The sequence below is a fragment of the Ochrobactrum sp. 19YEA23 genome (assembly GCF_029909865.1).
Taxonomy (GTDB): Bacteria; Pseudomonadota; Alphaproteobacteria; order Rhizobiales; family Rhizobiaceae; genus Brucella; species Brucella gambitense.
In genome coordinates this window covers 1-56,419 of sequence record NZ_JASAMQ010000001.1, presented here as the reverse complement: position 1 = coordinate 56,419, position 56,419 = coordinate 1, and the positions used below count along the sequence as shown (strand labels likewise).

Sequence of the window (56,419 nt, the reverse complement as noted above, 5' to 3'; positions counted from 1 at the left end):
GGACGCAAGTTTCACAATCTGCTGACGATTTCCATTCTCAAGGGCTCGTTCATTTTCGCAGCTGATCTCATCCGCGCCATGCATGATGCAGGCGTGGAACCGGATGTCGAATTCATCACCGTTTCCAGCTATGGCAAGGGCACGACCAGCACCGAAGTTCGCCTTCTGCGCGATATCGACAGCGAAGTTCGTGACCGCGACGTGTTGTTGATCGATGATATTCTGGAATCAGGCAAGACGCTCAAATTCGTCCGCGAACTGATGCTGGAACGCGGCGCGCGCAGCGTCAGCATCGCCGTCCTGCTCGACAAGAGCGTGCGTCGCAAGGTTGATCTGGAAGCTGATTTCGTCGCGTTCGAATGCCCGGATTATTTTGTCGTCGGCTATGGCATGGACGTGGCCCATTCGTTCCGGCAGCTGCCTTACGTCGGACACGTCAAGGACTGAGCGGCAAATCCGTGATACCGGGCTGCAAAGAGCGCTTTTCTCTGCGCCGGTGCTCACGTTCCTTTATGTACGCTCCGCTTCAGTTCTAATCGAACTGTAACAGGCGCTGCAGATATTCCTTTTCCATCTGCGGCGTCAGCGCATTGCCGAGCTTGCGGCGAATTTCATCCAGAATCTCACGCGCGCGCTGAATATCGATTTCACCGGGAATTTTGGTGCCGCTGCCGTCATCGGCTCCCATTCCCTGCTGGCGTCCGAGCGGGTCGCGGCCACGAGAGCCATTCGCGCCCTGACCCTGCTGGCCGTCCTGTCCCATCGCCTGCTGCATCTTCTGCATCATGTCGCGCCCGGCACGGCGCAGGGCGTCGAGAGCGCTGCCCTGATTGTCATTGGCTTCCGAACCTTCATTGCGTCCGAGCGCTTCAGCGGCATTGCCCATGGATTTTCCGGCATCGCCGAAATCCTTGCCGGGTTCAATCCCCATGCCTTTCAGGTCTTCTGTGAGCTTCTGCAACTCCTGCTGCAATTGCTGCTGTTGCTGTTGCAGCTTGCGCATGGCCTCAGCCGTCTTTTCATCCGTCTGGCCGCCCTGCTGCGAGCCGCCACCCTTGGAGCCGTCATCGCCGGGGAACAGGCCTTCCATGTCCTCGCCTTCGCCCTCTTCACCGGCACCCGGATTGCTGTCGAACTGGCGTTGTTGTTGCTGGTCGAGATTGAATGTCTCGTTCATCATCTGCTGCTGGCGGCGCATCAGATCACCAAGCTTGTTCATCTGCTGCTGCATCTGGCCTTGCTGGCCCTGCTGTCCCTGACCTTGCTGGCCGGGTTGCGCCTGCCCCATCTGCAGATTGTTCATCAGGTCCTGCAATTGCGAGAGAAGCTGTTCGGCCTGATCGCGGGAACCCTGACGGGCCAGATTTTCGATCTGGTCCATCATGCGCTGTAGATCTTTTTCCGTCAGCATCCGCGCATTGGGATCGGGCGCTGACTGGCGTGCATTCGGGTTCTGCTGCTGGCGCTGGGCGAATTCGCGCAGGAAGTCCTGCATCGCCTTGCGCAGATCGGCAGTGAGTTTCTCGATCTCTTCCTGAGAGGCGCCGTTTTGCAGCGCGTTTTTGAGCGCTTCCTGCGCCTGACGCAGACGCTTTTCGGCTGCCGAAAGATTGCCGTCCTCAATACCCAGTGCCACCTGCCACATGTAATCGGCGGTGCCCCGCAGCGAATCATCGCTGCGGGCCAGGCGAAGCTTTGTGCGGATGGTTACGAGGCCGAGATAATGCGCGGCGTTCTTGATCGTTTCTTCCGGGCGCAGCATCAGCGCCGAGAGCATGTCCAGCACGTGATCACGCTGATTGGCGTCAAGCGCCAGAATACGCCGCTGTTCGGCAACAGCGCGCGCGAGCGGGTTGCTGAACGGGCGTTCGGGAAGCGTTATCACCTTGGTTTCGCTGCGGCCAACCTGACCCGCCGCATCGGTGACGACGAGGGTCAGTGCCACTTTCTGGCCAGCCCACGGATGTTCGGTCAGGTCCTTCGAGGTGGTGGCTTCTTTCACGCCACGGCGTGGCAGTGCGAGCGGCAGTTCGGGTGCTTCGTAAAGCGGGGCGGCCTCCTCGTCTTCATCGATTTCCAGCGGCACGATTTCGGCAAAAGCCTTGGCCGGCGCATAGTCGTCATCGATTTCATAGGTGAGTTGCAGCGTGCCGTTCAGCGCACGACCCGGTTCCTTGGTAAAGCGGATTGTCGGCGGCGTGTCCGGCGTCACCGCGAATTTCCAGCGCGCGTCGGTGCCGGAAAGGGTCAGGGTTTCGTCTTCGCGCAAATCGTAACGGAAGTTGCGGCTGCCATCGACAGCGCTTTCCTCCGGCATCTGTACCGGCCTCAACCCTTGGGCTTGCGTCTGCGCTTCCTTCGGCGCAACGGGCTGGACTTCCCGCTGTTCGCCTTCTGCATTGGTTGCGGTCAGGCGTTCCGAACTGCCGCCGATGACGCGGACCGAAAGCACACTGCCTTCCGGGACCGTGATCGCCTCGGCATTGCGCGCGTTTTCGGCGCTGACCGTCAGGAAAACCGGCGCGCGGCCCGTATAGCGCGGTGGCGTCACCCAGGCATCGACACGGGCAACCGCGCCGCCTTCACCCGGACGAATGTGAAACGCATCGGCAATACGCCCGCTGCCGGAGCTGGACGTATAGGCGAGCGCGGTGACGAATAGCAGCGCTACGGCGGCGCGCAGACCATATGGATCGCGTTCAGGAAGGCGCGGTCGCGGCAGGCCGGATTGCAGGTTCTTCAGCCGTTCGGCCATGCGGCGCTGGTGTTCGAGCCACAGAGCCTGTGAGAAAGGATCGTGGGTGCCGGTGGCCATGTGGCCGGACTGCACGGCCAGCGGTTCGTGCACGAGGCCATTCACCGCCTCGATCCGCGCCGTGACATCGTCTTCGGTCGGTCGACGGAAGCGGGAAGGGAGATAGAGCGCAACCAGCCCCGTCAGCGCGAAAATCGTCAGCACGGCGATATGCAGCCAGCGCGGCATCATGCCAAACAGGCCAAACCAGCTGATGCTTGCGAAAAGCGCTGCCAGCAGAATCAGCGGCAGGACCAGCGGCCACAGACGCTCAAACCCGACTGTCAGGAAGGTGCGCAGACGCAGACGCCGCAACAGCGCGCCGTCGCCTGAAAACAGGCGCAAAAAGGCATCCCGCATCAATTGCGGTTTATCCTTCTTGTCGTGGCCTTGATCCGTCATCCGGGCTTTCTGCTCTGTCTGCCAGTGTGCAATCGAATGACAGGATAACATGCATCATGGCAAAGGCGAGGCTTTGCCATGATTAATTGGGCCATGATTAATGTGGGCCATGATCCAAATGGACTACAGCCAGTCCGGAATGGAATCGAGCGCAAGCAGCTCTTCGTAAGTGTGGCGTGGGCGAACGACATGGAAGCGGTCACCGTCCACCAGAACTTCCGGCACGAGCAGACGGCTATTATAGGTGCTCGACAGAACCGCGCCGTAGGCACCAGCCGTGCTTACCGCAATCAGGTCGCCGGGTGCAGGCTTGGTCGTTTCGCGGTCGAGGCCGAGATAATCGCCCGTTTCGCAGACGGGGCCGACAAAATCGGCGCGGATGCGCGGCGCATCGTCCTTCGCCAGCTTGACGGGACGGATATCGTGGAATGCTTCATAAAGCGTCGGGCGGATGAGATCGTTCATCGCGGCATCGACGATGATGAAGTTCTTCGCATCGCCTTCCTTGACGAAAATCACTTCCGTCACCAGCAGACCGGCATTGCCGACGATCAGACGGCCCGGCTCGAAAACGGTCTTCAGCCCAAGCGGCTTGATGTGCTTGGCAACAATCTCCGCATAGGCCACAGGCAGCGGCGGCGGATTGTTGTCGGTGCGGTAGGGGATGCCGAGTCCCCCGCCAACATCGACATGGCGGATATTGTGGCCATCGGCGCGCAATTCCGTCACCAGTTGCGCCATCAGCGCAAAGGCGTTGTCGAAGGGTTCTAGATCGATGATCTGGCTGCCGATATGCATATCGATGCCGACCACGTCGACACCCGGCAGGCTGGCTGCACGGGCATAGGCCTCGCGCGCCTTGATGCGCGGAATGCCAAACTTGTTTTCAGACTTGCCGGTCGAAATCTTGGCGTGGGTCTTGGCGTCGACATCCGGATTGATGCGCAGCGATACCGAGGCAACCTTGCCAGCGGCAACTGCACGGGCCGAGAGGATTTCCAGCTCCGGCTCGGATTCGACATTGAAGCAATAGATACCGGCCTCTAGTGCAAAATCCATTTCGCGCGGCGTCTTGCCGACGCCCGAAAAGACGATCTTGCTGGCGGGAATGCCTGCGGCGAGCGCACGGCGAATTTCGCCTTCCGAAACCGTATCGGCACCGGCGCCGAGTTTCGCCAGTGTCTTCAATACCGCCAGATTCGAGTTGGCCTTCAACGCATAGGCGATCAGCGGCTCCATGTCGGCGAAAGCTTCGCTGAACACCCGGAAATGACGCTCGATCGTGGCGCGGGAATAGACATAGAACGGCGTGCCGACTGCCTTGGCGATTTCAGGCAGGCTGACATTTTCGGCGTGCAACACGCCGTCGCGATATTCGAAATGATTCACGGAAGATAGTCCTTAAGAACTAGAGCAGCTTATCAAGAATGAAAGGCTTGTCTTCCTTGGGTTTCGGCTTGGTGTGCCCCTGATCGTCGGTGATCAGCGAGGATGGCGGCGGCTCCAGCGGGCCCTTGCGTCCACAGGCGGCAAGTGTGGCCGCGAGTGCGGCGATCATAAGCACGGTAGAAATAGCGGAGCGGCCTGTCATCAGCTTTGGTTCCTGAATCAAAATCTATTTGCGCTAGCTGTAACGCAAAATTCTCAAGAGTGAAATCACCCGTTGCCCGGATGATTTCACATGACTTTATCTTGAACGGCCATCAGTGTTTGAATCAAAAAGCGACAGGCCGTGGCGAAAATGGTGATTTCGAGAACCGGAGCGCAGCGTACTTTTGGGTACGTGAGCACCGGAAGCCTCGCATAATCCCGAAAAGTTGCAGACTTTTCGGATCAGATTATGCGAATACAAAACTCAATTGCCATTTGCAGACCGGCATGGCGACTTTTAGATCAGACACTCACGCCTTCACGATACGCTTTTTCCAGTACCGGATCTGGCGGCGCACTTCCTGCGGGGCAGTACCACCGAAGGACTGACGGCTCTTGACCGATTTCTCAACCGTGAGATAGCCGAAGATCGCATCGGTGATGCCGGGATGGATCGATCGCAGCTCTTCCAGCGAAAGCTTGGCGAGGTCGACCTTGCGGCTTTCCGCCAGAGCAACAGCGCGGCCGGTGACGTGATGCGCTTCGCGGAAGGGCAGGCCCAGTTCCCGCACCAGCCAGTCGGCCAGATCGGTTGCCGTGGAATAGCCCGAACCGGCAGCTTTCTTCATGGACGCGACATTGATGGTCAGGTCGCGCACCATGCCAGCCATGGCGGCGATGGCGAGTTCCAGATTTTCGGCAGCGTCGAAGACCTGTTCCTTGTCTTCCTGCATGTCCTTGGAATAGGCGAGCGGCAGACCCTTCATGATGGTCAGAAGTGCAACCAGCGAACCGTTGATACGGCCGGTCTTGGCGCGAACCAGTTCGGCTGCATCCGGGTTTTTCTTCTGAGGCATGATCGACGAGCCGGTGGAGAAGGCGTCGGACAGGCGCACGAAGTTGAACTGCGGCGTCGACCAGATGACGATTTCTTCCGCAAGGCGCGACAGATGACCGGCGCAGATTGACGCGAGCGACAGAAATTCCAGCGCATAGTCGCGGTCGGAAACGCTGTCGAGCGAATTGCGGGTCGGTTCGCGGAAGCCGAGTGTCGTGGCCGTCATATGACGGTCGATCGGGAAACCGGTGCCTGCAAGGGCAGCGGCGCCCAGCGGCGATTCATCCATGCGCTCAATTGCATCGCGTACGCGGGACAGATCACGGCCGAACATTTCCACATAGGCCATGCAATGATGGCCGAAAGTGACAGGCTGCGCGGTCTGGAGATGGGTGAAACCCGGCATGACCGTCGCCGCATGTTCCTCGGCGCGCTCCAGAAAAGCTTCAATCAGGTTCTTCAGGGCGACAGCTGTCTTTTCCATCTCCTGCTTGACCCAGAGGCGAAAATCGACAGCCACCTGATCGTTGCGCGAGCGAGCCGTGTGCAGGCGTCCGGCGGAAGGGCCGATCAGATCGGCCAGCCGCGCCTCGATGTTCATGTGAATGTCTTCGAGCTTGCGCGAGAAGGTGAACTTGCCGTCCTCGATCTCCTTGAGGATGGTTTTCAGGCCCTGCTCGATCTGCTTATGATCGTCTGCCGTAATGATGCCCGTCTTTGCGAGCATGGCTGCATGCGCGAGCGAGCCTTGAATGTCTTGCGCGTAGAGCTTGCGGTCGAAGCCGATCGATGCATTGATCTCTTCCATGATCGCATCGGGTCCTGAGGCAAAACGGCCGCCCCACATCTGATTGCTTGATTTTTGTTCGCTCATGCTCATATGCCCCGAGTGACGATTTGGCCGGATAATAGAAAGAAGTGACGCGACATGGCAGAAGACAACGAAAAGGCGAAATCGGGAAATCGCAAGATCGTCCTTCTTGCAGCCCTTGCCGGTGTCATTGCCGGTATTGGGGCGGTATACGTGATGGAGCGCCCCTCTGGCAATGTGGTAGCCGCTAATGTTTCGTCCGAAAATGACCAAGCGTCCGCCCAATGCGCCCTCAAAGCCGATTCGCTGAAGGCGCTCGACGCGGCTGCAACCGGCGGCGTGGCTGCCATGCGCCCGGCGGAAAAGCCGATTTCCGTCGCTCATCTTGCCTTTACCGGCCCTGACGGCAAGCAGATGACGCTTGGTGATTATAAGGGCAAGACGCTTCTCGTTAATCTCTGGGCGACCTGGTGTGCACCGTGTCGTGAGGAAATGCCCGCCCTCGACAAATTGCAGGCCGAAAAGGGCGGCAATGATTTCGACGTTGTGGCGATTAATATCGATACAGGTTCCGACGACAAGCCGAAGGGCTTTCTGAGCGAAATCGGCATCAAGAACCTCACGCTGCATCGCGATGCGACCATGGCGAGCTTCAATGAGCTGAAGCGCAAAAACCTCGCTTTCGGCCTGCCGGTCACGCTTCTGGTCGACAAGGAAGGCTGCCAGATCGCCTCCATGAACGGCCCTGCTCCATGGGAAGGGCCTGACGCCATGAAACTGATCGAAGCAGCCCAGAAACTTTAACGCTCGACAAAGTCTGGAATTGGTGGCTTCCTCCTTTTTCTAAGGAGACTTCCCATGGGCCTCGACGTCTGGCTGGCATTCACCGCTGCATCTATCGTGCTTCTGATCATTCCGGGGCCGACGGTTCTGCTCGTCGTTTCCTACGCGCTGGGACAGGGCTGGAAGACGGCTTTTCCGATGGCGGTGGGTGTGGCGCTTGGCGATTTCACGGCCATGACCCTGTCGATGTTAGGCGTGGGCGCGCTGCTTGCGGCTTCCGCAACGGTGTTCACGGCGGTCAAATGGATAGGCGCTGCCTATCTGGTCTGGCTCGGCATCAAGCTTTTCCGGGCAGGCGGCACGATGAATGCCAAGGCGCGGCATGACAAGGTGCATCCGGCAAAGATGCTGGTTCATGCCTGGCTGGTGACTGCGCTCAATCCAAAGAGCATCACGTTTTTCGTGGCGTTTCTGCCGCAGTTCCTCAGCCCGCATCGGGATTTTCTGACCCAGATGCTGGTTTTTGAGAGCACGTTTCTGGTGCTCGCCTTCCTCAATGCCTTCGCTTATGCACTGACAGCGGCGCGGGCGCGGCGCTTCTTTGCCAGCGAACGGGCCCTGCGGATTTTCAACCGTGCGGGCGGAACCTTGCTGATCGGCGCTGGTGTTGCGACGGCCACGATCCGTTCAAGCTGAGGTAAAACCGGCGCGTTTCAGCCGCACAATGGCGAGATCGAGCGCCGACAGAAAGGCCGAGCGATCCTTCGGTGAAAATGGCGCAGGGCCACCGGTGATTTCTCCCGCGGAGCGTAGCGAATCCATGAGATTGCGTGTCGCGAGCGTATTGCCGATAGTGCTCTGTGTGTGAACACGACCATTGGGCGCAATAACCGATGCGCCCTTTTCAAGCGACCGGCTGGCAAGCGGAATATCAGCGGTGATGACGATTGCCCCCGGTTGCGCTTTTTCTGCGATCCAGTCGTCCGCCGCGTCCAGCTTGTCCGATACGACAACCCGTTCCACCCGTTCGGCATCGCGCGGGATTGCCACATGACTGTTGGCAACCAGCACCACCGGAAGATTGTGCCGCTCGGCGACACGGTAGATTTCGGCCTTTACCGGGCAGGCATCGGCGTCGATGAGAATGCGGATCGTATTGGTTTCAGCGGTCATGCGTTCTCCATAAAAGGACCGGCGCCTTTTGGCAAATTGAACGCTGCAATCAGATTTATGCGATAGGCGTTTCTGGCGAAGCGGTATATGGCGAGCCAAAATTAAGAAAGTTTGTCATGGCCGCCCGTTTCTTCCCCATCATGTTTGTCCTGCTCTGGGCCACTGGCTTCATCGGAGCCGGGCTGTCCATGCCCTATGCAGAACCCTTCACCTTCATGGCGGTACGGTTCTCGATTGCGGCGGTCATCATGACGCTCTGGGCGCTGGCAAGCAGGGCTGTGTGGCCAAAGGGGGCGACGCTGGTTCATGCGGCCATCGCCGGTTGCCTGATTCACGGCGCTTATCTCTCCGCACTGTTCTGGGCCGTGCATCACGGTCTGCCCGCTGGCATGTCGGGTCTCGTGGCGGGTCTGCAACCCATGCTCACCACGCTGATCGCCGCCATGCTTCTCGGCGAAAGAGCAAGCGGACGTCAGTGGACGGGGCTGCTGGTCGGCTTTCTCGGCGTGGCCATGGTCGTCTGGCCGAAGTTTTCGGCTGGCAGCGGCGTTGATCCGAAAAGCCTTGCAGCGGCTTTTTTCGCTGTGTTGGCCATCAGCACGGGCACGGTCTGGCAAAAGCGTTTTGGAAAGACCGGCGATTTGAAGACGGGTACTGCGGTTCAGTATATCGCCGCTGCGGCGCTGACGGCCATGTGCGCCTTTGCATTCGAAACCCGGGTGATGATCTGGTCGCCGCAGCTCATTTTCGCGCTGGTCTGGCTGACGCTGGCGATTTCCATCGGTGCTATTCTGGCGCTTCTGGTGATGATCCGCGAGGGCGCGATGTCAAAAGTCGCATCACTGTTCTATCTCGTGCCGGGCACGGCAGCGATCATGGCCTATCTGATTTTTGGCGAGACGCTCGGTCCGATCCAGATTGCAGGCATGATCGTCACCACGCTTGGCGTGGCCCTGACGACGATGAAGCGCTGATTACTCTACAATCAAATCCGGCTGCTGCTCGCGTTTGCGGAAATTCATGATCGCAGCATTGATTTCCGCGCCGATGATGAAGATTGCCGACAGCATGTAGAGAAAAACGATTGCCACCATGATCGAGGCAAGGCCCGCATAGGTGGAGACATAATTCGCAAAAGTCTCCAGATATTTTGCGAAGGCGGTTGCCGAGGCAAGCCAGGCAAGAAGCGTGATGATGATGCCGGGCAGGATATCGCCAAGGCTGCGGCGTCCGGCAGGCAGCCAGATATGCACCATGAAAAGCGCCAGAACCAGAACCGCCACGGCGACACTATAGCGCCAGAAGGCGATGGTACCGGTAAAGGGCGCGATGTCGGGAAACCACTGCTCGGCAATGCGCACCGCGAGCGGTGCGAGAACTAGCAGGAAGCTGATCGCCATCAGGCTGAGTGTGCCGACCAGAACGAAGCCGAGGCTTTGCAGGCGGCAAAAGATGATCGAGCGCTGGTCGGTGACGCGATAGGCACGATTGAGCGCGATGCGCAGCGCCTCCACGCCGTTGGAGGCAAAATACGCAGCGGCGATCACACTCAGCGTCAAAAGCCCCCGGCGTTGAACCGTCAAAACATTGGTCACTTCATTGGCGATGGGAGCTGCGATGTTCGACGGCCACATGTCGAAAATGACATGCACCGCTGTTTGAGCGAATTCCTTGGTGCCGAGAAAGCTCGCCAGCGAGGTTGCGAAGATCAGGAAGGGAAACAACGCCATCAGGCCAGACAGAGCGATGTGACTTGCAAAAGCCCAGCCATCATCTGAACTGAAATGACCGAGCACATCATAGGTAATCTGACGGAGAAAACGTCTGACTTTTCGCATCCGCAGATTTTACCCCTTCGATCATTGGCCCAAGTTTCAGACACTTAAATCTAGCATCACCTGTCAGATTGCAAGGGTTGCGCCGTTTTAAAGCCCTTGCGAATCAAGCACTGTGGTGGAAACGCGGCGGCAGGACAGGACGAAATGGCAGAGGAACGTGCAAATCGCGGCATCATCATAACCGGCTGTTCGTCCGGTATCGGTGCTTATTGTGCGGAAGCCTTACATCGTCGTGGATGGCGGGTCTTTGCCACCGCTCGCAAGGAGCAGGATATCGCCGCCCTGCAAGCCAAGGGAATGACAGCCTATTATCTTGATTATGCCGAGCCGGACTCCATCGCCGCCCTTGCCGAGGAAGTGTTGCGCAAAACCGATGGCAGGCTGGATGCGCTTTTCAATAATGGCGCTTATGCCCAGCCGGGCGCGGTCGAGGACTTGCCGGTGGAAGCGCTTCGAGCGCAGTTCGAATCCAACTTCTTCGGCTGGCATGACCTGACGCGACGGGTCGTGCCCGTCATGCGCGCCCAGGGCCACGGACGCATCGTTCATTGTTCGTCGATTCTGGGGCTGGTGCCCATGAAATGGCGCGGCGCTTATGTCGCGTCCAAATTCGCCATTGAAGGCCTGATGCTGGCGCAGCGTATGGAGCTTGAAGGCTCCGGCGTGGAGGTTTCGCTGATCGAGCCGGGACCGATTGCATCGCAATTCACCTATAACGCCGCCCGGCATGCGCAAGCCAACATTGATCTGGAGGCCTCCGTGCATCGCGAACTTTATCAGCGCCAGATGGCCAAGCTGACCAGCGGCGGCACCAAATCAAAGAACAAGCTTGGACCGGAAGCCGTCTATGATGTACTGCTTCACGCATTGGAGGCGCCGCGTCCACGTCCGCATTATGCGGTAACGAGACCGGCGAAACTGGGAATTCTGGCGCGCCGCCTGATGCCGTCGCGCTGGCTGTACCGGATGCTGTCCGATCAGTCTTGAAAAACAAGGGGCTGCGGATGATGGGAAGGGAACAAGATGGACGTTGTGTTCAAAGGCGCAGCCATGGTGGCCATGCTCGCCGTTGCGATTGTGTTGATCATTGGCCTGCGTAATATGATGCGCGGCGGTGATGCCAATTTTTCTAACAAGATGATGCAGTTACGCGTATTCCTGCAATTCATCGCAATCGTTCTGATCGTGGGCGCAATCTATTTCGCGCGGCATACCGGCGGACAGTAAGCCATGGTCAAGCTCAACAAGATTTACACACGCACCGGCGATAACGGCACCACTGGCCTTGCCAGCGGACCGCGTCGGCTGAAGTCCGATATGCGTGTGGAAGCCTATGGCACGGTGGATGAAGCCAATGCCTGCATCGGCATGGCGCGGATTCATACCGGCGAATATGTCGAAATCGACGCGATGTTGTCGCGCATCCAGAACGATCTTTTCGATCTAGGAGCCGATCTTTCGACGCCCGATGACGGCAAGCCGCTGGCTTATGAACCGCTGCGCATCGTTGCGTCGCAGGTCGCGCGCGTGGAAGCGGATATCGATGGTCTCAACGCCAATCTTCAGCCATTGCGCTCTTTCATTTTGCCGGGCGGCTCGGCGGCATCGGCAGCACTTCATCTGGCGCGCACGGTTTCACGCCGCGCCGAGCGCCTGATGGTGGCGCTGGCGAAGATCGAGGGCGAGGTGGTGTCGCCGGAGGCTCTGCAATATATCAACCGCCTCTCGGATTTTCTCTTCGTCGCCTCCCGCGCCGTCAATGATAATGGCGCGAAAGACGTGCTCTGGGTACCAGGCGCAAATCGGTAGTCAGACGCCCCGTTTGTTGCCCCAGATCAGCACATGCAACTGGGGCAGCACATGCGCTTCGAACCAGCGGTCTGCAATCACCGTGTCCACCAGCCATTGCATGCGGCGCATGATGCCGTCGATGTCGATCGATGCGTCGTCCGCTTCGGGCGGTGGCGGCGTGTGATTGCCGGGCTGGAGATAGATCGGCAGATGGGGATGAAGCGCCGAGACATGCTTTGCGAAGGCATAATCGGTTTCATCGAAGACCACGAATTTCAGCACCACATGTGGCTTCGGCCCTGCCGCTCCGACACAGGCTGTCAGTGCATCGGGGTCGAATTCCATCCGGCTTGACGGCGGCTTTGGGCTCAATACCAGCGTGTCCAGCGTGGAAAACCAGTCCTTGGCGATGGAGCCTTGGGTTTCCAGCGCAAAGCGATAGCCCTCCGCCCTGCCATGAGTGATGAGAGGTCCAAGCGGTTGTATGGCCGGATTACCGCCCGAAAGTGACACTGTTAAGGGTCGATTTCCGGAAAGTGTCGTCACTTCGTCCCATATGGCTTCGACACCCATCGGCTTCCATTCATGGCGAAAGCGGCTTTCGACTGCGTGCAGGCTGTCGCACCATGAGCAACGGTAGTCGCAGCCGCCTGTGCGCACGAAGACGGTCGGCTCGCCGATGAGCACGCCTTCGCCTTGAATGGTTGGGCCGAAAATCTCGCTGATGCGGATTTCGGATGCCTGTTTCATGGCTTTACACTTGGACGATATTCCGCCCATGTCTTTGGCGTTTCGCTCACTCGTACAGCCGATATTTCCGGCCAGCGCGCGTGGCACCAGTCGAAAAAGTGCTTTGCCAGTGTTTCGGCTGTGGTGTGTCCATGTCCCAGCACATCGTTGAGATGCCGGTGATCGAACGCGTCGTCGATATAGCGCTTGAACGGCGCCAGCTCGTGATAGTCACGCACGAAGCCATGTCCGTCGAGATCAGCGGCGGAAAGCTCGACTTCAACGATGTAATTATGGCCGTGCAGGCGCGCGCATTGATGATCGACAGGAAGTCCGGTTAACTGATGTGAGGCGGAGAAGTGAAACTCCTTGGTGATGCGAAACATCAGGCGTTCCTCCGCTCAACGGCTTCACGCCAAAAATCGGTATCCTCATAGACAGTCGGATCATTGACACCTGCAAGGTGAAATGCCTCGCGACGCTCCACACAAGTGCCGCAGCGGCCGCAATGCTGCTCGCCGCCCTTGTAGCAAGACCATGTCGCCTCGAAAGGTGTGCTGTGTTTCGTCCCATCGGTGACGATATCGGCCTTGGATGCATGCACATAGGGTGCGAGCAGCTTGATATCGGCATAGCCGTCCAGCGCATGGTTCTGCATGATCTGGAAGGCATCGATGAAGCCGGGGCGGCAATCGGGATAGATGAAATGATCGCCGCCATGGACAGCCAGCGCCACGGCATCCGCCTTTTGTGCGGCAGCCACACCAAAGGCGATGGCCAGCATGATGGCGTTGCGATTGGGTACGACGGTGATCTTCATCGTCTCTTCGGCATAGTGACCGTCCGGAACATCGACATCATCAGTCAGCGCCGAGCCGGTGAGGCTGGCGCCGATGGTGCGGATATCGATGATCTGGTGTGGCACGCCGAGCCGTTCGGCGCAGGCCTTGGCCGAATCCAGCTCCTTTTTGTGCCGCTGGCCATAATCGAAGGAGAGAAGGGCAGTGAGTTCAAGTTCCGCTGCGATTCTATGCGCAAGCGAAACGGAGTCGAGTCCGCCGGAGCAGACGACAAGCGTTTTCATAGTCAGGGTTCCTTGTTTTGACCGGGTAGGCTGCGACCGGTTAGTGCGGGCGTGTCGTAAAGCAGGATGACGCCTTTGTAAACGCCACGGACGAGGGAGCAAAAGACATCTCAGAAGGCCTCTCAGGGGATGTCGCAATCTGAGAATGAAGTTCTGCCGGAATAAATGGATATTAATCGATATAGATTGCCGAGGCTGATTGACGTGCACGTCAGGCGTCTTTACGTTTCCCGCCGATTTCTAATAGGAAGCGCAGTAGCTGAACGGCTTGTTACAGTGCTTTTTTCGGAGCCGCTTCTGTGTCGGGTTCCCGTCGGAATTTGGCATGCGGGCGGTGTTTCATGGCGGCATAGTCGTGCCGTAGGATTCATTGAAGAGGTGGTCGCGGATGAAAGTCCTTGTCGCAGTAAAACGTGTCGTCGATTACAACGTGAAGATCCGTGTCAAGGGCGACGGATCTGGCGTTGAGCTTTCGAATGTGAAGATGTCGATGAACCCGTTCGACGAGATTGCGGTTGAAGAGGCGATCCGCCTGAAGGAAGCTGGCAAGGTCACGGAGATTGTGGCTGTTTCGGTTGGCCCGGCACAGGCGCAGGAAACACTGCGCACGGCCCTTGCCATGGGTGCGGACCGCGCGATCCTGGTCAAGACCGACGAGACGGTCGAGCCGCTCGGCGTCGCCAAAGTCTTGAAGGGCGTGGTCGATGCGGAAAAGCCGGACCTCGTCTTCCTCGGCAAGCAAGCCATTGACGACGATGCCAACCAGACCGGCCAGATGCTGTCGGCGCTTCTCAACTGGAGCCAGGCAACCTTTGCCTCGAAGGTGGAACTGGGTGACGGTTCGGCCAAGGTCACGCGCGAAGTGGATGGCGGTCTGCAGACCATCGATGTGAAGCTTCCGGCGATTGTCACGGTTGATCTTCGCTTGAACCAGCCGCGCTATGCATCGCTGCCGAATATCATGAAGGCGAAGAAGAAGCCGCTGGACGAGAAGTCGCCTGCCGATTTCGGTGCCGATATCACGGCGCGCCTGAAGGTCCTGAAGACCGAAGAACCGGGTGGCCGCAAGGCTGGCGTCAAGGTTGGTTCAGTCTCTGAACTGGTCGAGAAGCTTAAAGCTGATGGCATCATCTAAGAAATCGGAAGGGACACGATAAATGGCTATTCTTCTTATTGCCGAACATGACAATGCAACCCTTTCGGACCAGACGGCTAAGGCGCTGACGGCAGCCGCCCAGATTGGCGGCGATGTCGATATTCTGGTTGCAGGCAAGGGCGCAAAGGCGGCAGCCGATGCTGCCGCCAAGCTGAAAGGCGTGCGCAAGGTTCTGCTGGCTGAAAGCGATGCGCTGGAAAACCGTCTGGCCGAGCCAACGGCAGCACTCATCGTGGCGCTGGCCGCCAATTACGACACGATCATCGCTGCGGCGACGACTTCGGCCAAGAACATCCTGCCGCGCGTTGCAGCACTTCTCGATGTGATGCAGTTGTCTGAAATCATGGAAGTCGTATCGGCGGATACGTTCAAGCGTCCGATCTATGCGGGCAATGCGATCCAGACCGTCCAGTCCACCGACGCCAAGAAGGTGATCACGGTGCGCACCGCCTCTTTCCAGGCCACCGGTGACGGCGGTTCGGCTTCGGTGGAAAGCGCAACTGTGCCTGCCGATCCGGCATTGTCGAGCTTTGTTGGCAATGCGCTGTCGGCTTCGGACCGTCCGGAACTGACCTCGGCCAAGATCATCATCTCGGGCGGTCGTGCGCTTGGCTCGGCTGAAAAGTTCCAGGAAGTGATCCTGCCGGTTGCCGACAAGCTTGGTGCGGCGGTTGGCGCCAGCCGTGCAGCGGTTGATGCGGGCTATGCGCCAAACGACTGGCAGGTTGGTCAGACGGGCAAGGTGGTTGCACCAGAGCTTTACATCGCCGTCGGCATCTCTGGCGCGATCCAGCATCTGGCCGGCATGAAAGACAGCCGCGTTATCGTCGCCATCAACAAGGACGAAGAAGCGCCGATCTTCCAGGTTGCCGATTATGGTCTTGTCGGTGACCTCTTCACCGTGCTGCCGGAGCTTCAGAAGGCTCTCTAAACATTTGAGAAGCGGCGGGCCAGTCTCGCCGCTTTGTCATTTTGCGACCCGTCCCAGTTGGAGACTTAGTCTCACGCTTGGGGCGGGTTCTTTGTAATGAGCAAGAATTTTGGATTGCATTTTAGGCGGACAGCCTATCATCTGCTGGATGAGCCTTATGCAATTCAAAGTGCAGTTTTGCGCTTGCTGTAAAAAAGACATGCTCGACAGGCCCCATTGGGGAGGATGAAGGAGTTACTACGGTGGCAATCAAGACGGTTGGTATAGTCGGCGCGGGTCAGATGGGTGGCGGCATCGCCCATGTCTGCGCTCTGGCAGGTTTTAGTGTGCTTTTGCACGACGCTGCGCCGGACCGGCTGGAAAAGGGCATTGCCACCATCAACGGCAATATGGCGCGTCAGGTTTCTTCGGGCAAATTGCAGGAAGAAGAGCGCGCAGGTGCCATGAAGCTGATCCGTGCAGCAAATTCCATGGAAGACCTTGCAGGCGTCGATCTGGCCATTGAAGCGGCGACGGAAGACGAAACCGTCAAGCGCAAGATTTTCGCGCAGCTCTGCCCGATCCTGAACCCACAAGCCATTCTGGCGACTAACACGTCGTCGATCTCCATCACGCGGCTTGCTTCGACGACGGATCGTCCGGAGCGTTTCATCGGCATTCACTTCATGAACCCGGTGCCGGTGATGAAGCTTGTAGAGCTGGTGCGCGGCATAGCCACTGACGAGGATACATTCCGCAAGTCGAAGGATTTCGTGCAGGCACTCGGCAAGACAGTGACGGTCGCCGAGGATTTCCCGGCATTCATCGTCAACCGTATCCTGCTGCCGATGATCAATGAGGCGATCTATACGCTTTATGAAGGTGTGGGCAGCGTCGAAGCCATCGATACGGCCATGAAGCTTGGTGCCAACCATCCGATGGGGCCGTTGCAGCTGGCAGACTTCATCGGTCTCGACACCTGCCTTTCAATCATGCAGGTGCTGCATGACGGTCTCGCGGATTCCAAATACCGCCCGTGCCCGCTGCTGGTCAAATATGTCGAAGCAGGCTGGCTTGGACGCAAGACGGGCCGCGGCTTCTACGATTATCGCGGCGAGCATCCGGTGCCAACGCGCTGATAGCGCCATATCCATACAATAGAAAAAGCCGGTTTCGACCGGCTTTTTTTGTGAGAATTTTCAACTGTGACAAGTTTCAGGCACCTGTGGAAAACCTGAATATCGTTACCATTAACTTACCGTTAACGATGCCGGTTTAGCACTTATTCATCTTTGATCGTTAAAGTTTTCATTAAGATGTTCGGAAGTGAAGATTACTTCACAAGCTCACATTGAGCGCAGTGAACATCCTTTCGAACATGATTTAGATGAAGGTGAAAGCGATGAGCATTCTTGTTCAGCTGCGTGACAGCGTTAATGTCATCCGCGAGTTCGTCGCACCGAGCTATCGGCCCGAGCGCCATTACATGCGCGGACCTGGCCCGGCTTGCGAAGCACGCACGCGCCACTAAAGTGCATTTCGATCTGATTATATCAGGTCGGACTGTGCTCTAAGCCTCTCCCAAGGCACCCCAGAATGAAATAAAGCCAGAACGGTCGCCCGCTCTGGCTTTTTGCTTTTCTGAATTCAGGCTTCGATAAAGCCGATTATTCCAGACCTTCAAACAGCGCCGTCGAGAGATAGCGTTCTGCAAAGGAAGGAATGATGATGACAATGTTCTTGCCAGCATTTTCTGGGCGCTTGCCGACTTCGATCGCAGCGGAGAGCGCCGCGCCAGACGAAATGCCAACCGGAATGCCTTCGATACGGGCGATCAGGCGTGCATTGGCAAAGGAATCCTCGTTGGAAACCTGCACGACTTCATCGTAAACGCCGGTGTCGAGCGTCTTCGGTGCAAAGCCAGCACCAATGCCCTGGATCTTGTGCGGGCCGGGCGTGCCGCCGGACAGGACAGGGGAATCCTTCGGCTCGACGGCGATCACCTTGAAGGACGGCTTTCGCGCCTTGATCACCTGACCAACGCCGGTGATGGTGCCGCCAGTGCCGATGCCGGAAATCAGAATGTCAGCTTCGCCATTGGTGTCGTTCCAGATTTCCTCCGCCGTCGTGCGGCGATGAATTTCCGGATTGGCAGGGTTTTCAAACTGCTGCGGAATGATGGCGTTCGGATTGCCCTCGGCAATTTCCTCAGCCTTAGCGATCGCGCCCTTCATGCCTTTCGCGCCTTCGGTCAGCACGAGTTCGGCACCGAGAAGCTTGAGCAGCTTACGGCGTTCCACCGACATGGTTTCCGGCATGGTCAGCACAAGGCGATAGCCTTTGGCCGCTGCGGCAAAGGCAAGCGCAATACCGGTATTGCCGGAGGTCGGCTCGACGAAAACCGTCTTGCCGGGCACGGCCTTGCCCTGTTCTTCAAGCGCCTCGATGAGTGCTAGACCGATGCGGTCCTTCACACTTGCCAGCGGATTGAAGAATTCCAGCTTCACGAGAAGGTTCGCGACAACGCCGTTTTCCTTGGCAAATTTATCAATGCGTACAAGCGGCGTGTTGCCGATTGTTTCCAGAATCGAGCCGTAAACGCGGCCGCGTCCTGCAGTTTCGTTGCTCTTCGAGCCAAGGGGTTTGTTCATAGCGTAATCTCCCTTCATGTTGCGCAAAGTTTAAGAGTAAACAGCGCAAAAGCATAGCTGGACATGTGCGCTTGATGCATCATGTTTAGAATTATATTCTATATAATCGTATTTTTTAAAAGTGAATTCCATCATAATTGGGAGTGGGCGTATTAGCTTATCTAGAAGCTTATTGATCCGCGTCAATGCATTGGCTTGGGTAAGGCGCGCATAATCAAGCTATCAGGCAACCAGGAGATCGAGAGATGTACAAGAATATTCTGATCGCGACCGACGGGTCGGACCTCGCTGAAAGGGGTGTCGATCAGGGCGTGGAACTGGCCAAGGAAACGGGTGCGAAAGTGACTTTCGTCTCGGTGACCGAGCTTCTGCCGTCCTATGGCATCGTCGTTGCGGCGGAATGGGCATCGAGCCCGGTTGCGTTTCAGGAATATCGCGAAGCAATCACCAAGGCTGCGACGGAGATTTTGACCGCAGCCAAGGGTAAGGCGAAAGCCGCAGGCGTGACCGCTGAAGCGGTGCATGTCGAAAACCAGTCGCCCGCGCAAGGCATTGTGGAAGCTGCGAAATCCCATGGCAGCGATCTGATCATCATTTCCTCGCATGGCCGTCGCGGCGTCAACAAGCTCCTGCTCGGCAGTCAGGCGGCGGAAGTCCTGTCGCTCAGCACTGTGCCTGTGCTGGTGATCAAGTAATAGGCAGCTATTTGTTTTCTTTTGGGTGTTTTTCACGGGTTCAGCGATTACCCGCGAGAGGCAAACAACGAAAGAAGATTGCCGATGACCTCTGTTAAGCTCCTCTTGTCCGCCTATCTGGTTGGGCAAGAGGAGTTTGGCTTTTCAGGAGGTCTGCATGACTGCGCCGCGCCCTTACAAGACCCACTTGGGCAACCACCTGCTTCATCCCGAAACACAAATGCTGAATTACGGCTATGATCCGGAGCTTTCCGAAGGCGCGGTCAAGCCACCCGTTTTTCTGACTTCAACCTTCGTTTTCAAGACCGCCGAGGATGGGCGCGATTTCTTCGATTTCGTTTCCGGTCGCAAAGAGCCGCCCGCCGGTGTGGGCGCGGGACTGGTCTATTCGCGCTTCAATCATCCCAACAGCGAAATCGTCGAAGATCGTCTGGCGGTCTATGAGGGTGCGGAAAGTTCGGCGCTGTTTTCGTCTGGCATGTCGGCGATCGCGACCACACTCTTTGCCTTTGCGCGCCCCGGCGACGTCATTTTGCATTCACAGCCGCTTTATGGCGGTACCGAAACGCTGTTGGCTAAGACGTTCTTGAATTTTGGTGTGGAAGCCGTGGCCTTCGCCGATGGCGTGCATGAAGCGGCAATCGAAAAAGCGGCAGAAGAAGCCTTGGCCAAGGGGCGCGTCTCGGTCATCCTGATTGAAACACCAGCCAACCCGACCAATAGTCTGGTCGATATAGCGGCCATACGGCGTGTAGCGGAAAAAGTCGAACAGCGGCAGGGACATCGTCCGATCATTGCCTGCGACAATACCTTGCTGGGACCGGTTTTCCAGAAGCCGCTCGACCATGGCGCGGATCTGTCGGTCTATTCGCTGACCAAATATGTCGGCGGCCATTCCGATCTGATTGCGGGCGCAGTGCTCGGCTCTAAATCCATTGTCCGGCAGGTGAAGGCGTTACGCGGCGCCATCGGCACGCAGCTCGATCCGCATTCCTGCTGGATGCTCGGACGCTCGCTGGAAACGCTTGGCCTGCGTATGGAGCGCGCAGACAGCAATGCGCGGGCGATTGCAGAATTCCTGCGCGATCATCCGAAGGTCGAAAAGCTGCATTATCTGCCATTTGAGGATGAGAATTCCGATGTCGGTGCATTGTTCAAGCGGCAATGCACGGGCGCTGGCTCCACATTCTCCTTTGATATCAAAGGCGGGCAGGCAGCAGCGTTTCGCTTCCTCAATGCGCTTCAGATTTTGAAACTCGCGGTCAGTCTCGGCGGTACGGAATCGCTTGCGAGCCACCCGGCCGCGATGACCCATTCCGGCGTTCCGATTGAAGTACGCGAGCGCATTGGTGTGCTGGAATCGACCATCCGCCTGTCTATCGGCATCGAGCATCCAGACGATCTGATTGCCGATCTCGCTCAGGCGCTGGAAGCAGCCTAATCTGGTGGTACGAATCAAAACCTGGGGCCGTGAGGAGCGGCCCCGGTTTTCAGGAATGCATTCAAACAGGAAGCGACCATGCCCATCATTCCGTTCATTGAGGAGAAGGCCGGCGAGATGCGCGCGGTTTTCGAGGATTTGCATCGTCATCCCGAAATCGGCTTTGAGGAAAAGCATGCTTCGGGCGTGGTTGCTGATCTTTTGGGACAATGGGGTTTCGATGAAGTTCATACCGATATCGCGACGACCGGGGTTGTCGGCATCTTGAAGGGGCGTCAGGCTGGCAATCGCCGTATCGGTCTGCGCGCCGATATGGACGCTTTGCCAATCGATGAAATCTCCGGTGTGCCCTATACATCGCAAAATCCGGGCCGCATGCATGCCTGTGGCCATGACGGCCACACGACGATGCTGCTGGGCGCTGCGCAATATCTGGCGGCGACCCGCAATTTTGAAGGCAGCGCGGTTTTCGTCTTTCAGCCTGCGGAAGAGGGACTGGGCGGTGCGCGCCGCATGATCGCGGAAGGACTGTTCGAACGTTTCCCGTGTGATGAAATCTACGGCATGCACAATCAGCCCTTGGGAACGCTTGGCAAAGCGGTCATCCGCAAGGGCGCGGCCATGGCAGGCGCCAGCTTCTTTGATATCAAGCTGACCGGCAAAGGCAGCCATGCCGCCCAGCCGCATAATTCACGCGATGTGTTGGTGATCGGCGCCGATCTGGTCGGTCAGTTGCAGACCATCGTCTCGCGCAATATTCCGCCGACCGAGGCTTGCGTTGTTTCCTGCACGCAGTTTCACACGGGCAGTGCCTATAATATCGTGCCGGAAGTGGCGACGATCACGGGTACGATCCGCTATTTCGAGAAGCGCGTCTGTGAGCTTGCCGAAAGCCGCCTGCGCGAAATATGCGCTGGTGTCGCTGCCGGTTACGGCGTGACGGTGGATGTCGATCTTCGCAATGTATTCGATGTCCTGCGTAACGACCATGATCTGTCGGACGCCTATATGGCGGCGGCGCGCGATGTGCTTGGCGAAGCCAATGTCAGCGATGATGCTCCTGCTGCCATGGGCAGTGAGGATTTTGCCGATATGCTGGCGCGTGTGCCGGGGGCCTATATCAACGTACAGCACGCCGGTAAGGCCGCACTTCACAATCCCGCCTTTACGCTCGATCCTGCGACCCTGCCTATCGGTTCGTCGATCTATGCGCGTATCGTAGAAACCCGGCTGCCAATGGACCGCGAGCAAGCCGCATAACGGCGAGGTTCCGGCCTAATGGCGATAATCGATTTCCGATAGCAGCTCCTGCAATTGCGGGGCTGCGTTTGTCGCAGACCAGCTGCCGCTATTGCCGAGGCTGCGGAACGTTGCTCCGGCGGCCAATGCGATTTCGTTCGGCAGTTTCGCATCGGCCAGCATTTCTGACAGCGCTTCCATTTCTTCCGCGCGGCGCAGGATATGGCGTGGGTACGTCGGCACCAGCTTGGCTAGATCGGATAGCGTACCGCCCAGATGATGGTCAATCAGCTCAAACAGCGGATCGGTCACACCGAAGGCATTGGCAGTGTTGGCCGTCTCGAACAATGCTGCCGCTACAGTTCTGTTGAACCCGGCGAATGCCATTTTTGAAAACCGATGCCCGTGCGATTTCTTCACCAAGCGAGATGACGGGCAACAGGCCCTCAAACAACGTCTCAAGAGGTTTTGTGTCGGGCCCACTGGCATAAATGCGGCCTTCGTCACCGAGATGCGATGCGCGACCAATGATGCAGGCATTGCAGAAAGGAAGCGAAGCATTGCCGAAAGCCGCGTTCAGATGCTCGGCATCGGCGGGTGTCTTGGCATTCATATCGACGAAAAGCGGCGCGGCTCCTTGTTCGCGGCAGGCTGCAATTGCTTGTTCGGCGACGTCAATGACTGCCGATGGCGGCACGAGCGATAGCACCAAATCGCTTTCAGCAACGGCGGAAGCCATGTCGTCGCGCAATTCGACGCCGATTGACTGGGCGGACTTTTGCGTTTGTTCGCTGCGACCGCCCATCGGGCTTATCACTTTATGTCCAGCGGAAATCAGCAATTTGGCAAAAGCGCCGCCCATATCGCCGGGATAGAGAAGAGTGATCGTGGACATTATGAGCCTCCTGAGGGGTTTCTGACTTCCGGCGAGGCCTTGCGCGCCGTACTGGCGCCAAACAATGCCAACCCGCCGAGAACGGAAATGACGGCATAAATCTCGAAAGCGAACGTATAGCTGCCCGTCATATCGAACAGCAGTGCCGCCAGCATCGGCCCGCCAATGCCGGAGATCATCACCATGGGCGTAACTGCCCCCATGATAGCGCCCTGGTTCTTGCGACCGAACAGCGAGGCCAACAGAAATGGCATCATCATGATGAGCCCGCCCGCCGATAAGCCGCTGAGGATGCCGTATCCGAGTTGCAGGTGCCAGATACTGTCTGCATTGATGAATAGGATCAGCCCGATCGCCTGCATTGCCGAAAGGCCGAGGATCACCAAACGGGTCGGGAAGTGATCGGCAATAAAGCCAGTGAGCAATTTTCCCAGAATGGCGCAGATACTGTAGGTCATGATTACGCTGCCTGCTTCGGCTGTACTGAACCCCAGCGATTGCGCTGCAGGGATCTTGTGCAGCAAGGCGCCCTTCAGCACAAAGTCGGTCAGATTCCAGCCAATCATCAGAAACCAGAAACCCGGCGAACGCATCGCGTCTCCAACGGTCAGATCGGGGCCGGTATCAGTCGTTCTGGCTGCGGCATTCGCACTGTCCGGGTCTTCGCCGAACGGCTTGAGCCCCATGTCGGCAGGTTCGCGGCGCAGGACGAAAATTGCGAGCGGCACCAGAATGAGAACCGGCAGGAAGCCGAGAACGAACCAGGTTGAGCGCCAGTCGGAAATAGACAGAAGCCAGATGATCAGGGGGGGACATCAATATGCCGCCGAGATTGGCTCCTGACGAAACCAGACCGGTCGCCCGACCGCGTTGCGCTGAAAACCATTTGGCGATGAGCGGAAACACCAATGCGTTGGAGAGGCCCGCAACGCCTATGCCGCCGATAACGCCGAAGGTCAGTGCGAATTGCCAGAAGGTCTGGGCGACAGATGTCAGGCAGAAGGATAATCCGACAAGAACCGCGCCGATGATCATGACGGTTCGGGGGCCTCGCTGGTCCACCCACCGTCCGACGACAGGCGCCATGATCCCGGCGACCAGTTCCCGGAAGGCGATCAGTCCGGTGATCTGCGTATTGGACCAGCCAAGCTCTTCACGCGCCGGATTGATGATGAACCCCATCGTCTGGAACCCGATACCGGCGCGGATGCATGAGATGGCGAGGCAGGCCAGGGCAATGTACCAGGCATAATGAATGTGACTTGATTTACGCATGTTAGACGGCCCTCGGGAACAACGAGATGGGTCTTGAAAGCGGCGAAATATGCGGGTTTCGGCTGAAAAAAGGCGTAAGCGCGTCCTTGCCGATGCTGACGCATCGGTTCGCAATATCTTCGATTTGAAAGTTAAATCAGAGGACGCGGGTGTCGTGCCGCCACAAAGATACAGGGGTGCAACATGGCTGCACCCCTGCGCATTGTCGACAATGTCCAGACGGTTATTGCGTCATGAAGTCTAGGCATTCCAGCTCTCCTGTCCGAAGTTTTCGTTCGTCGAGCCCCCTAAACGACAGATGCTTTAAGCGTTCTCGGCGCCGTCTTTTTCCATTCGGGAAAGTGCGGACATCTTCTTCGCAGAAGCGGGCGCTACCATCGGATAATCGGACGGGAGGTTCCATTTCCGTCGATAAGCATCAGGTGTCAGCCCGAAGCGGCTCATCAAGGCGCGCTTGAGCGTCTTGTAGCGGCGGCCATCTTCCAGGCAGATGATGTAGTCCTCGAAGATCGATTCCTTGGGGTCAACCGAGGGTGTCGCGGGAGCTTCTTTGGGAGAAAAGCTCGATCCACCAGATAAACCACCAATACATTGACAGACATCCGTGATAACATTCAGTAGTTCTTCGGACGTCATCTGATTTTTGTTCACATATGAAGTTATAATATTATTAGCTAGCTTCACATGCAGAATTCTATTTCCATTGATATATTCTTTAGCTGCATTTTCGATAATACATCGCCAGATTGGAGGGATTATACTTTTTAAGATTTTATAGGTCGGCGGGAAGTTCGCCTGGGTCGAGTCCGTCACCTCAATTCCTAAACTTCCTAGTCAAGTATTATCTTATTTGACTTTACAGTAAAGTAAAAATTAACATTACGTAATGTAGCAATCTACGAAATATGGCGGGTTCAGCGTGAAGCTTGCGGGGTCGGTTTGGCAGCCGACAATATTTCCGGTCTGGCTCAATCAGATCGAATGCAAAGCCGGTTCAAGCGCGTGAAAGCGCCATCTGCCGGTCGGGCCGACAACGGCGCGATGTCCTCTAACAGATGCGTTTGCTGGCTTGATCAACCGGATCTGGTTGAGGCCGATCAGCAAAAAATCTCAAATTCACAGATAAAATGGTGCGGGTGGTCGGAATCGAACCGACACTCCTTTCGGAACCGGATTTTGAGTCCGGCGCGTCTACCAGTTCCACCACACCCGCACAGGTCTGCCGAAGCAGTTTGATATGGTCCAGAATGGACAGCGGGTTGGGATATACCGGCTAAACGAAACAACGTCAATTGCCCATAAGCGCAGGTTTTAGCGGGGAATGTCGATTGTTTCGAGCGGTCTGTGCAATGCCGCCAAGGAGCGGAGCGATGCGGGCGGTCGACATGTTTGAATTGGAGCTTGGGCAGTATGATATCACGAAACGGCCAGCATACCGCCTTGCCGTGTCCTACACAGGGCGCACTGTCCGGCCATCGCCACAATCAACCCCAGCTGGAAAACGCCGTGCGTTTTCACAGGCAGTATCATCGCAAAGCTATCAGCCGCAAACTTGGAACGCCTTTCGATCTGATTGAATCAGATGGGCGCTCTAATCATTTGTTTGACGCACATCTTCCCCGAAAACCGTTTTACACTTCTCGGGATGTGCTCCGGCCGGTTCGTTATGGCCTATCTATGGCGCAGACCGTGTTCAACCACGTTCCACACCACAACGACGGCAACAAAGCCGAGCAGGATGTAATCCAGCGTGCTGATATAGTGTAAATATTCCATAGCGCATCTCCTTCCCATGGGAGGGCGCGATGGCGGTTGCGAACCAGACGAAAGCCGGTCCTGATTGTTATGACCCGGAACGCTCCGCACCTCTTGCGAGGTTGGAAATGCACCGGTGCGGACCTCCTCTTCCGCCTGTCATGCGCTCTCCCGAAAAAGATGATAACACGCCGGGAAAGCTTTCACAAACTGTTGATCTTGCCCGCTATTTCGATAGCGGGCAAAGAACCGTTCTAGCTGCGATCTGTGAAGCTGCGAATGCGGTTACGCACGATGCGCGCGAGATTGCGGGTACGCTGATAAAGATGGATTTGCGATGCCGCCTGACGCGCAAGCCTGTCTGCACCGGGGTTCAATCCGACAACCAGTGTCTCAATGGTCTCGCGCTCCTGGAAGAGGCGCGTCATCACCGGATGGTCCGGCACGGCGCAGGAATCCGTTCTGAGAATATTCGGATCGTTCAGGTGGCTTTTTGCGACTTCGATCATGAGAAGAACGCCGGGCGAAAAAGGCTGAAGGCTTTCGTCATAGGCGGTTTTCCATGTCCAGGCTTCACCGGCAACGGTAAAGACGGTCAGGATGGCGATAACGCGCCCATCCAGCTCCAGCGTATGGATACGCACGCAATCGCGTTCGGCAAGATTGTTGACCGCCTCACGCGCAAAGGCGGCACGGAAACGGTCTACCGCCATAGCGGTACCGCGTTTTCCTTTCCAGCCGTTGGCTTCCAGTGAAAGGAAATGTTCGAAAGACTGCCGCACTTCATCGGGCGTGCGATAGATGCGGTGAGCGAGTTCACCCTTTTCGGCAAGACGCCTCCACAGGCGCTGATAATCGCGGCGATGGTGGGCGCCGATGGCCTGCTGAATGTAGCTGTCGCCGTCGAGATCGCTTTTGAGGAATGGGCGCTCTTTCTGTTCGATGGCGACGACTGGCAGTTGCCGGCCGACCGCGACCGAGCGGATGAGTTTTGCCGCAGCGCCATTAGCGCGCATTTCGGGCAGAACCAGCACATGGGGCAGTTTGAGGTGGTCGCGTGCCAGAATATCGAACAAATCTTCCACCACGCCGACCGGGTCGTCATGGTCGATCAGCGGTGTGCCCTGCGGGCCGAAAGGCGTCGACCAGGCACGGATAACCGGTGTGGACAGCGGAAGGCCGGGGCGCTCGATCGTATAGGGCATCACGAAGCGCAGGCGGCTGCGGATTTCGTTTTCGTCGCGCATGACCATGAAGCGGACTTCGCGATCTTCCAGCCGCGGCATGGCGGGAGCCAGAAAACGGGCGTTGAAGAAGACATTCGGCTCGATGGTCCGATTGCTCAGATGATCCAGTTCGTCGCGGAGTTCGAAGCCTGCCGCCGCACCGTAGATCGCCAACTTGCGCGGGATATCGCGGCTGTGAAGGCTTTCCTCCAGCTTTTTGGCAGCATCCATTGCGGAGGCTGTATCGGACAGTTCCGAAACGATGCGGGCTGCGTTTCCGCCTGCGGATTCTTCAAGCAAAGGTTTTGCGGCCATTACAAAATACCCTCCGGGCTATTGTCTCGATCTCGGGGGATGAGAATGAACATAGCGATATGCATGGTGCGAGAAACGGCTGTCGAAAGCAGGGCTGCTTCCATCAGCATGGCGATGGCTGTCGAAATGGCGGCGCCGGTCAGGCCGAAGCGTGGGATCAGCACCAGATTGAGAATGACATTCACAGCAAGTGTTGCGGCATAGAGCAGGGCGCAGATGTTCTGCTTGCCCGACATGTTGAGAAGGCTCTCCGCCGGTCCCACACTGGCGCGGGCGATTACGCCGATGATCAGGATGAACAGAAGCGGGTAGCCTGCCGTGAAAGCTGGGCCGAACAGGCGCAGCAGCGGATATCCGGCCATCAGGATGACGATACCGAGAACGAGTGTGGGCCAGAAGGTCCAGCGAACCGAGGCCTGCGCAAAGCTCGCAAATTCTCTGCGGTCACCGCTGTGCAACAGATCGGAATAACGCTGCGCCACACTGGCCTTCACCGCGAAATAGACGAAATGGGCGAGCGCCATGATCTTCGTGGCGGCGAAGTAAATTGCCACATGTTCAGGATCCATCTCGCGACCGACCATCAGAACATCGACATTGATCAGCAGGAAGAAGAAGCCCTCGACAAGAAAGATCGGCAGGGCGACTGTCATCCACTCACGCAGGCGCTGGTCGCGCATTGCGCTCGGAATGTCCTTTTGCAGCGAGCGGTCGACCGTGAAAAACTGTCCAACCGTGGTGATCCACGTTGCGGCAATCGATACGGAAAGCGCGGTTGCGGCCGTCGATGGCAAGCCCGAGACATGCGCCACGATCATGAACAGAAGCACGAGGAGCGGACGCACGATATAACTTGGCGTCAGCGCCATGGTGACCCAGGTGCGTGAACGGGCGATGCCATCCAGCATATTGCCGAGCGTGATCATCGGCAGGCAGACGAAACCCAGAATGAACGGTACGAGATAATAGCTGGCGACGTGATCCTTCAGCAGCCAGAGCGTGAGCGAGCCGATCAGCGCAATAATCGTTGCGGAGGCAAAGGCAAACGCGCGTCCGGTGAACAGAATGCCGCGCACCAGACCGAACATCTGGCGCTGAACATATTCCGGCACATAGCGAATGATCGTCGTGTGCAGGCCAAAGCAAGCGAGATCGCCGATAATGATCATTGTCAGCCAGACAAGAACGAAGATTCCATATTCAAATTCGCCCATCCAGCGGGCAAGAATAACTTGCGACAGGAGCGCGATGGCGGCGCTGGCCACGCGAACCGAAAAGGCGACAAGGGATGCACGCTGCGCTGCGGCCTGTGGACCGCTGTCGGTCAGCACAGAATCCAGCCGCTCCGTCATAGGACGAAGCCTGGCCGCGATGGTGCCGGGTAAAAACCGGCTCGCTGCTTCAGCTGCCGAAAACCACACGTCTTTGCCAACCCTGTTATGCGCCGCCCTTATGAATGAGCGTTTCGCTTGTTTGCGCCGAGATTTTCCCGGTCTTTGTGTCTGTCTTTCTCACACGTCCTATCCGAAATCTGTTTCAGGTTTTTCGGAACATGTTCGAATTCTTGCATCAGCCTGATGAGAGGCCGATGACCGGACATTAGATGGGAGTCCTTTAAAAAGGGAAAAAGGAAAAATCCAGCGAAAGATTTGGCGCAGAAAATGCCGAAATGGTGAGTATTTCCTGAATCCCGAGAATATATGCTTACTGTCTAATTAAAGCATCTGCTTAAAGATGGCAAAACAGGTTTATCTGTCGCTATGGGTGCAGGCCAGTATTCTTGTCTGGCTATAGAAAGCGCGATGAGAATTTGACGTGTTGCTGCGCCGGTCTTTGCACCTGCGGGTAGGGTACAAAGAAAAACCCCGGCGTGATAAGCGCCGGGGTTTTTGTCATTCGCCTTATTCGAAAGCACCGTGGCAGTGCTTGTATTTCTTGCCCGATCCGCATGGGCAGGCCTCGTTGCGGCTAACCTTGCCCCATGTGCGGGGATCGGCTGGATCGCGGTCGGCTGCCGGGACAACACGTTCATCGTGCTGATGATCGGTCCAGGCGGCATCGTCGAAATCGTTCTGCCCCGTCGTCTCGTCGATGTGACGACCGTGCATAACCGGCAGTTCCGGCTCCTGCGGCGCTTCACGGACAATTTCAACGCGCATCAGCTGCGAGATGACCACTTCGCGCAGATTGGCCAGCATGGACTGGAACAGCTCGAAGGCTTCAGTCTTGTACTCGTTCAGCGGGTCGCGCTGGGCATAGCCGCGGAAGCCGACGACCGAGCGCAGATGGTCGAGGTTGACCAGATGCTCGCGCCACAGATTGTCGAGCGACTGCATGATGACCGACTTTTCAACATAGGTCATGATCTGCGGTCCGAAGCGTTCGGCACGGTCGGCAGCAGCCTTGTCGGCGGCTTCCTTGATGCGGTTCTCGAACTCTTCTTCGGCGATGCCTTCTTCCTTTGCCCATTCCTCGACCGGCAGATCGAGGTTGAGCTTGGTGGCGACATCTTCCTTCAGGCCGGCAATATCCCACTTTTCCGCATAGGCATCCTTGGGGATACGCAGGGCGACGATATCCTCGATAACCTCATGGCGCATTTCTGCGACTGTTTCGGTCAGGTCCGGCTCGTCCATCATTTCCAGACGCTGTTCGAAGATCACCTTGCGCTGATCGTTCATCACGTCGTCGTACTTGAGCAGGTTCTTACGAATTTCGAAGTTGCGTGCTTCGACCTTCTTCTGAGCTTTTTCGAGCGCCTTGTTGATCCAGGGATGGACGATGGCCTCGTCTTCCTTGAGACCGAGCTTCTGCAGCATGCCGTCCATACGGTCGGAGCCGAAGATGCGCATCAGGTCGTCCTGCAGCGACAGGAAGAACTTGGAACGGCCCGGATCGCCCTGACGACCGGAACGACCGCGCAGCTGGTTGTCGATACGGCGGCTTTCGTGGCGCTCGGTAGCGAGAACATAAAGCCCGCCTGCGGCAAGCGCCTTTTCTTTCAGCTGCGCGATATCGGCCTTGATCTCGGCGATCTTGGCGTCGCGTTCCGGACCTTCCGGCATGTCCGCCAGTTCCTCGCGAACGCGCATTTCCAGATTGCCGCCGAGCTGGATGTCAGTACCGCGACCCGCCATGTTGGTGGCGATGGTGACAGTGCCCGGCACACCGGCCTGCGCAATAATGTAAGCTTCCTGCTCGTGATAGCGGGCGTTCAGGACCTGGAAGTCCTTGATGCCTTCTTTACGCAGACGCTCGGCCAGAAGTTCCGACTTTTCAATCGACGTCGTGCCGACGAGGATCGGCTGGCCCTTTTCGTGCGATGCGCGAATATCGCGAACTATGGCTTTGTATTTTTCTTCGACAGTGCGGTAAACTTCGTCGTCCTCGTCGATACGCTGCACAGGCAGGTTGGTCGGGATTTCGAGAACTTCGAGACCGTAAATATTGCCGAACTCTTCCGCTTCGGTCGCAGCCGTACCGGTCATGCCGGAGAGCTTGTTATACATGCGGAAATAGTTCTGGAAGGTGATCGAGGCCAGCGTCTGGTTTTCCGGCTGGATCGTCACATGTTCCTTGGCTTCCAGCGCCTGGTGCAGGCCTTCCGAATAACGGCGGCCCGGCATCATGCGGCCGGTGAATTCGTCGATGATGACGATTTCGTCGTTGCGGACGATATAGTCCTTGTCGCGCTGGAACAGCTTGTGAGCGCGCAGCGCATTGTTCAGATGGTGAACCACGGCGACATTTTCGATGTCGTAGAGGCTTTCACCCTTCAGATGACCTGCGGCTTCCAGAAGCTGCTCGACCTTTTCGGTGCCGACTTCGGTGAAGATGGCGGTCTTCTGCTTCTCGTCGACTTCGTAATCTTCTTCTGCCAGCGGCGGAATGAACGTGTCGATGAGGTTGTAGAACTCCGAGCGATCTTCCAGCGGGCCGGAAATGATCAGCGGGGTGCGCGCTTCGTCGATGAGGATCGAATCCACTTCGTCGACGATGGCGTAGTTATGCGGGCGCTGCACCATCTGGGCGCGCTCATACTTCATGTTATCGCGCAGATAATCGAAGCCGAGTTCGTTATTGGTGCCGTAGGTGATGTCGCAGGCATAGGCCTCGCGACGCTCATCGTCGTCCAGACCGTGCTTGATGACGCCGACCGTCAGGCCAAGGAAATTGTAAAGACGACCCATCGTCTCCGCATCGCGGGTGGCGAGGTAGTCGTTGACCGTCACGACATGCACGCCCTTGCCCTCAATCGCATTGAGGTAGACGGGCAGGGTCGCCATCAGCGTCTTGCCTTCACCGGTGCGCATTTCAGCGATGCCGCGTTCATGCAGCACCATGCCGCCGATCAGCTGTACATCGAAGGGACGCATGCCCAATATGCGCTTGGCGGCTTCACGCGCGGTTGCAAAAGCGTCCGGCAGAATGGCGTCGAGCGTCTTTCCTTCAGCCAGTGCGGCGCGGAATTCGGCGGTCTTGGCCTGAAGCTGCTCATTGGTGAGCATTTCGTAATTCTTCTCAAGCGCGGTAATTTGCTCCGCACGCTGACGCAGGGTCTTTACCTGGCGGTCGTTGGATGAACCGAATATCTTGCGGGCGAGGCCGCCAAAGCTGACCATCTCTGGTCCTTTCCTGTCCGTTCAGCCGGAAGCGCTTCCGGCAATGTCGAATGCTTTATTCACGCGTATTGAAACAAATGCAAGAAAAGTACACCGCTAAAGCAGCCCTTCAAGGCGCAATTTTGGCACAATTTCCCCCCGCCGCTCGCCGAGCGTCCAAACCCCGGCAGATTTGCAGGGTATCGCTGGAAACACTCTGGACGCAAAGCCGAAGGACAGATAAGTGGGGCTTAGGGCGATGTCAACGTTGCTCAACAGGCCGGAAATCCCGCTCTTTCGTGACAGGGTGGCGGTATCCGGGCCAAATTCCGCCGCATTCATCGGGCCGGTAAGCGGTCTCGAAGGAGAGAATCTCATATGAAAGCCATTCTCAAAGCCCCTTATCGCAAGGCTCTCGCTGTTCTTGCGGCATCCGTTGCCCTCGCAAGCCTCTCCGGCGCGGCCTCGTTCGCGCAGGACGCGGCGCCCAAGCCTGCGGATGCGGCACAGACTGCAGCCGCTCCGGCTGAAAAAGAAGATCCGGCAAAGGTTCTGGCAACTGTCAACGGCAAGGACATCACTGTCGGCGACGTTGATCAGGCCGCTGGCGATCTCGATCCGCAGTTTGCCCGTCTTCCGGCTGAACAGCGTCGTCTGGCAGCCCTGGCCGCACTGATCGACATCAAGGCGATGTCGGCGGAAGCGGAAAAGGAAAAGCTCGATCAGACCGACGAGTTCAAAGCCCGTCTGGCTTTCCTGCGTGAACGCGCCCTGCACAACGAATATTTCAAGGACGCCATCGTCGACAAGATCAGCGATGCCGATATTCGCGCTCGCTACGACAAGGAAATTGCCGCCATGCCGCCTCAGGTTGAGGTGCGTGCGCGTCACATTCTCGTGAAGACGAAGGAAGAAGCGGAAGCCATTATCAAGAAGCTCGCCGGTGGTGCGAAGTTCGAAGATCTGGCCAAGGAAAGCTCCACGGACGGTTCTGCTGCCAATGGCGGCGATCTCGGCTATTTCACCGAAGGCCAGATGGTTCCGGAATTCGAAAAGGCGGCCTTTGCGCTCAAGCCTGGCGAATACACGAAGGAGCCGGTGCAGACCCAGTTCGGTTTCCACGTCATTCAGCTTGAAGATCGCCGTACCAAGCAGCCGCCTGCATTCGATCAGGTCAAGGAACAGATCCGTTCGATCATTCTGCGTGAGCGTTATGTCGAAACGGTCAAGAAGCTCCGCGATGCGATGAAGATCGACTACAAGGATCCGGCCGTCGAAAAGGCGATGAAGGATGCAGCCGCCGCACAGGATGCTGGCGAGACGGGCGACGCCCCTGAAGGCGATCAGCCGCAGCAGTAAACTTCTTAAGAAGTCAAACGCCCCGGTCTTCCGGGGCGTTTTTCATTGTATCTGCGTTTTTGCTTGATTTTGTCCTGCAAACATTTCCAATGCGCCAGAATCAAGACTATCGATGAACCATCGAACCGAACACCCTGAACCGACCCTTTTGAGGCACTCATGTCTGCGTCCGTTTCTCCGCTCGCTCCAAAACATTACCCGTCCATGCCTGCCATCGACGGTGTGCGCATTGCTACTGCCGCTGCCGGTATCAAATATAAGGGCCGAACCGATGTGATGCTGATGGTGTTCGACCGTCCGGCAGAAGCCGCAGGTGTGTTCACCCGTTCGCTCTGCCCGTCTGCACCGGTCGATTTTTGCCGCAAGAACCTCGTTCACGGCAAGGCGCGCGCTGTCGTGGTGAATTCGGGCAATGCCAATGCCTTTACCGGCGTGAAAGGCAAGGCTGCAACCGAGGCTACAGCGGAAGCCGCTGCAAAGGCCGTTGGCTGCAGCACGACCGATGTGTTCCTGGCTTCGACCGGTGTGATCGGCGAGCCGCTCGATGCGAGCAAATTCTCGCATCTGCTGGGCGACATGAACAAGGACGCGGTCGAGGATTTCTGGACGGAAGCTGCCAAGGCTATCATGACCACGGACACCTATCCGAAGGTCGCCACCGAAACGGTGCTTCTGGGCAAGGTTCCAGTCACGATCAACGGCATCGCCAAGGGCGCAGGCATGATCGCGCCGGACATGGCGACCATGCTGTCCTTCATCGTCACCGATGCGCCGATCAAGGCCGATGTGCTGCAAAGCCTGCTTTCGAAGGGTGCAAACAAGAGCTTCAACGCGGTGACTGTCGATAGTGACACCTCCACCTCCGACACGCTGATGCTGTTTGCAACCGGCGCTGCGGCTGGTCGCGGCGCGCCGAAGATCACGGATGTGTCCGACAAGCGCCTGAAGGAATTCAAGAAGGCGCTGAGGCGCGTTCTGAAATCGCTGGCCTTGCAGGTCGTGCGCGACGGCGAAGGCGCACGCAAGATGATTGAAATCGAAGTGACAGGCGCCAAGTCGTCGGCTTCGGCCAAGAAGATTGCGCTGTCCATCGCCAACTCGCCGCTGGTCAAGACTGCCGTGGCGGGTGAAGACGCCAACTGGGGTCGTGTTGTCATGGCTGTCGGTAAGGCAGGGGAACCGGCTGATCGCGACAAGCTCGCCATTTCGTTCGGCGATATCCGCGTTGCCTATCAGGGCGAGCGTGATCCTGCTTATTCCGAACAAGCAACCTCCGCCTATATGAAGGGCGAGGATATCCGCATCCATGTCGATCTTGGCATCGGTCGCGGTGAAGCCACCGTCTGGACCTGCGATCTCACCAAGGAATATGTGGCGATTAACGGCGATTATAGAAGTTAAACGGCTTCGCGCCGACAGATGTTGAAATGCTTGCAGGAATTCCAATGACCAAACCGAGTCTTGCCATTGTCCGCCAGCTTGAAGCCGTAGGCTTCCGCGCCTGGCCTGCCACGTCGGTTCATTACGACGGAACATGGGCGATCCGCATGACGGCAGCGCATTCCTCCAAGCGTTTGAACTCGATTAATCCGCTCGATCCGGGTGACACGCGGGATATTCCAACCCGCGTGGAACTGGCGGCCCAGCGTTTTCGCGCCTATGGCCGTGTACCGTGCTTCCGGCTTTCGCCGCTCGCACCCGTCGAGCTTGAGGACTATCTCGAAGGCCTCGGCTGGAAGCGTCAGGACGAAACCATCGTCATGACATGCAATCTGGCCGAGACCGACCTTTCCGGTGAAATCGATCAGATTCCGCTGAAAGACATTGGCCGTTTTGTCGATGCGTCGCTGTCCATTCACGAGCGCCCGGAAGATATGCGTCCCGGCATGTCTGAAATTCTGGACGGTATCCGTCCGAACAAGGGTATGTTCGTGCTGGAAGAAGGCGGACGTGCAGTGTCCGATGTGCTGTGCGTGCAGGATGGCGTCATGGCCGGATTGTTCGATGTCGGCACCTTGCCTGCCGCCCGTCGAAAAGGCTACGGCCACAGTATTGTCGGCTCGGCGCTCAAATGGGCGGCAAAGCTTGGCGCAAAGACGGCGTGGCTACAAATCGAAGCGCAAAACGTCGCCGGTCTCGCGCTGTACGAACGTTTCGGCTTTCAGGAAGCCTATCGTTACGCCTATCGGGAGAGCAATGAGAAATGAGCGAAGTGAAGAGCCGTCGCATTCTTCTCGTTGCAGCCTGTGCGCTGGTGGATTCCGATGGGCGGGTGCTGCTGGCCCAGCGCCCGGAAGGCAAGCAGCTTGCAGGCCTTTGGGAGTTTCCCGGCGGTAAGGTGGAGCCGGGCGAAACGCCGGAAGAGACGTTGATCCGTGAATTGCAGGAAGAAATCGGCATCACGACGAAGGTTGCCTGCCTCGCGCCTTTGACTTTTGCCAGCCATACTTATGATGATTTTCATCTGCTGATGCCGCTTTATGTCTGCCGTCGTTTCGAAGGCATTGCGCGGGGGCTGGAAGGGCAGGCGCTGAAATGGGTCCGCCCGAAGGATATGCGCGATTATCCGATGCCTCCGGCGGATGAACCCTTGATCCCGTTCCTCATCGACCTTCTATAGTTTTCGAAAATTTGGGCTGCTTATTAACAGCTGTGAAAAAGCTGACAATTTCTTACGATTAAGGCAGTCGGTTAATCTCTGATTCACTCCGTTGCGGCATTCTCGAATGGGAGCCGCTCCGGAGTTTAGTATCATGAGTTTCGACAACAATTATTTCAGTGCCGATCACAACGAATATGCGCCTACCTCTTTGACAAAAGCCGGGCGTGGTTTCCTGCGTCTCGTGTTGTTATTCGGTTCCGCTGCTGCGGCCATGGCGCTGATTATTGTTCCGATCCTCAACGAGCAGGCAGCCAAGGTCGCTGCCCAGTCCGTTCTGCCCGCTGGCATCGACCGGACGATGACTGGCTCTATCAAGCGCGACACCGGCACTCAGCCGCATGGTGCTGTTCAGACTTATACCGTGCGCAAGAGCGTGTTGCAGCCCAACCCGAATTCGGTTTGCGTGATCGACGTCGACGGCAGCCATCGCGGCGACTGCTGATTACTCTTCTTCCGCTTTTTTCAGCGCATCGGCCAGCGACGCCTTGGCCGAGCCGGGCTTGAGCGGCTTTTGCTGCGATTCATGCGGTGCCCAACCTGACAGCCAGATGATCGAGAATGTTGCGCGGATGCGTCCATCGGGGTCGCTGAAACGTTCGGCGTAGATTTCCGCCGCTCGCAAGAACAGCCGTTTCGATACCGGACGACGCGAACGGTCGCGCACGATGTTCTGCATGCCCATGGCGCGCAAATCTGCCATCAGGTTGAAGAGCGAATCATAGCGCACCGTCACGTTTTCCACGTCCGTTACTGGCAATGCAAAGCCGGCGCGCTGCAACAGGCCGCCGACATCACGCACATCCGCAAACGGAAAAACGCGTGGCGATGCGCCGCCGGTCAATTCGATTTCGGCCTGCAACAGACTTTCACGCAATTCGCCGAGTGTCCCGCTGCCGCTGAGCGCCGCCAGAAAAAGTCCGTCAGGCTTCAATGCGCGGGCAATCTGCACCATGGCGCCCGGCGTGTCATTGGTGGCGTGCAGCGCCATCAGCGATACGATGAGATCAGCACTGCCCGGTTTGATCGGCAGCAGTTCCTCGTCGCCGACGACGGCAGGAAACGGACCTTTCAGGAAATCCGCATCGCGCTCGACGCGCAAAATCGTGTCTGCCTTGCCGGAGAAGGCAATGGCTTCTGCCGCAAGACCGTTATGACCCGCCAGATCGATGGCCACCGGAAAGCGGCGCTCCACAGTGTCCAGACGGTCGGTAAGGTCTTCGGCTACGCGCCGCAACAGAAAATCGGCACCCGGTTCAGCACGCCGGAAAGCACGGCGGCGAAAGGCAAGCTGTAGATCGCGGTCGAAGATCGCGCTTTCGGGGGCAGGCATGGAAACCGTCTTTTCTTTTGCTACGCGGCGTATAGTGTAATTGCGGGCATAGATGCATTCGAACGGGGGCGAATGCAATGGCGGATGACGATACACCGCATCAAACCTTTTTGCGCAGGCTTTACAGCGGCGCGTGCTTTGCCGCGCGCCATCTGGCGCTGGCGACCGCCAATCTGCTGTTTCCGGCAAGCTGTGCGGGTTGCAAGGCGCATGTCTCGCAGCCTGGAACATTGTGCCCGACATGCTGGTCGGAACTGCGCTTTATCGAACGGCCTTACTGCCCGGTGCTGGGGGTGCCGTTTGGTCATGACTTTGGTGACGGCTTCTTGAGTGCGGAGGCGATTGCCGATCCGCCGCCGTTCCGCCGCTTGCGGTCGGCGGTCCTGCATCGCGGTGCGGCGCAACGCATGGCGGTGGCATTGAAATTCCACGACAGGACCGATCTGGCCCCATGGATGGCGCGCTGGATGCAGCGCGCTGGCCGCGAATTGCTGGATGAATGCGATGTGATCCTACCGGTGCCGCTGCATCGCTGGCGTTTCTGGCAGCGCCGTTTCAACCAGTCCGCCGAGCTGGCGCGGGCGCTGGCAAAGTCGAGCGCCTTGCCCTTTGCGCCGCAAGCCCTGAACCGCATCCGGCGCACCGAGCAGCAGATCGGGCTTGGCTCCAAGGAGCGCAAACGGAATGTGGATGGCGCTTTCCGTGTGCCGAAGGAGCAGGAAATTCACGTTCGCGGGCGTCGTGTTCTATTGATCGACGATGTCTATACGACCGGCGCGACGGTGAAGGCGGCAACACGCGCCTTGTTGCGCGGTGGTGCAAAAAGTGTCGATGTTCTGACATTCAGCCGTGTTTTGCCCGATTGAAACTTGCGGGCAAGAACAAGCCTGCACACACCGTCGTGAAACCTGCAGGGTCTTCCAGAGCGGAGCGTTGCCGACTATATAGTGAGGCAACGAATGGAGTTTTTCATGGTTGACGTTACCATCTATACCCGCCCCGGCTGCCCTTATTGCTCGCGTGCAGTCGATCTTCTGACCCGCAAGGGCGTGGAGTTCAACGAGATCAATGCAGGCGCCACGCCGGAACTGCGCGCCGAAATGCAGGCGCGTTCGGGCCGCAACACGTTCCCGCAGATTTTCGTCGGTTCTGTCCATGTCGGCGGCTGCGACGATCTTTTTGCGCTCGACGGTCAGGGCAAGCTCGACGGTCTGCTCAAGACCGGCGAACTGAACTAATTTTTATAACGGGGGAGAAACCGATGAGCACGTTCCGCGCTGCCGCACTACAGATGCGTTCTGGGACTGATGTTGTCCGCAACATCGAGGATTTGGAGAAACTTGTCGCTGATGCGGCGGCCAAGGGCGCGACTTACGTACAATCTCCCGAAATGACCGGCGCGATGATGCGTGACCGGGTGGCGTTCAAGGCTAGCCTGCGCGACGAAGCCAATGACCTTGTTTTCAAGGCGGCTTCGGCGCTGGCGGCAAAGCACGGCATCTTCCTGCATATCGGTTCGACGGCCATCGATGCCGGCGATGGCCGGATTGCCAATCGCGCCGGATTGTTTACGCCATCCGGCGAAAAGCTCGTGACCTATGACAAGATTCATATGTTCGACGTCGATCTCGACAATGGCGAAAGCTGGCGCGAATCGGCAACCTATGAACCGGGCAAGGAAACCGTCATTGCTGAATTGCCTTTCGCCAATCTTGGCATGGCGATTTGCTACGACATCCGCTTCCCGCAGCTTTTCCGCGCACAGGCGCTGGCTGGCGCCAATGTGATTACCGGCCCTGCCGCCTTCACCAGGCAGACCGGCGAGGCGCACTGGCACATTTTGCAGCGTGCGCGCGCCATCGAAAATGGCGCATTCCTGATCTCGGCGGCGCAGGGCGGTTTGCACGAGGACGGGCGCGAAACCTACGGGCATTCGATCATCGTTTCGCCCTGGGGCAAGGTGCTGGCGGAAGCCGCTCATGACGAACCGGCTGTAATCGTTGCCGATATCGATGTGGCCGAAAGCGCTGCGGCGCGCGGCAAGGTACCGAATCTGAAGAATGCCCGCGAGTTCACCGTCAAGACGGTGACCGCAAAACAGAAAGAGGATGCATAACTCCATGATCCGCTTTTCGCTTCATTGCGATAACGGCCATGAATTCGAGGGCTGGTTCCGCGACAATGCCGATTTCGATCGGCAGTCGGAGATGAAGTTCGTCTCCTGTCCGGTCTGCAATTCGCATCAGGTGCAGAAAGCTCTGATGGCCCCTGCCGTCTCCACGGCAAGGGCCAAGGAAAAGATTGCGATGGCGCTGGGTGAGGCCCAGAAGAAGGTCCTCGAAGAAATGCGCGATCTCAGCCGCAAGGTCCGCGAGAATGCGGATTATGTGGGTGACAAATTTGCCGAGGAAGCGCGCAAGATTCATTTCGGTGAAACGGAACAGCGCGGCATCTATGGCGAAGCATCGCGCGAGGACGTGCATTCACTGCTTGAAGACGGCGTCGATGTGATGCCGTTGCCGGTTTTTCCAGAAGAAAAAAATTAGGTCACCGTTCGTCATGACAGCACGGCAGGGGAGGCCGGACGCATGAAATTGATGGAGTCCGCCTCCTTTCTGCTTCTGGCCACCGGCACGCTGCTGGGGCTTATCCTGCCTCTGGGAAAGATCGCCGCGCAGGCGGGCATTCCACCCGCCATGTGGACCTTTCTGTTTTCCGCCAGTGCTGGGGTGATTCTGTTCGCCGTTCTGCTTTTGCGGGGAAAGAGCCTCGGCTTTTCCGGCGGGCGCGCACGCTATTATGTCTGCACGGCAATCATCTCCTATGCCTTGCCCAATCTCTTGATCCTGTCGGCAATCCCGCGTCTTGGCGCTGGTTTCACGGGAATCATGTACACGCTGTCGCCGGTGATCACGCTGGTGATTTCAATGGGCTTCGGCTTGAGACGCCCCAATGCGCTGGGCATTGGCGGGATTGTCGTCGGCTTTATCGGCGCGATTCTTGTTGCGCTGACACGCGGCGAGGTCGGCAAGCCCGCTGATCCGCTATGGGTTGCGGCTGCCTTGCTCATTCCGGTGTTTCTCGCCTGCGGCAATGTCTATCGTACGCTCGACTGGCCCAAAAATTCCGACCCGACGGAGCTTGCGGCAGGCAGCCATCTGGCGTCTGCCATTATGCTTTTTGCGGGAATCTTGCTGTTCACCGGCGGTTTTCCGGTTGAGACATTCGCACTTGCGCCATGGGCCGCTACCGCGCAGGCGATAGCATCGGCTGGAATGTTCGCGCTGTTTTTCCGCCTACAGGCGGTTGGCGGGCCGGTTTATCTCAGCCAGATTGGCTATGTAGCCGCAGCGCTCGGTCTCATTTCCGGCACGCTGTTTCTGGGCGAGCATTATCCGTTGCTCACCTGGATTGGTGCTGGCGTTATCGCTGTCGGTGTGGCGATGACCACGCGCGCCCAGAAAAGCTGATTGTTAAATCTGCCTACTCTGGCCGCTCGGCCAGAACCATATAATTCACATCCGTGTCGCGGGAGCGGCTCCAGCTGTCGGCAAGCGGATTGTAAGTCACGCCCAGCTTGTCGATGAGGAGCAGACCGCCTTTGGCAAGCGCGGATTCGAGTTCTTCGGGCCGTACCAGCTTTTCATATTGATGCGTGCCGCGCGGTAGCCAGCGCAGCACATATTCCGCACCGATGATCGCCAGACCATAGGCCTTCAGGGTGCGGTTGATGGTGGCGACGAACATTAGCCCTCCGGGCTTCACCATTTCGCTGGTCGCGGACATGAACAGATCGACGTCCGAAACATGCTCGACCACTTCCATGTTCAAAACCACGTCGAATTTCTCGCCAGCCTCAGCCAGAGCTTCCGCCGTGGTGGCGCGGTAGTCGACCTCGACGCCGCTTTGGGCGGCATGGATTTTCGCAACCTCGATATTGGTTGTCGAGGCATCCGCGCCGATCACGGTTGCACCGAGACGCGCCATCGGCTCACAGAGAAGACCGCCGCCGCAACCGATATCGAGCAGGCGCAGTCCCTCGAAGGGGCGCGGCGAGTTGGGATCGCGATTGAACTTGGCGCAGATTTTTTCCTTGATATAGGCAAGGCGCGTCGGATTGAATTTGTGCAGCGGGCGGAACTTGCCCTGCGGGTTCCACCATTCCGCGGCAATGCGCGAGAAATGCTCGATCTCGGAAGCGTCGATGGTGGTGCGGGCAGTCTCGGTCATTTCAATCTCCAGGAGCGGAAGCGTGCAATCCTGCTCTCAAGGTAGCGCCTCAAAGTCAAGGTGCAAATCAATTTCCGGCATTCCTGACCCTATCGGGAGGTTCTTGCGAATCGCGGCCTTGCGGAACCGCGACATATTAGCTATGTGACCCCGGGTTTGCCTGTCGCAAGATTATAAGGTTTGGGCGGGTGAGAGTGTAATTTTCAAAATAGCGGGACGTATCCTTAAATGGCGCGCATCGTGATGAAATTCGGCGGCACTTCGGTGGCCGATCTGGAACGCATCTATAATGTGGCGCGCCACGTCAAACGCGAGGTCGAGGCGGGCAATCAGGTTGCTGTTGTCGTCTCGGCCATGTCCGGCAAGACCAATGAGCTGGTCAACTGGGTGCAGAACATGCCGAAGGTATGTGGCGCCAGTTCGCCTTTCTACGATGCGCGCGAATATGACACCATCGTCGCTTCTGGCGAACAGGTGACGAGCGGCCTTCTGGCCATCGCGCTTCAGTCGGTCGGTGTCGATGCGCGTTCGTGGCAGGGCTGGCAGATTCAAATCAAGACCGACAATGCGCATGGCGCGGCTCGTATTCAGGATATCGACGGTTCGGAAATCATCCGTCGCATGGAAATGGGTCAGGTTGCTGTTGTCGCCGGTTTCCAGGGCTTGGGTCCGGATAACCGCATCGCAACGCTCGGACGTGGCGGGTCGGACACATCGGCTGTGGCTGTGGCCGCAGCGGTGAAGGCCGATCGCTGCGATATCTATACCGATGTAGACGGCGTCTACACGACCGATCCGCGCATCGAGCCGAAGGCGCGTCGCCTGCCGAAGATTTCCTTCGAAGAAATGCTGGAAATGGCTTCGCTCGGCGCCAAGGTTTTGCAAGTGCGCTCGGTCGAACTCGCCATGGTGCACAAGGTACGCACCTTTGTGCGCTCGAGCTTTACGGACCCTGATGCGCCGGGCATGGGTGATCCGATCAACCCGCCCGGAACGCTTATTTGCGACGAGGATGAAATCGTGGAACAGCAGACCGTCACAGGTATCGCCTTTGCGAAAGATGAGGCTCAGATTTCGCTGCGCCGCGTGGCCGACCGGCCGGGCGTGTCGGCAGCCATTTTCGGCCCGCTTGCCGAAGAGCACATCAATGTCGATATGATCGTTCAGAACGTGTCGGAAGACGGTTCCAAGACCGACATGACCTTCACGATCCCGACCGGCGACATCGACAAGGCGCTGCGCGTTCTCGACAAGGTCAAGGGTGAGATCGGCTTCGACAACATCCAGTCCGAAACGGGTCTCGCCAAGATTTCCGTGATCGGCATTGGCATGCGCAGCCATGCAGGTGTTGCCGCCACTGCCTTCAAGGCGCTGGCCGAAAAGGGCATCAACATTCGCGCCATCACCACGTCGGAAATCAAGATCTCGATCCTGATCGACGGCCCTTATGCCGAACTGGCCGTGCGCACGCTGCACGCGGTCTATGGTCTCGACAAATCGTAATCCATTGACGGCTGATATTAAGCCGGCATAAAATCCGGCTTTTATTAAACCGTTTTGAAACAATGCCGCGTCCTTGAAGGGATCGCGGCATTTTTTCGTTTCGGAACCTGGCATAATTTCTGCTTAAAGCACTAGACGGCAGTGTCAAAAATGCTCACAAAGGGGTTGGCGTAACGCGTCGCGGGCGGGTAATGGGAATCGGTCGGCGAAAGCGGGCCATCAGTCCGAACGGCTTTCGGTAGTACGGAGCAAGCAAAGCCGTTTTCTCTTTATTCGCCGCAGTTCGCACGGAAAGCCGCTTCACCTCGGTGCCGAAACTGCACAAGAGGAGTGTCCGACGATCATGCGCGATCAGACAACCGGTCCCCGCGTGCTGCTGAAGCGGCTGCGCGAATTGATGGCTGAGCCGCTTGAGCCGCAGCCGCGCCTTGACCGGATTGTTCGTGAAATCGCGCAAAATATGGTCGCGGAAGTCTGCTCCTTCTACGTGCTTCGCGCTGACGGCGTTCTCGAACTCTATGCCACCGAAGGTTTGAACCCGCAGTCGGTCCACCTGGCGCAATTGCGTCTGGGGCAGGGCCTTGTCGGTACCATTGCCGCAAGCGCGCGCCCGTTGAACCTCACTGATGCACAAAGCCACCCGGCCTTCGCCTATCTGCCGGAAACGGGCGAAGAAGTGTATAATTCCTTCCTCGGCGTTCCCGTGCTGCGCGCAGGCCGCACGATGGGCGTTCTCGTGGTGCAGAACCGCACCAAGCGCGCCTATCGCGAAGACGAAGTCGAAGCGCTTGAAACAACCGCCATGGTGCTTGCCGAAATCATCGCGTCCGGTGATGGGCTGAAGCTCGTACGCCCCGGTATCGACCTTGATATGGGCCGCCCGATGAGCGTTACCGGGCTGGCCTTCAATGATGGCATCGGCCTTGGTCATGTCGTGCTGCACGAGCCGCGCATCGTCGTCACCAATCTTTTCAACGAGGATAGCCAGGCCGAACTTGTCCGTCTGGATCAGGCGCTGGGTTCTCTGCGCATTTCCATCGATGACATGCTGTCGCGCCGCGATGTCGCCATCGAGGGCGAGCATCGCGAAGTGCTCGAAGCCTATCGCATGTTCGCGCATGATCGTGGCTGGGTGCGTCGTCTGGAAGAGGCGGTGCATAACGGCCTGACCGCTGAAGCGGCTGTCGAGAAGGTGCAGAGCGACACACGTGCGCGCATGATGCATCTCACCGATCCCTATATGCGCGAGCGTCTGTCGGATTTCGACGATCTTGCCAATCGTCTGCTGCGCCAGCTGATGGGGCGCGACATCAAGACGATGGCCGAATCGCTGGTCAAGGATGCCATTATCGTTGCGCGCTCGATGGGCGCTGCTGAGTTGCTGGACTATCCGCGTGAGCGCTTGCGCGGTGTGGTGTTGGAAGACGGCGCCGCCACCAGCCATGTGGTGATCGTGGCACGCGCCATGGGCATTCCTGTCGTGGGGCAGGCCAAGGGCGCTGTTTCCATGGCTGAAAACAATGATGCCGCGATCGTCGATGGTGACGAGGGTGTCGTGCATCTGCGTCCGCAGTCGGATGTCGAATCAGCCTATGCGGAAAAGGTTCGCTTCCGCGCCCGTCGTCAGGCGCATTATCGCGAATTGCGCGACAAACCCGCCATGACAACCGATGGCATTGAAGTTTCGCTTTTGATGAATGCGGGCCTTCTGGTCGACCTGCCGCAGCTTGCGGCATCAGGTGCTTCGGGCATTGGCCTGTTCCGCACCGAGCTGCAGTTCATGGTTGCCTCGACTTTCCCACGGGCGGAACAGCAGGAGCGGCTCTATCGCTCGGTGATGGAAGCGTCGGGCGACAAGCCTGTCACCTTCCGCACGCTCGATATCGGCGGCGACAAGGTGCTGCCTTACTTCAGCGCATCCGCGCAGGAAGAAAACCCGGCACTTGGCTGGCGCGCCATCCGCCTTACGCTGGATCGTCCGGGTCTGCTGCGCACCCAGTTGCGCGCGCTTTTGAAAGCAGCAGGCGGACGTGAATTGAAGCTCATGCTGCCGATGGTGACGGAAGTTGCCGAGGTGAAGGCGGCGCGCGAGATCATCGAACGCGAGGTTCGCCACCTGTCGCGGTTTGCGCATTCCCTGCCGACGCGGATGAAGCTTGGCGCAATGGTGGAAGTTCCAGCCCTGTTGTGGCAGCTGGATGAGCTGATGACGGCGGTTGATTTCGTCTCGGTCGGCTCCAACGATCTGTTCCAGTTCCTGATGGCGGTGGATCGCGGCAACTCGCTGATTTCCGGTCGTTTCGACCAGCTTTCTCCGGCTTTCCTGCGGACGCTGCGCCACATTGTCGATACGGGCAACCGGCACAACACGCCGGTCACGCTCTGCGGTGAAATGGCGGGGCGTCCACTGACGGCCATGACGCTGATCGGCCTTGGTTTCCGCTCGATCTCCATGTCGGCTGCTGCAATCGGCCCAGTCAAGGCCATGCTCGGCGCGCTTGATACAAAGAAGCTGAATGCGCTTCTCAATGAAGAGCTGGACAAACCGAATGTCGCGCATTCGCTGCGCGAATTGATGCTTCGATTTGCAGAAGACAACGATATTCCGTTATAGCAAGGCAAATTGCATAGAATGACCGGGTGTGGCGCGAGACGCGGCGCGCCCGGTTTCGCACATTTGCATTCGGACGATGATTTTTAGGACATGACATGATCGCATTGCCGCAGGACCGGATGGACCAGCTCTTGAAGCGGTTCTCGATGATCGAAAGCCAGATGGCCGACAATCCGGATTCGGAAACCTATGTGAAGCTCGCTTCCGAATATTCCGAGTTGCAGGAAGTCGTCGGCAAGATTCGCGAATTGAGCGATGCGCGCGCTGAAGCGAAAGATCTGGCCGCGATGCGCGATGATGCGTCGACCGATGCCGAAATGCGCGCATTGGCTGTCGAGGAATTGCCGGAAGTCGAAAAGCGCGTCGAGGCGCTGGAGCAGGAAGTGCAGATTCTGCTTCTGCCCAAGGATGCGGCTGACGAAAAGAACGCCATTCTCGAAATTCGCGCCGGTACGGGCGGACTGGAAGCAGCGCTTTTCGCGGGCGATCTCTTCCGCATGTATGAACGTTATGCGAGCGAGAAGGGCTGGCGCGTCGAGCTGGTCTCGGCCAGCGAAGGCGATGCTGGCGGTTACAAGGAAATTATCGCGACGGTTTCCGGCAAGGGCGTGTTTTCGAAGATGAAGTTCGAATCGGGCGTGCATCGCGTGCAGCGCGTACCGGAAACCGAAGCTGGCGGGCGTATTCATACCTCGGCTGCGACCGTGGCCGTGCTGCCCGAAGCCGAAGACATCGATATCGAGATTCGCAACGAGGATATCCGCATCGACACGATGCGCGCATCGGGCGCTGGCGGCCAGCACGTCAACACGACCGACTCGGCAGTGCGTATCACCCATATCCCCACCGGCATCATGGTGGTGCAGGCGGAGAAGTCCCAGCACCAGAACCGCGCCCGCGCCATGCAGATCCTGCGTGCCCGCCTTTATGACATGGAGCGTCAGAAGGCTGAAAGCGAGCGTTCGGAAGCGCGCCGCAGCCAGGTCGGCTCCGGTGACCGTTCGGAACGCATCCGCACCTATAATTTCCCACAGGGCCGCGTCACTGACCACCGCATCAACCTGACGCTTTACAAGCTCGACCGCGTGATGGAAGGCGACCTCGACGAATTGGTCGATGCGCTGATTTCCGATCACCAGACCGCGCTTTTGACCGAACTGGGTGCCTGAGCGTGAGCGGCGAGCGTCTCGACGTTCTGGCGGCACAGGCCCGGCGGCAATTGCGCGATGCCGGGCTGGAAACGCCTGACCTCGATGCGCGGCTGCTGATCGAATGGACGACGGGCACGACGCGGCTCGATCTGATTTCCGCACCGGACAAACTGATCGACGCCGAACGCGTCGAAACTTTACGTGCAGCGCTGGAACGCCGTGGCAAAGGCGAACCTGTGCATCGCATTATCGGTGTTCGTGAATTTTACGGGCTGCCATTCCGGCTTTCCGCTGAAACGCTTGAACCGCGCCCGGATACGGAAGCGCTGATCGAGCTGGCCGTCCCGCCGCTTGAACAACTTGTCGCGGAACATGGCGTGGTCGAAATCCTCGATATGGGCACGGGCACCGGGGCGATTGTGATCTCGCTCCTGCATCGCTTCGTGACGTTGCACGGCATTGGCCTCGATGTGTCGGAAGGGGCGCTGGCGACGGCGCGAATCAATGCTGCGCTCAACGATGTGAGCCAGCGTTTCGCCGCATTGAGAAGCAACTGGTTCGGCAATGTCAGCGGACGGTTTCATATGATCGTCTCAAACCCGCCCTATATTCCGCATGAAGACATTGCCGGTCTGTCGCGTGAAGTGCGCGAGCATGATCCGCTTGCGGCGCTGGATGGCGGTCCGGATGGACTGGATTTTTACCGGGCCCTTGCAGAACAGGCAGTAGAGTACCTATATGATGGTGGTATGGTTGCCGTAGAAATCGGCACCGGACAATTCGAGGATGTGAAAGCGCTGTTTGAGCAAGCGGGTTTTGAACTCGCAAACGATGCGCGTGATCTGGGCGGCCATAGAAGGGCCATGCTTTTTGCGCAAAAATCATAAACGAAATTTTGATACCCAACGGCGCGAAAAAACACTTGGAATTTGCCGCGAAGCCGTTTAGTTTCCGGCCACCGTATACAGCCAGAATGGTTTTGCCCGCTTTTTAGAGGGCCGTGGCGGAAATGCTCCATGACGATTTGAGGTCATGCTCTCCCGGGGTCTAAGCCTTTGGAGATGGCTCGTACGGAAGTACACGACTTTCAGGCATGGTCCCGAAGAGCGATGCTTTTCGGCGTGGACCTTGCACAAGGCAACCGTCAGGTTCCGGCCATCCATCTGGATATGCGGAGCCGAGGAGCATGTCGCGGAAAAGTGGGAACGGTTTTCCGGGGACGATATGCATAAAAGCAACCCCTTAATGTGCGTCACGCGAACAGTTTGAAATGCGACGCGCTTTAAGAATAGTCGATGTGTAGGAAGTTTTAGGGCGTGCTTCCTCCATGGCTCAATAGCAAGAAACAGGCGACCTTTTTCGTCGCGACGTTTCTGCGCCCTTTAATCTGAAAAGAGATGAATATGAGGCCAGCACAGCAGAACAGGCGTATGCGCGGACGGGGGAATAACAATAACAACAATAATAACAACAACCGCAAGGGCCCCAATCCTCTGTCGCGTAATTACGAAAGCAACGGACCTGACGTAAAGATCCGTGGCAATGCGCAACATATTGCAGAAAAATATTCGACACTCGCTCGTGACGCGCAGGCTTCTGGCGACCGGGTGATGGCTGAAAACTACCTTCAGCACGCTGAACATTACAATCGCATCATCATGGCTGCCATGGCGCAGAACCCGGTGCCGTTCCAGCGCGAAGAAACCTTCGACGATGACGGCGCTGACGATGACGATACTGGCTTTGCGCCAGCAGTCGCCGTCGAGCCGCGTCCGGTCAGCGGTTCCGGTCCGCAGCCGGTTATCGAAGGCACCCCTGCCGAAGTCATCTATGGCGAGGAAAGCGGCGAAAGCCGCCAGCCGCGTGAACGCGACAATCGCGATCGCCGCCTTGGACGTGGACGCCGCCCGCAGCGCGAACGCTTCAATGCCGAAGAGCGCCCGGAAGCGCAGGCCGGTGAAGCAGGCGATCAGCCTGCAGCAGAAGCTCCAGTGGAAGTAGCAGAACCAGTTCGGGTTGCTCGGGCCGCCAAGGCTGCTCCAGTGGCTGCAGAAGCTGCACCTGTTGAGGCTCCGGTGGAAGCACCCGTCGAAGCGAAGGCCGATGACGAAGCTGCACCGCGTCGTGCCACCCGCCGTCCGGGTCGTCCGCGCCGTGTTGCGAAGGATCAGGATGCTGGCAGCGATACGCCAGCAACCGAACCCGTCGATTCCGACGCTTAGAGCGCGTTTCGATCTGAATGAATCAGATCGGCGCTCTAAGCTTCTATATATCGAGCATAATCTTATCGATCCTCATTTCACTCCGGTCGGATTATGCTCTAGAGCTTTCGGTATAAGATTTGAAAATGGCGCGGTTTTCCGCGCCATTTTTATTTGGCCGCACGGGCGCTGTTCACCCTTGCCGAAAGGTGGTCATAGTCCCATATCCTGTCTTGGAAAGACATGAAGCCCGCCCTCGCGGGGGCTTCGTCACCCAACATCTTCCGGTGCCTATTCAGGGCTGGAGGGAAAAAGGAGACACTATATGAATATCGAGAAATACACGGAACGCGTTCGCGGTTTCATTCAGTCGGCGCAGACCTTTGCGCTTTCTTCCGGCAATCAGCAGTTCACTCCGGAACATATTCTGAAAATTCTCGTCGATGATGACGAGGGTCTTGCAGCATCGTTGATCGAGCGGGCTGGTGGACGTATTGCCGATGTGCGCCTTGGTTTGCAGAGCGCACTGGAAAAGCTGCCGAAAGTTTCGGGCGGCAACGACCAGCTCTATCTCTCGCAGCCGCTGGCCAAGGTTTTCACCCTGGCTGAAGAACTCGCCAGCAAGGCGGGCGACAGCTTTGTCACGGTCGAACGACTGTTGACGGCGTTGGCAATCGAGAAATCCGCAAAGACATCTGAAATTCTTGCCGCAGCCGGTGTGACACCGACGGCGTTGAACAAGGTCATCAACGATATGCGTAAGGGCCGCACTGCCGATTCTGCTTCCGCCGAAAGCAATTACGACGCACTGAAGAAATATGCGCGCGATCTGACCGAAGACGCCCGCAACGGCAAGCTTGATCCGGTGATCGGCCGCGATGAAGAAATTCGTCGCACGATTCAGGTTTTGTCGCGCCGCACCAAGAACAATCCGGTGCTGATCGGCGAGCCGGGCGTCGGCAAGACGGCCATTGCCGAAGGTCTGGCACTGCGCATCGTGAATGGTGACGTGCCCGAATCGCTGAAGGACAAGCAGTTGATGGCGCTCGACATGGGCGCGCTGATTGCCGGGGCGAAATATCGCGGCGAGTTCGAGGAACGCCTGAAGGCAATCCTGTCGGAAGTTCAGACCGCTGCCGGTCAGGTTATTCTCTTCATCGACGAGATGCACACGCTCGTTGGTGCAGGCAAGACTGATGGCGCGATGGATGCGTCCAACCTGCTCAAGCCTGCGTTGGCTCGCGGTGAGTTGCATTGCGTCGGCGCGACCACGCTGGAAGAATATCGCAAATATGTCGAGAAGGATGCGGCACTTGCGCGTCGTTTCCAGCCGGTCTTCGTGGACGAGCCGACAGTCGAGGACACGATCTCGATCCTGCGCGGCCTGAAAGAAAAATACGAGCAGCATCACAAGGTGCGGGTATCGGACTCGGCGTTGGTTGCAGCCGCAACGCTGTCGAATCGCTACATCACCGACCGCTTCCTGCCCGATAAGGCTATCGACCTTGTCGACGAGGCTGCGTCGCGTCTGCGCATGCAGGTCGATTCGAAGCCGGAAGAACTCGACGAGATCGACCGCCGCGTCATGCAGCTCAAAATCGAGCGCGAAGCCCTGAAGGTGGAAACCGATGCCGCCTCCAAGGATCGTCTGGTGCGTCTTGAAAAAGAGCTGACCGATCTGGAAGAAGAATCCGCTGAACTGACCGCCAAGTGGCAGTCGGAAAAGCAGAAGCTCGGTCTGGCTGCCGATCTCAAGCGTCAGCTTGAGGAAGCACGCAATGCCCTGGCCACTGCACAGCGCAATGGTGAGTTCCAGAAGGCTGGTGAGCTTGCTTATGGCAAGATCCCGCAGCTTGAAAAGGAACTCGCCCAGTCTGAAAGTCAGGAGAACAAGGGTTCTCTGCTGGAAGAAACCGTTACACCGGAACATGTCGGGCAGGTCGTTTCCCGCTGGACAGGCATTCCGGTTGACCGGATGCTCGAAGGCGAGCGCGAAAAGCTGCTGCGGATGGAAGACGAGCTTGCAAAGCGCGTTATCGGTCAGGGTGAAGCCGTTCAGGCGGTTTCCAAGGCTGTTCGCCGTGCGCGTGCGGGTCTTCAGGATCCAAACCGTCCTATCGGTTCGTTCATATTTCTGGGGCCAACGGGCGTCGGCAAGACCGAACTGACCAAGGCGCTGGCTTCGTTCCTGTTCCAGGACGACACCGCGATGGTGCGTATCGATATGTCGGAATTCATGGAGAAGCACTCCGTGAGCCGTCTGATCGGTGCACCTCCCGGCTATGTCGGTTACGAAGAAGGCGGCACGCTGACGGAAGCCGTGCGGCGTCGGCCATATCAGGTAATCCTGTTCGACGAGATCGAAAAGGCGCATCCCGATGTGTTCAACGTGCTGTTGCAGGTTCTGGACGATGGGCGTCTGACCGATGGTCAGGGGCGCACGGTCGATTTCCGCAACACGGTCATCATCATGACGTCCAACCTTGGCGCCGAATATCTCGTCAATCTGGGCGAGAAGGACGATGTCGAGAGCGTTCGTGACGAGGTGATGGGTGTGGTTCGGGCGGCATTCCGGCCGGAATTCCTGAACCGTGTCGATGAAATCATCCTGTTCCACCGGCTGCGCCGCGAGGATATGGGTGCAATTGTCGATATCCAGTTGCAGCGTCTCCAGACCCTGCTGACCGATCGCAAGATCGCATTGGAGTTGGCAGAGGACGCCCGCGAATGGCTTGCCAACAAGGGATATGATCCGGCTTACGGCGCACGTCCTTTGAAGCGCGTGATCCAGAAGGAAGTTCAGGACCCGCTCGCCGAGCGTATTCTGCTGGGCGACATTCTGGACGGCTCGCTGGTGAAAATCACCGCCGGTTCGGACAGGCTCAATTTCCGCGCGGTTCGCGGTGCTCTGGAACCCGATCCGAAGAACGAAGGCGTGGAAGCCTGACCTTTCACTTGCCCTAACAAAGCGCCGCAGTCGCAAGATTGCGGCGCTTTTTATTAGCTTTGGCCAGTTCACACTGTGGGCATCACGATGCCCGAAGAAATTTTGCAGATACAAATTTCATAAAACTTGTCGTCACTTGGCCATTTTCATGTCCAGTTCATCTGGCATCTGCTGTTACTCGTATAATCAGTTATTAACCATATTCACGGCATCCATGATCTGACGATCCGATTGAACGTCTGATATTACGGGCACCTGGGACTTCCTCCATGACGCATTCCATACGCATGCTTCGTTTCGCATTGTTTGCTTCTGCGGCTCTTCCCGCCACGGGTGCTGGTGCTTTTGCAGACGAAAACCGTGACGCCACGCTCACGGAAGCTCCGGTGCAGCTGGCGCAGCTCTACGATCCCGGTGAAGAGGTCTATCATGACCGCCGCGTGCGCGTGTACATCGACCAGTATGGTCGGCGCGTGACGATGGATCGTCGTGGCCGCATTGTCAGCGTCGAGGATGCCAATACCTATGATCGCAACAGCTATGGCGGCCCCAACAGCCGTCGTGATCCGCAGCAAGACGATAACTGGACGCTGAACGGCCCGGTCGATGGCGGTTCGCCCTATGACGGCTTCAGCAATGTGCCGGAAGACCCGAATTATTATCCCGCCGCGCCATCAGATCCGAGCTATCGCGGCAATCAGGACGGTCAGGTGCAGCGTTCGGAACTGCCGCCGTCTGGTGAAAACTATCCAGACAATACGGGCACCAATTCCGCGAGCATTGATCAGAACTATAACGGGCAGGATTACAGCCAGCCCGGTTATGAGCAACAGCAGAATGTGCCGAAATCCAGCGACATGGCCCCCGCAATCGAAATGCCGAAAGGCGAGGGCGCCAAGGCCAAAATTGCAGCTTTCCAGGTGTTGCTGGATCGCGCAGGCGCATCGCCCGGCGTCATCGATGGTCGTTCCGGCAGCAACGTCGACAAGGCTGCCGCTGCCTATGGTGAACTGACCGGCAAATCCATCAGCCCGAAGGACGATGCGGCAGTCAATGCCGAGCTGGAAGCAACCGGCGGTGCAGCCTTCTTCGAATATACGATCTCCAATGAGGATGTCGGTCGCCAGTACGTGGCGTCGATCCCGGAAGATTACGCCCATAAGGCGCAGCTTCCGTCGATGGCCTATACGTCGGTGACGGAAATGCTCGGCGAGAAATTCCACATCGACGAAAACTATCTGAAGGAAATCAATCCGGGCGTGAATTTCAATCAGCCGGGTTCCGTGGTGAAGGTGCCGAATCTCGGCAAGCCGGTGCGTGCCAAGGTGGCGAGAATCATTGCCGACAAGGGACGCAAGCAGGTCCGTGGGTATGATGAAAGCGGCAAGCTGGTCGTGGCCTATCCATCGACCATCGGCTCATCGGACAATCCGTCGCCGTCCGGCATCGTGCAGGTTGAGCGCATCGCGATCAATCCGAACTACACCTACAATCCGAAGATCAACTTCAAGCAGGGCAACAATGACAAGGTTCTGACGATCCCGCCCGGTCCGAATGGGCCGGTTGGTACGGTCTGGATTGCGCTTTCCAAGCCGACTTATGGCATTCATGGAACGCCGGAGCCGTCCAAGATCGGCAAGACGTCGAGCCATGGCTGCGTGCGATTAACGAATTGGGACGCGGAAGAACTCGCCAAGCTCGTCAAGGCAGGCGTCACCGTCGAATTTTCCGAATAGTTCGACCTTCACGGGTCAAACAAAAAAGCCGGGTGAGCATTTTGCTTTCCCGGCTTTTTTATTTAACCCTTGGTCGATGCGTTGGCTGCCAGCTTGGTGCTGTTGTCGTCGCTGTTCAAAAGCGTGTCGATGCGATCCCGCTCCTGTTTGAAGGCTTCAAGCTCTTTGCCCTTCAAAGCCTTGTTGTCTGGCAGACGGATGCGAAGCGGGTCGACCTTGGTGCCGTTGACGATCATTTCATAATGGAGATGCGGGCCGGTCGAGAGGCCGGTCGAACCGACATAGCCGATCACCTGACCCTGACGCACCCTTGCACCGGCGGACACACCTCGGGCAATTGCATTCTGGTGGCTGTAGCTGCTGACATAACCATTGGCATGACGAATCAGGGTCTGATTGCCATAACCATTGGTCCAGCCCGCCTTTTCGACAACCCCGTTACCCGTTGCGATGATTGGCGTACCACGGGGCGCGGCCCAATCGACGCCGGTATGCATACGGCTATAGCCAAGAATCGGGTGGCGGCGCATGCCGAACGGAGAACGGAACACACCATTGGGCACCGGATTGCGCAGCAGGAACTGCTTTGCGCTCTTTCCGCCCTCGTCAAAGTAATCGACGCCGCCATCTGGCGCCTGGTAGCGGTAGAACTTCCGGGTCGTACCGCTGAAGGTTGCCGCAACATAGAGAAGCTGCGAATCGCTGTCCGCCTTGTCCGGATCATCGGGACCGTCTGGCAGCGAGAAAAAGGCATCGATATTGTCGGTTGCCGTCAACTGCGCCTGAAGATCCACGTCAGTGGCCAGCATTTTGACCAGCTGTTCGCGCATCGTTTCCGTCATGCCATAGGCAAGGGCCGCGCGGCTGATACCATCATAGACATTGGGCAGATTGCCCCGGATGGCGCTGGGGACTGCATTACCGTCGAAAGCTGTCTGCAAAAGCGGCGTTTCTTCGGGTTCATCCGACGGAACATATTGCTGGCGGTCGTTCAGTGTGACCGTCACGAGATGCGTGGTGCGATTATATATGCTCGCGCGCACGATGCGGTCCTGCCCGTTGCGGGTTTCAGTCCCCACGCGCAAAACGCTGCCTTGCTTCAGGCGCGGTGAATTCATCATCTTGGCGAGTGCATCGACCATGTTCGATGTGTCATCACCCGTATAGCCGGCATCTTCGAGTGCCTGCGCGATATCTGCAGTCTGCCGGAAGGGAATCAATTCTTCCGAAAAGCCATCGTCGGTCTGCTCGTCATTGGCCTTCGGGGCGACACTGACATTTTCCTGTGTGATCTTCACGCCGAGCGCCGGGCCGAGCGCATAGGGAGAATCGTTACCGCCGAAGCGGGCAGGATCGACATAGTGCAGTGAGGCAACCTGGACATCGCCATCGGTCAGCAAACCGCCCGTGTCGCGAACGACTTTCTCGACTTCATCGACCGACAGATCGCTCGAGGCATCGAAAGTTGCGCTGTTCAGCGGAAAATCGACAACATGGAGGCTGACTTCGCTTTCAACCTTGGCGCCGTAGATCTGTCCGGTGTCTGCCGGTAGCGGCGCGGTCGGACCTTCAGAGAACACAGTCAGCGCATCGAATGCCGGATATTTGCGACCGGTCGGGTGATCGACCGCAAGCGCCATGCTTACCAGTTCGAAGGGGCGGGTGCGGATCACTTCGCGTTCGCCAACTTTCTGCATGGTGGAAAGGTCGAACCGACGCCTGTCGCGCGGCTGCTGCGCCGAAACCGTGCTGACGAGACGGCCGCCCTTGGTGACGGCGCTTTCCTCGGCGGCACTTGGCATATCATTGCGGGCAAGAATTTCGGGCGGGGTCGCCAATTGCTCGCGCCCGTCAAGGGCGGCGAAAAGGGCAACGCCGATCAGCATGCAGGAGGTAACGCCAGTCAGGAAGGTGCCCGCAAGCCAGCGTGCCGAAACTTCGCGCCGATCAGGAGGCCGTCGCCGTCCGCCAACGCTCAGCGGGGGCTCGTCACCCGGATCGAGATTATTCGGCCCCATATCCTTCATACTGCTATAGTCGGCCCTTCTTATAAACCTGATGGCACAGAAACGTGCTTGAACATCGCTTGTCAGAAAAGCGACCTATGCGCTGATCTGATGCTAAGGTGTCTTCCTCTGTCTATGGAAGGCTCCCAAACGGGCATCAGAGTTTTGCCTGCCGTTGACGCGTAAGTCAATGACGAGGGTGCCAGACGCCGATATCCACAATGCTGCCGGGCTGGCGTTCAACTGGATGCAGTACGGCTAATTTTCGAATTCCGCGGAGGCTAGTTTTTCATTGAGGCTGGTTTGTGGCCCGGCTTTCCGCAACGTCATATTTTGCTCCCTTATATAGAGTGGCAAAAACCTGCGATTTTACGCCCTGTGGAAAGCTGTCAAAAAAATATCAAAAAACTGAGAAACCGTTGTTGACAGTTTGGCTTAGTCCGCCCTATATAGCGCCACAACGAGGGCGGCGACGCTGCTAGCGGCAGGTTGCTTCGTCCTTGAGTTCCAGTGAAAGCGGTTGACTTAGTGTTGGCAGGTGAGTAGGTGGGGCGGCTAAGATCGGATGGAAATCTGGTTTTGGATTTGAGGAAGGCACGGTTGATAAGATTGTGATTTTCTTGAAAAAAACGGGTTGACAGGCTGAACGGTCTGGACTAGAAGCCCGACACCGCTGAGGCGGGGCGCT

52 protein-coding genes and 1 tRNA gene (1 of these 53 cut by a window edge) are annotated in these 56,419 nt (G+C 57.6%); 31 read left to right on the top strand and 22 right to left on the bottom strand.

The genetic code is table 11. From position 1 onward, the window contains the following. Nucleotides 1-447: the 3' portion of a hypoxanthine phosphoribosyltransferase gene (gene hpt / locus QBD01_RS00265; RefSeq protein ID WP_280991162.1), read on the top strand. 90 nt of this gene lie to the left of the window's left edge; 447 of the gene's 537 nt are visible here — the last part of the coding sequence; its start codon lies beyond the left edge, outside the window; it ends in the stop codon at nt 445-447. Between the two features lie 85 nt (nt 448-532). On the opposite strand, the gene QBD01_RS00260 is transcribed toward hpt, so the two are convergent. The 4 genes from QBD01_RS00260 to argH all read right to left on the bottom strand — a co-directional run bounded on the left by QBD01_RS00260 (nt 533) and on the right by argH (nt 6,498). Beyond that, complete coding sequence (locus QBD01_RS00260; RefSeq protein ID WP_280991161.1) at nt 533-3,196, bottom strand: TIGR02302 family protein; 2,664 nt, start codon at nt 3,194-3,196, stop codon at nt 533-535. 123 nt (nt 3,197-3,319) lie between these two features. Then, nucleotides 3,320-4,585, bottom strand: coding sequence for a diaminopimelate decarboxylase (gene lysA, locus QBD01_RS00255; RefSeq protein ID WP_280991160.1), 1,266 nt, complete (start codon nt 4,583-4,585; stop codon nt 3,320-3,322). Between the two features lie 19 nt (nt 4,586-4,604). Continuing rightward, nucleotides 4,605-4,787 carry a lipoprotein gene (locus QBD01_RS00250; protein WP_078337809.1) on the bottom strand — a complete coding sequence of 61 codons (183 nt, stop codon included), beginning with the start codon at nt 4,785-4,787 and terminating at the stop codon, nt 4,605-4,607. Nucleotides 4,788-5,097: 310 nt separating this feature from the next. Continuing rightward, nucleotides 5,098-6,498, bottom strand: a complete 1,401-nt coding sequence (gene argH, locus QBD01_RS00245; protein ID WP_280991159.1) for an argininosuccinate lyase — start codon at nt 6,496-6,498, stop codon at nt 5,098-5,100. A gap of 54 nt (nt 6,499-6,552) precedes the next feature. On the opposite strand from argH, the gene QBD01_RS00240 reads away from it, so the two are divergent. Together QBD01_RS00240 and QBD01_RS00235 are read left to right on the top strand one after the other, a co-directional pair. Next, nucleotides 6,553-7,239: a redoxin family protein gene (locus tag QBD01_RS00240; RefSeq protein ID WP_280991158.1), complete on the top strand. Its 687-nt coding sequence runs from the start codon at nt 6,553-6,555 to the stop codon at nt 7,237-7,239. Nucleotides 7,240-7,293: 54 nt separating this feature from the next. Further along, on the top strand, nt 7,294-7,914 hold the full coding sequence (locus QBD01_RS00235) for a LysE family translocator (protein ID WP_280991157.1): 621 nt from the start codon (nt 7,294-7,296) through the stop codon (nt 7,912-7,914). Here the strand turns inward: QBD01_RS00235 and QBD01_RS00230 are convergent. After that, on the bottom strand, nt 7,906-8,391 hold the full coding sequence (locus QBD01_RS00230) for a YaiI/YqxD family protein (RefSeq protein ID WP_280991156.1): 486 nt from the start codon (nt 8,389-8,391) through the stop codon (nt 7,906-7,908). The two genes, QBD01_RS00235 and QBD01_RS00230, sit on opposite strands and share 9 nt — an antisense overlap. A 116-nt stretch (nt 8,392-8,507) precedes the next feature. On the opposite strand from QBD01_RS00230, the gene QBD01_RS00225 reads away from it, so the two are divergent. Further along, nucleotides 8,508-9,365 (top strand): DMT family transporter, encoded by an 858-nt coding sequence (locus QBD01_RS00225; protein WP_280991155.1) that lies wholly within the window; start codon nt 8,508-8,510, stop codon nt 9,363-9,365. Here QBD01_RS00225 and QBD01_RS00220 read toward each other — a convergent pair whose 3' ends face one another. Beyond that, nucleotides 9,366-10,229 (bottom strand): YihY/virulence factor BrkB family protein, encoded by an 864-nt coding sequence (locus QBD01_RS00220; RefSeq protein WP_113533790.1) that lies wholly within the window; start codon nt 10,227-10,229, stop codon nt 9,366-9,368. Nucleotides 10,230-10,373: 144 nt separating this feature from the next. On the opposite strand from QBD01_RS00220, the gene QBD01_RS00215 reads away from it, so the two are divergent. The 3 genes from QBD01_RS00215 to QBD01_RS00205 are packed head-to-tail and all read left to right on the top strand — an operon-like array spanning nt 10,374 to nt 12,038. Next, entirely contained in the window at nt 10,374-11,216 is an 843-nt protein-coding gene (locus QBD01_RS00215) for an SDR family oxidoreductase (protein ID WP_280991154.1), read from the top strand. A 36-nt stretch (nt 11,217-11,252) separates the two neighbouring features. Beyond that, the gene (locus QBD01_RS00210) at nt 11,253-11,456 is read left to right on the top strand and encodes a twin transmembrane helix small protein (RefSeq protein WP_078337504.1); all 204 of its coding nucleotides are present in this window, start codon (nt 11,253-11,255) and stop codon (nt 11,454-11,456) included. Nucleotides 11,457-11,459: 3 nt separating this feature from the next. Continuing rightward, the gene (locus QBD01_RS00205) at nt 11,460-12,038 is read left to right on the top strand and encodes a cob(I)yrinic acid a,c-diamide adenosyltransferase (RefSeq protein WP_280991153.1); all 579 of its coding nucleotides are present in this window, start codon (nt 11,460-11,462) and stop codon (nt 12,036-12,038) included. Here QBD01_RS00205 and queE read toward each other — a convergent pair whose 3' ends face one another. From queE to queC, 3 genes are read right to left on the bottom strand one after another with little or no spacing between them, the layout of a single operon-like run. Further along, nucleotides 12,039-12,770, bottom strand: a complete 732-nt coding sequence (gene queE / locus QBD01_RS00200) for a 7-carboxy-7-deazaguanine synthase QueE (RefSeq protein WP_280991152.1) — start codon at nt 12,768-12,770, stop codon at nt 12,039-12,041. It lies immediately after the preceding gene. Beyond that, the gene (queD, locus tag QBD01_RS00195) at nt 12,767-13,135 is read right to left on the bottom strand and encodes a 6-carboxytetrahydropterin synthase QueD (protein ID WP_280991151.1); all 369 of its coding nucleotides are present in this window, start codon (nt 13,133-13,135) and stop codon (nt 12,767-12,769) included. The genes queE and queD overlap by 4 nt, the downstream gene beginning before the upstream one ends. Further along, a complete protein-coding gene (gene queC, locus QBD01_RS00190) occupies nt 13,135-13,833 on the bottom strand; it encodes a 7-cyano-7-deazaguanine synthase QueC (RefSeq protein WP_280991150.1) in 699 nt (232 codons plus the stop codon). Before queC ends, queD begins: the two co-directional genes overlap by 1 nt. A gap of 388 nt (nt 13,834-14,221) precedes the next feature. On the opposite strand from queC, the gene QBD01_RS00185 reads away from it, so the two are divergent. The 4 genes from QBD01_RS00185 to QBD01_RS00170 all read left to right on the top strand — a co-directional run bounded on the left by QBD01_RS00185 (nt 14,222) and on the right by QBD01_RS00170 (nt 17,430). Beyond that, nucleotides 14,222-14,968, top strand: coding sequence for an electron transfer flavoprotein subunit beta/FixA family protein (locus tag QBD01_RS00185; RefSeq protein WP_182518836.1), 747 nt, complete (start codon nt 14,222-14,224; stop codon nt 14,966-14,968). Between the two features lie 22 nt (nt 14,969-14,990). Then, nucleotides 14,991-15,920, top strand: coding sequence for an electron transfer flavoprotein subunit alpha/FixB family protein (locus QBD01_RS00180; RefSeq protein ID WP_280991149.1), 930 nt, complete (start codon nt 14,991-14,993; stop codon nt 15,918-15,920). Nucleotides 15,921-16,162: 242 nt separating this feature from the next. Continuing rightward, a complete protein-coding gene (locus QBD01_RS00175; RefSeq protein WP_182518834.1) occupies nt 16,163-17,038 on the top strand; it encodes a 3-hydroxybutyryl-CoA dehydrogenase in 876 nt (291 codons plus the stop codon). A gap of 263 nt (nt 17,039-17,301) precedes the next feature. Continuing rightward, entirely contained in the window at nt 17,302-17,430 is a 129-nt protein-coding gene (locus QBD01_RS00170) for a hypothetical protein (RefSeq protein ID WP_268898867.1), read from the top strand. A gap of 136 nt (nt 17,431-17,566) precedes the next feature. Here QBD01_RS00170 and cysK read toward each other — a convergent pair whose 3' ends face one another. Continuing rightward, the gene (cysK, locus tag QBD01_RS00165; protein WP_280991148.1) at nt 17,567-18,550 is read right to left on the bottom strand and encodes a cysteine synthase A; all 984 of its coding nucleotides are present in this window, start codon (nt 18,548-18,550) and stop codon (nt 17,567-17,569) included. Nucleotides 18,551-18,795: 245 nt separating this feature from the next. On the opposite strand from cysK, the gene QBD01_RS00160 reads away from it, so the two are divergent. From QBD01_RS00160 to QBD01_RS00150, 3 genes are all read left to right on the top strand, one after another. Beyond that, the gene (locus tag QBD01_RS00160; protein WP_280991147.1) at nt 18,796-19,245 is read left to right on the top strand and encodes a universal stress protein; all 450 of its coding nucleotides are present in this window, start codon (nt 18,796-18,798) and stop codon (nt 19,243-19,245) included. A gap of 157 nt (nt 19,246-19,402) precedes the next feature. Then, nucleotides 19,403-20,686, top strand: coding sequence for a cystathionine gamma-synthase family protein (locus tag QBD01_RS00155; RefSeq protein ID WP_280991146.1), 1,284 nt, complete (start codon nt 19,403-19,405; stop codon nt 20,684-20,686). 78 nt (nt 20,687-20,764) lie between these two features. Beyond that, nucleotides 20,765-21,946, top strand: a complete 1,182-nt coding sequence (locus tag QBD01_RS00150) for a M20 aminoacylase family protein (RefSeq protein WP_280991145.1) — start codon at nt 20,765-20,767, stop codon at nt 21,944-21,946. 15 nt (nt 21,947-21,961) lie between these two features. On the opposite strand, the gene QBD01_RS00145 is transcribed toward QBD01_RS00150, so the two are convergent. The 9 genes from QBD01_RS00145 to secA all read right to left on the bottom strand — a co-directional run bounded on the left by QBD01_RS00145 (nt 21,962) and on the right by secA (nt 32,013). Further along, nucleotides 21,962-22,273 (bottom strand): DUF1932 domain-containing protein, encoded by a 312-nt coding sequence (locus tag QBD01_RS00145; protein WP_280991144.1) that lies wholly within the window; start codon nt 22,271-22,273, stop codon nt 21,962-21,964. Further along, nucleotides 22,218-22,820: an NAD(P)-binding domain-containing protein gene (locus tag QBD01_RS00140; protein ID WP_280991143.1), complete on the bottom strand. Its 603-nt coding sequence runs from the start codon at nt 22,818-22,820 to the stop codon at nt 22,218-22,220. The genes QBD01_RS00145 and QBD01_RS00140 overlap by 56 nt, the downstream gene beginning before the upstream one ends. Further along, the gene (locus QBD01_RS00135; protein WP_280991142.1) at nt 22,820-23,506 is read right to left on the bottom strand and encodes an MFS transporter; all 687 of its coding nucleotides are present in this window, start codon (nt 23,504-23,506) and stop codon (nt 22,820-22,822) included. The genes QBD01_RS00140 and QBD01_RS00135 overlap by 1 nt, the downstream gene beginning before the upstream one ends. After that, nucleotides 23,445-24,095: an MFS transporter gene (locus QBD01_RS00130; protein WP_280991141.1), complete on the bottom strand. Its 651-nt coding sequence runs from the start codon at nt 24,093-24,095 to the stop codon at nt 23,445-23,447. Before QBD01_RS00130 ends, QBD01_RS00135 begins: the two co-directional genes overlap by 62 nt. A gap of 303 nt (nt 24,096-24,398) precedes the next feature. Then, complete coding sequence (locus QBD01_RS00125; RefSeq protein ID WP_280991140.1) at nt 24,399-24,908, bottom strand: MucR family transcriptional regulator; 510 nt, start codon at nt 24,906-24,908, stop codon at nt 24,399-24,401. Between the two features lie 315 nt (nt 24,909-25,223). Continuing rightward, nucleotides 25,224-25,308: transfer RNA gene (locus QBD01_RS00120), tRNA-Leu, on the bottom strand. A 796-nt stretch (nt 25,309-26,104) separates the two neighbouring features. After that, nucleotides 26,105-27,391, bottom strand: coding sequence for a type IV secretion system effector crotonyl transferase BspF (gene bspF, locus QBD01_RS00115; protein WP_280991139.1), 1,287 nt, complete (start codon nt 27,389-27,391; stop codon nt 26,105-26,107). Next, nucleotides 27,391-28,743, bottom strand: coding sequence for a polysaccharide biosynthesis C-terminal domain-containing protein (locus QBD01_RS00110; RefSeq protein ID WP_280991138.1), 1,353 nt, complete (start codon nt 28,741-28,743; stop codon nt 27,391-27,393). The genes bspF and QBD01_RS00110 overlap by 1 nt, the downstream gene beginning before the upstream one ends. Before the next feature lie 549 nt (nt 28,744-29,292). Beyond that, nucleotides 29,293-32,013, bottom strand: a complete 2,721-nt coding sequence (gene secA, locus QBD01_RS00105; RefSeq protein ID WP_280991136.1) for a preprotein translocase subunit SecA — start codon at nt 32,011-32,013, stop codon at nt 29,293-29,295. Nucleotides 32,014-32,370: 357 nt separating this feature from the next. Between secA and QBD01_RS00100 the strand changes: the two genes are divergently transcribed. The 5 genes from QBD01_RS00100 (at nt 32,371) to QBD01_RS00080 (ending at nt 36,455) form a co-directional block, all read left to right on the top strand. Further along, nucleotides 32,371-33,351, top strand: a complete 981-nt coding sequence (locus QBD01_RS00100; protein ID WP_182518823.1) for a peptidylprolyl isomerase — start codon at nt 32,371-32,373, stop codon at nt 33,349-33,351. A 159-nt stretch (nt 33,352-33,510) separates the two neighbouring features. Continuing rightward, nucleotides 33,511-34,752, top strand: a complete 1,242-nt coding sequence (gene argJ, locus QBD01_RS00095; protein WP_280991135.1) for a bifunctional glutamate N-acetyltransferase/amino-acid acetyltransferase ArgJ — start codon at nt 33,511-33,513, stop codon at nt 34,750-34,752. Nucleotides 34,753-34,796: 44 nt separating this feature from the next. Beyond that, on the top strand, nt 34,797-35,558 hold the full coding sequence (locus QBD01_RS00090; protein ID WP_182518821.1) for an N-acetyltransferase: 762 nt from the start codon (nt 34,797-34,799) through the stop codon (nt 35,556-35,558). After that, entirely contained in the window at nt 35,555-35,971 is a 417-nt protein-coding gene (gene mutT, locus QBD01_RS00085) for an 8-oxo-dGTP diphosphatase MutT (RefSeq protein WP_078341032.1), read from the top strand. Before QBD01_RS00090 ends, mutT begins: the two co-directional genes overlap by 4 nt. Nucleotides 35,972-36,104: 133 nt before the next feature. Further along, nucleotides 36,105-36,455, top strand: coding sequence for a hypothetical protein (locus tag QBD01_RS00080; protein ID WP_280991134.1), 351 nt, complete (start codon nt 36,105-36,107; stop codon nt 36,453-36,455). Here QBD01_RS00080 and QBD01_RS00075 read toward each other — a convergent pair whose 3' ends face one another. Further along, entirely contained in the window at nt 36,456-37,343 is an 888-nt protein-coding gene (locus QBD01_RS00075) for a methyltransferase domain-containing protein (protein WP_280991133.1), read from the bottom strand. A gap of 77 nt (nt 37,344-37,420) precedes the next feature. Here QBD01_RS00075 and QBD01_RS00070 point away from each other — a divergent pair, with 77 nt between their 5' ends. From QBD01_RS00070 to QBD01_RS00050, 5 genes are all read left to right on the top strand, one after another. Further along, a complete protein-coding gene (locus QBD01_RS00070; RefSeq protein WP_280991132.1) occupies nt 37,421-38,209 on the top strand; it encodes a ComF family protein in 789 nt (262 codons plus the stop codon). Between the two features lie 105 nt (nt 38,210-38,314). Then, nucleotides 38,315-38,581 (top strand): glutaredoxin 3, encoded by a 267-nt coding sequence (gene grxC, locus QBD01_RS00065; protein ID WP_280991131.1) that lies wholly within the window; start codon nt 38,315-38,317, stop codon nt 38,579-38,581. A gap of 23 nt (nt 38,582-38,604) precedes the next feature. Continuing rightward, nucleotides 38,605-39,459, top strand: coding sequence for a carbon-nitrogen hydrolase family protein (locus QBD01_RS00060; protein WP_280991130.1), 855 nt, complete (start codon nt 38,605-38,607; stop codon nt 39,457-39,459). A gap of 4 nt (nt 39,460-39,463) precedes the next feature. Then, nucleotides 39,464-39,889 carry a DUF1178 family protein gene (locus QBD01_RS00055; RefSeq protein ID WP_182518815.1) on the top strand — a complete coding sequence of 142 codons (426 nt, stop codon included), beginning with the start codon at nt 39,464-39,466 and terminating at the stop codon, nt 39,887-39,889. A gap of 42 nt (nt 39,890-39,931) precedes the next feature. Continuing rightward, on the top strand, nt 39,932-40,813 hold the full coding sequence (locus tag QBD01_RS00050) for a DMT family transporter (protein ID WP_280991129.1): 882 nt from the start codon (nt 39,932-39,934) through the stop codon (nt 40,811-40,813). A 13-nt stretch (nt 40,814-40,826) separates the two neighbouring features. Here the strand turns inward: QBD01_RS00050 and ubiG are convergent, their stop codons facing one another. Beyond that, nucleotides 40,827-41,573, bottom strand: a complete 747-nt coding sequence (gene ubiG, locus QBD01_RS00045) for a bifunctional 2-polyprenyl-6-hydroxyphenol methylase/3-demethylubiquinol 3-O-methyltransferase UbiG (RefSeq protein WP_280991128.1) — start codon at nt 41,571-41,573, stop codon at nt 40,827-40,829. 228 nt (nt 41,574-41,801) lie between these two features. Here ubiG and QBD01_RS00040 point away from each other — a divergent pair, with 228 nt between their 5' ends. The 7 genes from QBD01_RS00040 (at nt 41,802) to QBD01_RS00010 (ending at nt 53,725) form a co-directional block, all read left to right on the top strand. Next, the gene (locus QBD01_RS00040) at nt 41,802-43,076 is read left to right on the top strand and encodes an aspartate kinase (protein ID WP_138787367.1); all 1,275 of its coding nucleotides are present in this window, start codon (nt 41,802-41,804) and stop codon (nt 43,074-43,076) included. Between the two features lie 343 nt (nt 43,077-43,419). Continuing rightward, nucleotides 43,420-45,690 (top strand): phosphoenolpyruvate--protein phosphotransferase, encoded by a 2,271-nt coding sequence (gene ptsP / locus QBD01_RS00035; protein WP_280991127.1) that lies wholly within the window; start codon nt 43,420-43,422, stop codon nt 45,688-45,690. Nucleotides 45,691-45,785: 95 nt separating this feature from the next. Continuing rightward, entirely contained in the window at nt 45,786-46,859 is a 1,074-nt protein-coding gene (gene prfA / locus QBD01_RS00030; protein WP_138787366.1) for a peptide chain release factor 1, read from the top strand. 2 nt (nt 46,860-46,861) lie between these two features. After that, entirely contained in the window at nt 46,862-47,728 is an 867-nt protein-coding gene (gene prmC / locus QBD01_RS00025) for a peptide chain release factor N(5)-glutamine methyltransferase (RefSeq protein ID WP_280991126.1), read from the top strand. A gap of 516 nt (nt 47,729-48,244) precedes the next feature. After that, a complete protein-coding gene (locus QBD01_RS00020; protein ID WP_280991125.1) occupies nt 48,245-49,063 on the top strand; it encodes a DUF4167 domain-containing protein in 819 nt (272 codons plus the stop codon). Nucleotides 49,064-49,367: 304 nt separating this feature from the next. After that, nucleotides 49,368-51,989, top strand: a complete 2,622-nt coding sequence (clpB, locus tag QBD01_RS00015) for an ATP-dependent chaperone ClpB (protein WP_182518809.1) — start codon at nt 49,368-49,370, stop codon at nt 51,987-51,989. A 269-nt stretch (nt 51,990-52,258) separates the two neighbouring features. Then, nucleotides 52,259-53,725: a L,D-transpeptidase gene (locus QBD01_RS00010; RefSeq protein ID WP_280991124.1), complete on the top strand. Its 1,467-nt coding sequence runs from the start codon at nt 52,259-52,261 to the stop codon at nt 53,723-53,725. A 62-nt stretch (nt 53,726-53,787) separates the two neighbouring features. On the opposite strand, the gene QBD01_RS00005 is transcribed toward QBD01_RS00010, so the two are convergent. Next, entirely contained in the window at nt 53,788-55,752 is a 1,965-nt protein-coding gene (locus tag QBD01_RS00005) for a M23 family metallopeptidase (protein WP_280991123.1), read from the bottom strand. Between the last annotated feature and the right edge of the window lie 667 nt (nt 55,753-56,419).

What these genes read in the sequence shown, in the direction of transcription:
- queD (WP_280991151.1), bottom strand. Translation starts at nt 13,135, where the DNA reads ATGTTTCGCATCACCAAGGAGTTTCACTTCTCCGCCTCACATCAGTTA.
- QBD01_RS00160 (WP_280991147.1), top strand. Translation starts at nt 18,796, where the DNA reads ATGTACAAGAATATTCTGATCGCGACCGACGGGTCGGACCTCGCTGAA.
- clpB (WP_182518809.1), top strand. Translation starts at nt 49,368, where the DNA reads ATGAATATCGAGAAATACACGGAACGCGTTCGCGGTTTCATTCAGTCG.
- QBD01_RS00075 (WP_280991133.1), bottom strand. Translation starts at nt 37,343, where the DNA reads ATGCCTGCCCCCGAAAGCGCGATCTTCGACCGCGATCTACAGCTTGCC.
- QBD01_RS00240 (WP_280991158.1), top strand. Translation starts at nt 6,553, where the DNA reads ATGGCAGAAGACAACGAAAAGGCGAAATCGGGAAATCGCAAGATCGTC.
- queC (WP_280991150.1), bottom strand. Translation starts at nt 13,833, where the DNA reads ATGAAAACGCTTGTCGTCTGCTCCGGCGGACTCGACTCCGTTTCGCTT.
- QBD01_RS00050 (WP_280991129.1), top strand. Translation starts at nt 39,932, where the DNA reads ATGAAATTGATGGAGTCCGCCTCCTTTCTGCTTCTGGCCACCGGCACG.
- prfA (WP_138787366.1), top strand. Translation starts at nt 45,786, where the DNA reads ATGATCGCATTGCCGCAGGACCGGATGGACCAGCTCTTGAAGCGGTTC.
- cysK (WP_280991148.1), bottom strand. Translation starts at nt 18,550, where the DNA reads ATGAACAAACCCCTTGGCTCGAAGAGCAACGAAACTGCAGGACGCGGC.
- QBD01_RS00260 (WP_280991161.1), bottom strand. Translation starts at nt 3,196, where the DNA reads ATGACGGATCAAGGCCACGACAAGAAGGATAAACCGCAATTGATGCGG.
- QBD01_RS00055 (WP_182518815.1), top strand. Translation starts at nt 39,464, where the DNA reads ATGATCCGCTTTTCGCTTCATTGCGATAACGGCCATGAATTCGAGGGC.
- QBD01_RS00070 (WP_280991132.1), top strand. Translation starts at nt 37,421, where the DNA reads ATGGCGGATGACGATACACCGCATCAAACCTTTTTGCGCAGGCTTTAC.
- QBD01_RS00220 (WP_113533790.1), bottom strand. Translation starts at nt 10,229, where the DNA reads ATGCGAAAAGTCAGACGTTTTCTCCGTCAGATTACCTATGATGTGCTC.
- QBD01_RS00185 (WP_182518836.1), top strand. Translation starts at nt 14,222, where the DNA reads ATGAAAGTCCTTGTCGCAGTAAAACGTGTCGTCGATTACAACGTGAAG.
- QBD01_RS00230 (WP_280991156.1), bottom strand. Translation starts at nt 8,391, where the DNA reads ATGACCGCTGAAACCAATACGATCCGCATTCTCATCGACGCCGATGCC.
- QBD01_RS00135 (WP_280991142.1), bottom strand. Translation starts at nt 23,506, where the DNA reads ATGGGGCTCAAGCCGTTCGGCGAAGACCCGGACAGTGCGAATGCCGCA.
- QBD01_RS00215 (WP_280991154.1), top strand. Translation starts at nt 10,374, where the DNA reads ATGGCAGAGGAACGTGCAAATCGCGGCATCATCATAACCGGCTGTTCG.
- QBD01_RS00140 (WP_280991143.1), bottom strand. Translation starts at nt 22,820, where the DNA reads ATGTCCACGATCACTCTTCTCTATCCCGGCGATATGGGCGGCGCTTTT.
- ptsP (WP_280991127.1), top strand. Translation starts at nt 43,420, where the DNA reads ATGCGCGATCAGACAACCGGTCCCCGCGTGCTGCTGAAGCGGCTGCGC.
- QBD01_RS00210 (WP_078337504.1), top strand. Translation starts at nt 11,253, where the DNA reads ATGGACGTTGTGTTCAAAGGCGCAGCCATGGTGGCCATGCTCGCCGTT.
- QBD01_RS00250 (WP_078337809.1), bottom strand. Translation starts at nt 4,787, where the DNA reads ATGACAGGCCGCTCCGCTATTTCTACCGTGCTTATGATCGCCGCACTC.
- QBD01_RS00130 (WP_280991141.1), bottom strand. Translation starts at nt 24,095, where the DNA reads ATGCGTAAATCAAGTCACATTCATTATGCCTGGTACATTGCCCTGGCC.
- bspF (WP_280991139.1), bottom strand. Translation starts at nt 27,391, where the DNA reads ATGGCCGCAAAACCTTTGCTTGAAGAATCCGCAGGCGGAAACGCAGCC.
- QBD01_RS00010 (WP_280991124.1), top strand. Translation starts at nt 52,259, where the DNA reads ATGACGCATTCCATACGCATGCTTCGTTTCGCATTGTTTGCTTCTGCG.
- argJ (WP_280991135.1), top strand. Translation starts at nt 33,511, where the DNA reads ATGTCTGCGTCCGTTTCTCCGCTCGCTCCAAAACATTACCCGTCCATG.
- QBD01_RS00060 (WP_280991130.1), top strand. Translation starts at nt 38,605, where the DNA reads ATGAGCACGTTCCGCGCTGCCGCACTACAGATGCGTTCTGGGACTGAT.
- QBD01_RS00225 (WP_280991155.1), top strand. Translation starts at nt 8,508, where the DNA reads ATGGCCGCCCGTTTCTTCCCCATCATGTTTGTCCTGCTCTGGGCCACT.
- queE (WP_280991152.1), bottom strand. Translation starts at nt 12,770, where the DNA reads ATGAAACAGGCATCCGAAATCCGCATCAGCGAGATTTTCGGCCCAACC.
- argH (WP_280991159.1), bottom strand. Translation starts at nt 6,498, where the DNA reads ATGAGCGAACAAAAATCAAGCAATCAGATGTGGGGCGGCCGTTTTGCC.
- QBD01_RS00020 (WP_280991125.1), top strand. Translation starts at nt 48,245, where the DNA reads ATGAGGCCAGCACAGCAGAACAGGCGTATGCGCGGACGGGGGAATAAC.
- QBD01_RS00005 (WP_280991123.1), bottom strand. Translation starts at nt 55,752, where the DNA reads ATGAAGGATATGGGGCCGAATAATCTCGATCCGGGTGACGAGCCCCCG.
- secA (WP_280991136.1), bottom strand. Translation starts at nt 32,013, where the DNA reads ATGGTCAGCTTTGGCGGCCTCGCCCGCAAGATATTCGGTTCATCCAAC.
- QBD01_RS00100 (WP_182518823.1), top strand. Translation starts at nt 32,371, where the DNA reads ATGAAAGCCATTCTCAAAGCCCCTTATCGCAAGGCTCTCGCTGTTCTT.
- QBD01_RS00150 (WP_280991145.1), top strand. Translation starts at nt 20,765, where the DNA reads ATGCCCATCATTCCGTTCATTGAGGAGAAGGCCGGCGAGATGCGCGCG.
- QBD01_RS00205 (WP_280991153.1), top strand. Translation starts at nt 11,460, where the DNA reads ATGGTCAAGCTCAACAAGATTTACACACGCACCGGCGATAACGGCACC.
- ubiG (WP_280991128.1), bottom strand. Translation starts at nt 41,573, where the DNA reads ATGACCGAGACTGCCCGCACCACCATCGACGCTTCCGAGATCGAGCAT.
- QBD01_RS00040 (WP_138787367.1), top strand. Translation starts at nt 41,802, where the DNA reads ATGGCGCGCATCGTGATGAAATTCGGCGGCACTTCGGTGGCCGATCTG.
- QBD01_RS00180 (WP_280991149.1), top strand. Translation starts at nt 14,991, where the DNA reads ATGGCTATTCTTCTTATTGCCGAACATGACAATGCAACCCTTTCGGAC.
- grxC (WP_280991131.1), top strand. Translation starts at nt 38,315, where the DNA reads ATGGTTGACGTTACCATCTATACCCGCCCCGGCTGCCCTTATTGCTCG.
- QBD01_RS00155 (WP_280991146.1), top strand. Translation starts at nt 19,403, where the DNA reads ATGACTGCGCCGCGCCCTTACAAGACCCACTTGGGCAACCACCTGCTT.
- QBD01_RS00170 (WP_268898867.1), top strand. Translation starts at nt 17,302, where the DNA reads ATGAGCATTCTTGTTCAGCTGCGTGACAGCGTTAATGTCATCCGCGAG.
- QBD01_RS00235 (WP_280991157.1), top strand. Translation starts at nt 7,294, where the DNA reads ATGGGCCTCGACGTCTGGCTGGCATTCACCGCTGCATCTATCGTGCTT.
- QBD01_RS00110 (WP_280991138.1), bottom strand. Translation starts at nt 28,743, where the DNA reads ATGACGGAGCGGCTGGATTCTGTGCTGACCGACAGCGGTCCACAGGCC.
- QBD01_RS00080 (WP_280991134.1), top strand. Translation starts at nt 36,105, where the DNA reads ATGAGTTTCGACAACAATTATTTCAGTGCCGATCACAACGAATATGCG.
- mutT (WP_078341032.1), top strand. Translation starts at nt 35,555, where the DNA reads ATGAGCGAAGTGAAGAGCCGTCGCATTCTTCTCGTTGCAGCCTGTGCG.
- QBD01_RS00090 (WP_182518821.1), top strand. Translation starts at nt 34,797, where the DNA reads ATGACCAAACCGAGTCTTGCCATTGTCCGCCAGCTTGAAGCCGTAGGC.